The following is a 57671-nucleotide window of genomic DNA, read 5'->3' as shown; positions in this document are numbered from 1 at the left end:
AGCACACGGGAGACTCTGCCGCGACATTAACGGGAATTTTGCAGCGTATCTTTGAGCCGCCGGATAATGCAGTTTGTTTATCCGGCGTTTTTATTTTTTGTACATTTGCCATTAAATTATATCAGACTAAAAAGTTTTTAAGCGCATGCCAAACTCTATCTTGAAAAAATTTATACTACTTATCATTTGTTTTACTTATACGCTTGACTTATTTGCTCAGCTGACTAATGCCACCCCTCCTGCTCCTGTCGTTACGGGCAAAGTGTGCGAAAAAAAACCTGTAAAAACCTGGGAAGCACGCTATGGTGGTGGGAGCTTAGTTATGATTTTATCCCTGAATGATGGTGGATATATCATGGGAGGGAATGGTGCAGAATATGGTGGTGTAGATAAAACCGAGCCAACCCGAGGCTTGGAAGACTTCTGGGTGCTACGGGTAGATGCCAATGGCAACAAGCTGTGGGACAAAACGTATGGAGGCAATAATTCGGAGTTTTTTTGTACGCTGCACCAAACCAATGATGGAGGTTTTATGCTATTCGGCCATTCTGATACAGACGTTTCGGGAGAAAAAACTGCGTCTAACAGAGGTAGTAAAGACTTTTGGGTAATAAAAATAGATGCGAACGGCAATAAACAATGGGATAGAGGATACGGTTCTGAAAACTCAGAATTGCTCGCGTCTGTACTCCCAACCCCCGATGGTGGGTATCTTATGGGCGGCTCCTCTGCTTCTTATGCAGGGAATGAAAAATCACAAACATCTTATGGATACTTCGATTACTGGCTCCTGAAAATAGATGCCAACGGAAACAAACAGTGGGATAAACAATTAGGTGGTATAGGAGATGACCAGATGCTAACCATGACCGCTACCGGTGATGGTAGCTATGTATTAGGTGGCTCATCTAATTCTGCGAAGTCATACGATAAATCGGAAGGGGGGCGCGGAAGTGAAGATTACTGGATAGTAAAAGTAGATGGGAATGGGAATAAAATCTGGGATAAAACCTTGGGTGGTAATATGTTTGATTATATCTCTCGTATCGTTCCAAGTGGTGATGGCGGCTATGTATTAGGTGGATGGTCTAACTCACCTATATCTGGCGACAAAACGCAGGCAAACTACGGTTATGCCAATTTCTGGGTGGTAAAGATTGATGCCAATGGCAATAAACTATGGGATAAGCGCTACGGCGGCAATAATTACGACTATCTGAATGATATGATAGCGACAGAAGATGGTGGGTTTATTATGGCAGGTTCGAGTAAGTCAGATATTTCGGGTGATAAAACGGAAGCTCCTTATAACTACACCACTTATGAAACCACATTCGACGGCTGGTTACTGAAAATAGATGCCAACGGCAACAAAAGCTGGGACAAGCGCTTTGGCGGCACCAGCCGTGATGATTTCAAAAAAATAATCAGAACAGGCAATGGAGAATATCTGATAGCAGGCGCGAGTAATTCTCCTATCTCAGGTGATATAACGACACCACTGCGAGGAGATTACTGGTTATTCAAAATCAATACCTGCCAACCTACCAGTAATTTTTGTGCGGGCCAGAGCATCAGTCTGGAGGCATCAGGTTGTGCGGGAGCAGTTATCTGGTCGACTGGTGTGGTAGCCAATAGCATCTCAGTCAGTACACCCGGTACTTATTACGCCACCTGCTTTGCCGACAACGAAATGAGCGCCCAGAGCAATCCTATCGTGATTGCAGAAAGTACTGTCAGCTTGAGTGGAACCGCTACCGGTGGCACAAACAATGCTTCCGGCACTATTACCTCAACCCAAACCATTCCAACAGGCATAAACGCCACCTATCAGGCAGGGAAAAGCATCTCCCTGCAAGGCTCTTTTCAGGCACAGACAGGGAGTGTATTTAAGGCCGAAATAAAGGGATGTGAGTAGCAGAGGGCGTTTTATAGCGTATCTTTGAGCCGCCGGATAATGCAGTTTTGTTTTATCTGGCGTTTTTTTATTTTTGTTGTTGAGTTATTTCAGGCTAAAAAGTTTTTAAACCTTATATCTAGCACTATTGTGAAAAAAATTGTACTCGTTTTGCTTGGCTTTTGTAATGCCATTTCTTGTCTTGCTCAGATTGCTACCAGTAATAAATCAAGAGCTATTCAGTCTCCTCCGGCTGCACCGGTTATTAAGGGTGCGGTTTGTCAGCTTCCTACTAAAATCTGGGATAAAACCTTTGGTGGAGATGTGGACGAACAATTATATGATGTAATCAATACTAAAGATGGCGGATATATAATGGGAGGCTTTACTTACTCTTCTCAATCAGGTGATAAAACACAGCCAACTCAGGGATTTTACGATTACTGGATAGTAAAAATAGATAACAGTGGCAATAAGGTTTGGGATAAGCGCTTTGGTGGAGATTTTTTTGATTTTATGAGAGTAATTGTGCCTGACAAGAATGGAGGGTATCTGCTTGGGGGAACTTCGTCATCTGGTATATCTGGCGACAAAACTGAATCTTTAATGGGCTATAGTGATTACTGGATAGTAAAAATAGACGCCAATGGCAATAAAATCTGGGATAAACGTTTCGGAGGAAATGGTCGGGATGATCTCAATACGATAGCTGCTACATCTGATGGCGGATATTTATTGGGCGGCACTACTGAATCAGACCTGTCAGGCGACATAACTGAAAGTTCAAGAGGCATCGCAGACTATTGGGTAGTGAAAATTGATAGCCTGGGCAATAAATTGTGGGATAAACGCTTTGGAGGAGCGGGAATTGATGTAAATAAGTCGGTCATTTCAACCCCTGATAAAGGTTTTCTATTAGGCGGCTATTCTGATTCGGATATCTCCGGTGACAGAACGGAATCGACAAGAGGAAATTATGATTACTGGGTAGTAAAAATAGATAGCCTGGGCAATAAAATCTGGGATAAACGCTTTGGCGGTAGTGGGTCTGATATGCTGGCCATGGTAATTATGACACATGACAACAGATACATACTAGCCGGTACTTCCGAGTCGCCGAATGATGGTGATAAAACTGAGAATTCACGAGGCTGGAGTGATTACTGGGTAGTAAAAATAGATGATATGGGCAATAAACTATGGGACAAACGCTTTGGCAGCTTTGCCAGCGATAACTTAACCTCAATACTGGCTACGCCTGACGGGAGTTTTTTATTATGTGGAGATTCAAATTCAGGTATTGCAGGAGACAAAACAGAGCAATCCAATTTAACAGATTTCTGGGTGGTAAAAATAAACAGCAACGGCAACAAAATTTTTGATAAGCAACTTGGAGGGAATAATAGTGATTTTGGTACGATTGCTACGCTCACCACTGACGGAAATTTTTTATTGGCAGGTTCTTCTTCTTCTGGTATTTCGGGAGACAAAAGCCAGGCATCACAGGGATGGACTGACTATTGGGCAATAAAAATCTCTATCTGCCAGTCAGTTACGAGTTTTTGTGAAAGTCAGACCTATACCCTTGCTGCTACCAACTGTGCCGGAACCGTCACATGGTCGACAGGAGCGGTAGTCAATAGCATTGAAGTAAGTAATCCTGGGACTTATACTGCCACCTGTACCGTCAATAACGAAACCAGTTCGGCCAGCAATAGCATTGTAATAGTATCAAACACAGCTACTCTAAACGGCACTGCCGCCAGCGGCACAAGCAAAGCTATCGATAGTATCACCTCAACCCAAACCATTCCAACAGGCATAAACGCCACCTATCAGGCGGGTAAAAGCATCTCCCTGCAAGGCTCTTTTCAGGCACAGACAGGGAGTGTGTTTAAGGCCGAAATAAAGGGGTGTGAGTAGCAGAGGGCGTTTTATAGCGTATTTTTGAGCCGCCGGATAATGCAGTGTTATCCGGCGTTTTTTGTTTGGGGCTGAACAAATAAATGTTTTGGCTAAAGCCAATTAGATGTTATTTTTCTGCACCACCCGCGCGGCGTCCGCAGCTAAAGCTGGCGGCAATTGATTCATAAATTTTGCTATATTCCATTCAATAGACCCCATTTTCAAATGGAGGTAACAGGAAAACATTCTTCCGAATCGGCTTTAGCCAAAATACTCTTTTATTACCTAATCAGAATCTCCCATGTGCGATTGCTAAAGCCAAGCCAGAGGGCTCTGACGTGCTTTGAACGATGAATTCAATCAATCTTTTAGATTCTTCTGAAAACGCAAAGACCCTTGCGGCAGAGTCCCCTGGCTATATGTGGGCTTAAGCACACGGGAGACTCTGCCGGGGCATTAATATCCCATACAATCCTCCAACTACGTATATAGCTACGCACACGGGAGCCTCCGCCATTACATCAATATATTTTCAAAATTGGCAAAAAGAGCTTATTTTTGGCGGATATAACCTTTTTTACTGCGTTTCGCATGCCGTTTAGATTAGTACTGATTTATATACTCTGTTGTTTAATTGAAATTGTAGGTTACAGGCTTTACAGAGATAAGCTGAGTTTCCTGACTGCCTTGCCCGTATTATGCCTGCTGATTTTTTATTATCTGCGCCGGAAAGGGGAATACAGACTCAAAGACTATACTTATAGCATCGGGCTTTTTCTGGCGGCAGTGGCAGATATTATGCTTGAAGTGAGGAATACCACTGTGAAGGTATTGGCTATAGTAGTATATATGCTGAGTTTTTCTTTTTATATCGCGACTGTTCGTAAAGAAGCTGTTTTCGGAAATTCTGCCAGAGCATTGCTGAGCGTAATAGCGCAAACGCTTTTGATAGTTTCACCTGTTCTGCTAGTTTTTTACAAAATCCCGTCTGATTACTTTTTTGCTTCGATGATTTATATGGTATTTCTGGCCTTATTATATATCACGGCTCTTGTGCGAAAAACCAATAAAAGTAGCTATCAATGGTTTCTTTCAGGTGCTCTTGCCTTTGCTGTTGTTACCATCAGTGAAATCTATTTTTCTTTTATTATCAGGTTTCCCAATGGCTCCATCCTGATAAAAGCAGTCTATAGTTTTGCTCAGTTTGCTACTTTTATGGGTATAATCCGAACTTATAAGGATTTTTATCCTGCGCGTGAGAAATGAGGCGTAGAATAGTAGAAAAAACGCTATCTTGAAAAAAGAAAAACCCTGCATCAAAGCGATTATGCGCTGACACAGGATTCTTCATCCAGATGAAAATCTCTCCCTTTATTCTAGCAAGATGCGGATCTTCCTGACGTCTCCCTTTGCATTACCTAAATGTAAATAATATGTACCCCTTGGCAGATCATCAACCTTGATTGACAAAGTCTTACTAGACTTGAAGGAATTGTCGGAGTAACTTTTAGTCGTATCTACTGTCTTAACTTCTTTGCCGCTTGTTTCGGAATAAAGTTTAATAGTTTCTGGCAGATTTGTTGCCTCGCTAGATTCGTCAAATTCTATATTGATCACATCACGAGCCGGGTTTGGGAAAACCGTATAACTCGTACTTCGCGCGCCACAATCATCAACGCAAATTGTAATGCCTTTTTGAACAGACCCGAAACAGTTGCTTGCAGTTACATCTATCCCGTAACAATTGTTGATGTAAGTATTAAACGTGGCACTTCCTCCCGAATAATATAGATATGTATTTGCAGGGTCACTGGTCGTCCAATTCCCAAAACTTGTTCCTGGCTCATCAGTATAAGCACTCAATTGAATTCCTGTGCCACGGCACATGAAATCAGGTTGTCCTCCAATATTATTATAAACTGCAAGAGCTGACGGTTTGGGAGCACTCTTTTTTACATTACGTTCCACACTATATCCGGTAGTATATGCACATACCGATGATGATGCTGAAACTTTGACTGTTCCATCTGATGTACCAGTGATGTAAGCAGAACTTGTGTTACCAGGAGAACTTGCGGATATGCCGCCTGTCGTAACCCAATTGAAGCTTGTTGCATTTGCAGAAGTTGCCGTGATAGTTTGTGGGTTGCACAACAAGATGTCACCAGTATTTAGTGTTGGCGTAGTAGGAAGGGGGCGTGTTATTGTAATTGAAATTTTTGTGCGAAGGTTACTGTCGTTTCGTTTCGCTTCAACGGCAATTGTACCACCTGAACTAATATGCGGAGTAACCGTTACCGATGGGGAACTCGAACTGGCTGGTCCAGACCATCCTGACGGATAATAGAAATAATATGTAACGGGCGAACCAGAAGGATCTGTCGTTACTGCTGGCACTGAAACGGTTTTGGAGGATGTTCCGCATGCGTATAGTAGCGAATTTCCATTACTCAACGTAGAACTATTAAAAGTTATAGAGCTTGGGGTGCTTATATATTTAACTTCTATAGGCTGTGCTGAATTACCTCCTCCGGCAGCCATAATGCTGTTTATTTCCTTTGTTTTAGCAACTCCATCAAACCAGCTAAAAGTAATTTTTAGCCTAATTGTTTTAGTAGGAGTACCCATGTTATAGTTGGCGGTGTTGTTCCATGTCACACCGATCTGTTGATTCGTGGTCTGACCATTAAGTGTTCCTCCAACCACAGTCCATGCATACGTTTGTGTGGCATTGTAGGGAACAGTACTCGATGTTTGATCGAATACAACAACTGGGACATAGTAATAAACTCTGGAATAAGATCCGGCAGTGGGTTCAAGATTGTAAAAACATCCACCGTCGTATTGAGTGGAGCATTCGGTTCCTTTTACGTAAACCTTTGGATCCGTTGGTTGAGCATACAAATGGGAATTTGTAAAGAGAAGAAATAAGGTGAGATAAGATAAAATGATTTTCACGAGCTTGTTGTTTTATGGTTTATAAATTGTAACTAAAATTCAATACAAAATATGCAAAAGAGGCAATTTCCGGTTCTTTGAGAATTTCCTTTGAAATCTGCTTTCCATTAAAAGAACTGGTTTGAACTTTCTTACCATAAAGCAGCCTTATCTGACTTTCGAGTGAAATAGCAAAACGATGATTTAGATAATATTTTCCACCTATTAAAGGAGATAACATCACTGCATTTTGAATGGATTTAGTACTGAGTTTGCCTGTGATAGCAATGCCATTCTCATCAGTTTTTTTTGCATTGTCGTCACGAAATTTGCTTATTTCTGCCCTCCAGCCAATGTCTGCCCCATAGAAAAACACAAATCTTCCACTGATTTTCTGCCATTCATAGCCAAGGGTGGCGGCTGGGCGAAAAAAGCTTGTTACGGGATTTGCATAGGTGATAGTATTATCAGCAAAAAAGGATTGGTTTTTTCCAAGAAAGTATGGGGTGACCATGAAGCGTATTGCTCCAGGATTAGTACCGCTAGTGATATTCCGCTTGATTAGATAAGGGTAACTCCAATTGTCAGCAGATTGTAGTTTAAACAAAGGAATCAGATTGATATTTATTTCCCACTTGTGCCGTTGGATTGGCTGGTCAATTGCTTTATTAAATAAAGTGAGATGCCTGGCCGGCAGAGTATCAGTCACTTGTGCCGTAGCATTTACAGCAAATAAGCAGGAAGCAAATAGTCTGACTAAAAATTTGAAATTGTTTTTCATGGACATTCGATAAGTGATTAAGTTCAATTTTCAATAGAAATATTCATATAATGTGTTGCCCAAATTCAGACTGTTCCTTGAAATAAAGAAAAATCTGTATCAGAGAATAAATTATTTCTACAATAATTTGATTAAGGGGCTGTATAAACTTTTATTCTTTTTATTGATTTTGTGTAAAAAGATTTTGTAACCGTACACTTTTTCTTTTTACTATTTTGAAAACTTTTACAATAACTCTTTTAGCAACTTTTTGATTTGGCGAATCTTCTCTAAAAGTTTATTTTAAAACATATGACATACTTTTTAGATGAGAAAAAACAAAAAAAAATCAAAACATTGTCAAGTAAATCGCTATAAAAAAGTGTACGGCTCAAATGTAAAATATAAACTAATTCATCTACATATATACGTGGATGTATATTTATTTATCGGAAATAAACTTATTTAACGGTATTATATTGAAATTGTTTCTTGTGAGAATAATGCAAATTGAACAAAGCACAAGAATAGAAGTAATGATTTTCTCATAAAAGAGTAGAGTTTTAGACACAGTTATTGTTTGATAAAATTAAAGAAAAATCGTCTTAGAAAAAAATTTATGTCTCCTCAGAGTCTCCCGTATGCGTGAGCAATAGCAATGTAGGGGACTCTGAGGGCTAGGGTCTTAGCTATTGAGGAAAAACTCTTGCCTCAGAGTCCCCTTGCTGGACTTCCGCCTTACGCACACGGGAGACTCTGAGGAGACAGAAAATAAGGTTCCAACAGTATGATTCTAAGCAATACCTGCCCAAACCCTTTGAAAGCTAATGCTAAAGCCCGAAATTTACTGGATTAAAATCCACACAATAAACAATTATTGCTATGAACGAAGAAGAAGTGCCTGTGAATGTAGGTGGTAGAGGGAATACGACCTATACGCCTGAATCTGACGAGCAAGCCTACAACTACTGCTTGCTGGGGGCTACTGATGCAGAATTAGCCGAACTTTTTAAGGTATCTGCCAACACCATCTATAAATGGAAAAAGAAGTACCCGAGTTTCCGGGAATCTGTTAAGAGTGGGAAAGTACTGGCTGATATGCAGGTAGCCAGAAGCCTGTATAAAAGAGCGCTGGGCTATACTTTTCAGCAGATAATTTCGGAGGCTAAAAGTGTGCCTGTTTCGGTAAAGGTTGGTGACGTGGACTCAACCTTTATGGATGATAGTGCCAACGGCTTCCAGACTATCAGAGTAATTACGCGAGAAGTGATACCCGATGTGAAGGCGCAGATATTCTGGCTTAAGAACCGTCAGCCTGAAAAGTGGAGAGACAAACAGGAGCTTGACCACAAATCAGGCGGGGAAAAACTTTCGACGATAACCATTTTCGAATTACCGAATGACGGCCGGAACGATTGAGCAGATAAGACCACAGAAGGGGTATCAGATGAAAGCGCTGGCATCGATGGCGGATATTGTGATTGGCGGGGCAGCCGCGGGGGTAGGCAAAACTTTTTGCCTGCTCCTTGACCCACTGAAACATATCACGACGGTTCCGGGCTTTGGTGGGGTGGTTTTCAGACGGACTACTACGCAGGTGAAGAACGAGGGCGGGCTGTGGGATACTTCTATGAGTCTTTATTCGAAAGTCCCGCAGGCGAGGCCGCGGGAGTCGAGTCTGGAATGGTTGTTTGAGGTAGATGCGCATCGGGTAAATAAAATCAAGTTTGCGCATCTGGAACATGAGAAAAATGTGCTCGACTGGCAGGGTGCACAGATTGCTTTTATCGGGTTCGACGAATTGACTCATTTTACTGAGCATATGTTTTTCTACCTGTTGTCGCGCAATCGGTCGGTGTGTGGAATTCGTCCTTATGTGCGGGCTACGTGCAATCCTGACCCTGAGAGCTGGGTGTTCAAACTGATTGAGTGGTGGATTGGCGAAGATGGTTTTCCGATTGCAGAGCGAAATGGAAAGGTAAGGTATTTCACTAAAAAAGGGAATACGTATATATGGGGTAGTAGTATTGATGAGGTGTATGAGCAGGCTAAGTTTTTTCTGGAAGATATTATCAGAGAATCGGCATTGCAGAAAGCGCATTTTATCAAGTCGATCAGTTTCGTATCGGGGTCAATTTATGATAATAAGAAATTGCTGGAGCATGACCCCTCCTACCTCGGTAATCTGCTGGCGCAGGATGAGCAAACGCAGTTGCAGCTCTTTAAGGGCAACTGGAAATTTGTGCCTTCAGACCTTGATATTTACCGCTATCAAGATTTTCTGGGGGTGTTCAATAATCTATACCAGACCCGCAACGCTGATAAATATATTACGGCTGATATTGCGCTGGAGGGCTCGAACAAATTTGTGGTGGGCTATTGGGAGGGAAAATCGCTGGAAGACCTGGTGATTATCGATAAATCGAAGGGCAATGAAGTGATTGATACGATTGTGCAGCTGGCGCAGCAATACAAGGTGCCTAATACTAATATTGTGTTTGACTCAGACGGCGTGGGCGGGTTTGTTGATGGGTTTATTATCGGTGCCATGCCTTTTCATGGCGGTGGTGCGGTGATGCCTGTGAAAGACGCTATCAGTGGCAGGATTATCAGAGAAGATTATTTTAATCTGAAAACGCAGTTGTATTATCGCTCAGGGTATGCGGTATCGAAAGGAGATTACCGGATTTCGGAACAGGTGGCGATACAGATGTATGATGACCGGATGACGGTGCGGCAACGTTTTATGTACGAGCGCAAGGCCATCAAAAAAGATAAGGTAGACAGCGACGGCAGAAAGCGGATTATTCCGAAAGAGCAAATGAAGCTGATGCTCAACAACCAATCGCCCGATTTGATGGATATGTTTATGATGCGTGAATTGTTTGAGCTGAAGCCGAGGTATGATCTGGGGGTGTATTAGTCTTGTGGCGTGAACGTCCCGTTCGCAGCTAAAAAGCTCAGATGTGTGCGCCTGGAGAGCATTTTGGATTATAGTATTTGTGAGGCTACAACCATCTGTTGAATTAATATTAGTATTCTTCTTTTATTCTCCGTACCTTCATTAAGTGAGACTGTATATTAAATACATGGTGAGCATTCGCTGTAAAATGCTGGTAAAAGCCGAACTGGATAAACTTGGGCTTAATTACGGAGTAATAGAGTTGGGCGAGGTGGATGTAAAAGACAAAATTTCGGAACAACAGCGGAAACTGTTAAAGGTTAATCTACTGAAAGCCGGGCTTGAATTGATGGACGATAAAAAGGCTATTCTGATAGAAAAGATAAAAAATGTGATTATTGAGATGGTTCATTATGAAGATGAGCTACCGAAGGTAAAAAACTCTGATTACATCAGCGAGAAATTGCAATATGATTATACTTATCTGGCTAATCTGTTTTCGGAGACTACGGGTACTACCATTGAGCATTTTATTATTATTCACAAAATTGAACGGGTAAAAGAGCTCATGATTTATGACGAGCTAAACCTGACAGAAATATCCTATAAACTCAATTATAGTAGCGTAGCTCATCTTTCTAATCAGTTTAAAAAAATAACCGGGCTAACCCCTTCTTTTTTTAAATCGCTCAAGCATAAAAAGCGTACTCCACTCGAAGACATATGAATTATGTAAGTCTTTTATAGAGTTATGTAATACTTGGCAGGTAAAAGAGCCTCATTTTTGCCCTGTGGTATTCATTTCTACAGATACCGGTCAGAGAGAACTGGCATATCAATTAGGAGCCAAGGGGTTTATTCATAAACCTTCTGATCCTTTTACCCTAAGCACAAAACTATCGAAGATGATTAATTCCACTGCACTGTTAACCCTTACATGATTGATTATATATTTGAGCCTCAACTATTAAATTCCCTCAATAATTTATGGATAAGACAGAAATTGACCAGCTATTATCAGATGAGAATGCACACCTCAACAAATTACACAAAATTGTAAAAGAGGCTATTGCAGCCGAAAAACTCATTATTTATAACTTGCTGAATCCGCCTCTGGAAATACTTACCCAGGGGCAGAAGATTTCAGATAAGGTGGCCCGGTTCGGTGGTAGCTGGAAGTTCATTATGTCATTTGGGGTGATTCTGCTCATCTGGATTGTGCTGAATGGGATAATCCTCAAATCTGACAGGTTTGACCCTTATCCGTTTATTCTCATGAATCTCATTTTATCCTGTATTGCCGCACTTCAGGCACCTGTAATTATGATGAGCCAGAACCGTCAGGAAGAAAAGGACAGAATGAGAGCAGAAAACGATTACCTGATTAACCTTAAAGCAGAAATGCAAATCAGGAGTTTGAATCAAAAAATAGACTTATTACTCGAAAAACAAATCAAGACATTGTTTGATACACAAGAAAAACAGTTTGTCTTATTAGAAGAAATAAAAAGCAGGTTAGATAAACACACCAATAAAGCAGATGTGTGAATTATGTAATACTTTTATAGAGTTGTGTAATACTTCGCAGGCAAAAGAACCTCACCTTTGTAGCTTATCAATAAAGTGATAAGCTGAACCAACAAACAAAGCGGAGAGTAACTCCTTAGCTGTTATTCTGGCTATAGCTTTTTCTTCGGGTACAGTATCCTGGTGCGCAGCTTATACTTTCCAAACAAACTATTTAAAAAACCAAAGATCGGATAAATTATGGAAGCAGTTATTTTAAACTCAATAAAAATTATAGCAAGTATAATAGCAGGCGTTGCTGTCGGGAAGATAGCAAGTAAGTTTATTATACAGATAAATGCCGGAACATCAGCAAAGCCCGACTTAAACAAAAATCTATAAATAAGTTATCCAGAAAATAATTCCTGATTAATCTATTTTATCAAAGCAAAAAGTAGAATAGGCAGGTTCTGATGAAAGTATGTATCGCTTTATTGAGTTAAACGATGCTGTCTATAAAAAACTTGCCCCCATTTCATACGCCGCTTTTTTATAAGTAAGATACTGGTAAGCGCTATTTTACAATAGCTTGCTGATACAATAAATATAAAGGATTTACTATGGAAACTTCAGAAATTGAAAAGGTATTTGTGAATCATGCAACTATTGTACGAAATTATATAACACTCCAGGGCGCAAAAACAGGAACTTTGTAATTGATTAATGTAACCCAATAAGTAAATTTCAAGTATCCATTAAAAGCAAGTAGGAGCTTTACTGGTATAAGCATCTGTCCGTGTCTATATCTTTCAGCCCAATAGTATCATTGCATAGGTTATCCATATTTAGTTGATCCAAAATGCCACCTTATTTTTAGGTGGCTTTTTTGTCGATAAAATCAGGTAGCAAGATTCTCTCATGTATGAATTATGTAACTATTAAAAATAATTGTATAACAGAAACTATTCAAAAATGCCTCAACTTTATGGTGCAAAAATTTATTTGCCATAATCATAAAAAAATGGATAGAGAACAGTTAAAAGAGGAATGGAGAATCCAGAAAGCGAAACTTTTAAAGAAGTTTTCGGTACTCACAGAAGATGATTTGTTTTTTAGAGAAGGCCAAAAAGATGATATGCTCGAAAGACTTCAATTGATACTTGGAAAGAATAAAGAAGAACTCATTATGGTTTTTGATTCAATCAACCAAAAGCCTGAACACACCCGTTATAAGAGAAAATGATTCGCCCTGTTTGAGGCATTAGTAATTAACAACGACTTTTAATTAATAACAATATGAGTAAAGATAAACAGAGTAAAGACCAGAAAAAAACGGCAGCAGTAGACAAGACAAAAGTATTATCTGCCTACAAGCTCGATAGTCAAACCAAGGCTTTTGAAATGCCGACGCCCATTCCAAGACTTAAGCGATAGCAGGTTGGAAATAACATATAGAACTACTTTAACACAGAAGGTGGCTTTGAGAAAAGCTACCTTTTTTTGTGAGGGCTCAGTCCTGAATTTAGGCAGATATTCTATAAAATATCATTTATGAAAATCATGCTCAACAACCAATCGCCCGATCTGATGGATATGTTTATGATGCGCGAATTGTTTGAGCTGAAGCCGAGGTATGATCTGGGGGTTTATTAGGTGATGGGTAGTTGTTTATATTCAACTGTGAATATAAAACGGGTTCAAAATTTTGAACCCCTACGAGTAACAATCCATACAATCAGGATTTTCTCCTTTCAGCCAATCGCCCTGCACCAAAAATAAGCAAGGCTAGCAGGGGGCAGCAGGCCATGATGGCCGTTAGCGGGAGGTTTGTGCCATCACCCAACCAGCCTACCAGCGCACTGGCTAAGGCACCGAAGCTCATCTGAATGGCACCCATGAGTGCAGAGGCGCTTCCGGCATCTTTGCTGAATGGGGTTAAAGATAAGGCCGAGGTATTGGGATGGATGAATCCCTGGCAACTGATGAAGCCCAGCACAATGAGCAGCATCGTATAAAATGTATGCAAGTGCAACAGGCTTAAACCCACTAAAAGCAAGCCCAATATGGCCTGAATGGGCAGCACTGTCTGGATGATGTTGACGCTGTTCTTATTGCGAAGGGCGAGGGTGTTTAGCTGACTGCTACCGATGAGTCCGGCGGCTGTGAGGCCAAAGATGTAGCCGTATTGCTGTTCGGTTGCGCCGTATATTTTCATAAAAACGGCCGCAGAGCCAGCCAGATAGGCATAGACACCTGAGGAGACTGCTGCTCCGCAAAGGGCATAGGTGATGAACTGAGGATTGGTAAATATCCTGAAAAAACTGGCGCTCACTACTTTGGGGTGCAAAGAAAGGGAAGCATCGCCGGGGCGACTTTCGGGCAGAAAGAAATAAACAGTAATGAGGAGAGAAAGTCCGATAATGACCTGCAACCAGAAGACCGAATGCCAGCCAAAAGCAATAATGAGATAGCTGCCGATGGTTGGGGCAATGATGGGCGAAACACCTAAAACCAGCACCAATAGTGAAAAGATTTTGGCGATTTCGTTGAGTGGAAAAAGGTCGCGCACGATAGCGCGGGGTGCAACAATGCCCACACAGCCACCCAATGCCTGAAAGAAACGCACAATGATGAGCATTTCGATAGAAGTGGATACGGCACAGCCGATGGAGGCTATTGTATAGAGAAACAAGCCAATGAGTAACGGGATGCGTCGGCCAAAGCGGTCGAGGAGCGGGCCGCAAATCATCTGCCCGATACAAATGCCCAGAAAAAAGCTGGAAATGGAATAGGAAACGGTATCGATAGGAACCTTGAAATCGGCAGCGATACTCGGAAAACCTGAAATATAGGTATCAATCGAAAAAGCCCCGATGGCCGAAAGGAGACCCAGAATGATAATCAGAAAAAAACGTCGGTCGGTCATAGGTTAGTTTTAAGCGGGCGCAATTTACCCAGAATATTGTAGAATTGCTCATCTGGGGTTTTAAGTGTTTGGATTAATCCGTTTTTAAAAATCCTTTTTAACAAAGCTGAGGCTGAGCCACATTAAAAAATTAAACCAGAAAGCCCCGCTGATAAAATAGTTAGTCTGGCAAAAGTACTAATTTTACCTATGGATTTATTGAAAAAGAAAATGATACTACCCCTAGAAAAACAGCAAACCCTGGACGCTATCGTTAACGACTTAAAAGTTTTACCCCATGTAAAGGCCATTGTATTAGGTGGCTCGTATGCTACAGGCAGGGCAACCGACGAGTCGGATCTGGATGTGGGGATTTATTATGCCGGCAATGCTCCGTTTTCGGTAGACGCGGTAAAAGAAATAGCTTTGAGATATGCGATAGACGGCAATCCGACCGTAACTGGTTTTTATGAATGGGGGCCCTGGGTAAATGGTGGGGCATGGATTAATACTGCCTGTGGCAAGGTTGATTTCCTTTATAAAAATATTGACCAGATACAGGAGACCATTGAAAAAGCACAGCAGGGCATCTGGGAGAACCATTATGAACAGCAACCGCCTTATGGCTTTGCATCGGTCTATTTTCTGGCTGAGACAGAGGTATGCATTCCATTATACGACCCTCAGGGTATCATCAGCCAACTGAAAGAACAGATAAGGATATATCCGCCAAAACTGAAACAGGCGGTTATTCAGCAATCTTTATGGTCGACAGAGTTTACGATTATGCATGTGATGGGATATGTCGAAAAGCATGATATATATAATCTGGCAGGAAGCCTGGCCAGAGCCATGAAAAACCTGACAATGGCGCTCTTTGCTATCAACGAAACTTATCCGATTAGTGATAAGCGTGCCATTGATATACTGGAAGAAGCGGCGAAGATACCGGAAGATCTGCGCGGGAGAATTGAGGATATTCTTTGCATTGATAAGACCCATCTGGCTAATCATCTGGTGCTACTGCAATTGCTTTTTGCTGAGGTAGTAGAATTGGCAGAGGGAGCTTATGCGCCTGTTTATGTTTTGAAGAAGTAGAAGTTCAGCACTCTTGCCTAGGAATAGTATCTTATTTGGTGGAATATAAAAATTGCGAGATTCTCGCAAAATCTCGCAATTTTTATACTAGCACTTTTACGCATAATCCGCCTTTGAATTGGGATGCACACAGGCAGACCAATAATCCATGATGAGTTTGATGTCTCGTTTGGTGGCTTCGAAATCGTGGTTTTTCTGGAAGAACCCTTGTACCGTCAGCCGGGTATAGGCTTCTCTTACATAATCCATATTAGCGGTGGTGGTGTAGAAGATAAACGGGATGCTCTTTTCGCGGAGGCGATCGCTGGCGTCTATTTCCCGTTTCAGCTCTATACCGCTCTGGCGGGGTAAGTTAATATCGCAGAGGATAATGAAAAGCTGGTCATCGGTAGACAAAATAAACTTCTTGGCATCGTTGCAGTTATCAAACCAGACCAGGGGGTTCTTGATTTCCAGTTCTTCAAATACTTCTTCCAGAAAATTCTTATCATCAATATCGTCTTCTATCAGCAGAATGGGTCTCGTTATCATATTCATGTTTTAAAGGTATACAATAGCACTATCCTAAAAAAGGTTTACAAAGCAAAAGTATTTTCCTGACAAATTGAGCGACCAGTATATACAATTTTTCGTTTTGCTATCAACTTTCAGTTACACAACCTCATTGCCGCTGTTTTTGTTTTAAAATATCTTTAAACTTGCGCAATGCCCATTTAACAAACAACCTGTCGTCAGACAGGGTGTTTATTGAAACTTCTCTCTTAAAAAACTGTGTTCGTTGAAGAAGAACAGATTCCTGTTTGGAGGGAAGAAGTATCGGTAATCAACGGTTAATATCTTTTCAATCAGTTTCTTTAAGCCATCAAATTCGGCAGGTTTAATCAGAAACAGGTTAGCCCCCGCCTTGAAAGCCTTATTGACTTCCTCTTGTGAGTCGGTGGTGGTCATGATGATACAAGGTACGTTCTGTAGATGCGCTTTGCTTCTGATTCGGGTCAGGCACTCGATGCCGTTCATGCGTGGCATATTCAAATCCAGAAAAATAATATCGGGAACTTCGTCGCCGGGCTTTTCTATGGTTTTTATCAATTCTTTTCCGTCATTAACCGTTATCAAATTAATGTTGGTCAGAATCGTGGTAAGTGCATCGGTAAAAAAGAATAAATCATCTTCGTCGTCCTCAGCCAGTAAAATATTGACGGGTGATGTTTTATTAAACAACATTTAATAAACGTTTAAGGGCTTAAGGTTTTAATTATTTAAAGATACACCTTAATCAGATATATTGATTTATACAGGCATATTATTTAATTTTTAAAAAGGCATTTGTTTAATCATCCTGAATTAATGAGGGCATACGATTAGCAAAAGCGTCTTGGTCTGCGGTAGTTAAAGGGCCATGCTTATATTTTTCATTTGGCAAGTTACAAAATCACCATTGGCTGATATTAATGTATACAAACTGTGCCTCGGCTATGTGTTTGAACCATCGCCCGGAATGTAAAATGCTTTATCTATGAAATACGTATTAACCGACAATTACAACCCTATCAAAGTTCTGCTGGCAGAAGACGATGAAGACGACCAGTTCTTCTTCTCTGATGCGCTTTCAGAATTGCCTTTCCCGACAGAACTTACTATTGTGAGCAATGGAAAAGCTGCCGTTGAAAAACTACATGAGGCAGTGAGCAAACCTGATATTATTTTCCTGGATCTGAATATGCCCAAGATGAATGGCAAAGAATGCCTGAAGCAGATTCGAACCAATAAATCATATAAATCTATTCCGTGTATTATTCTGAGCACTTCGTCTGCGCATGCCGAAATTGAAGAGACTTATTATGCAGGTGCTAACCTGTATGTGTTGAAACCTAACGAGGGATCGAATTTGTTGAAGTTGGTTAATAAAGTATTGAAACAGGATTGGAAAGAGAATTTCACGCCTAAAAAAGAGTTGTATTTCTTGTCGGAAAGAAATCTTCAAAGAGCCTGATTACTTACCCTAAGTGGCATTAGGGTGTCGGCAAATCGCCCAATAGTCCAGAATGATTTTTATATGATTCTTGATTTCCTCAAAGTCATATTGCTTCTTAAAAAATCCCTGAACCGTTAATTGCGTATAGGCTTCATTGACCAGTTTCTGACTGTCGGAAGTAGAATAAAAAAGAAAGGGGATACTCTTTTTCCGCAATTCGGGGTTTTCGTCTATCTGCCTTTTAAATTCAATCCCATTCTGAAACGGCAGGTTAATATCACACAAAATAACAAAGGGTTGTTCAGTAGTGGTTGTCAGGTATTGCCAGGCTGAAGGGCCATTTTTAAACCAGAGCACTTCGTAAGGGAGTTTTAATTCTACCAATACTTCATGAAGAATATCTTTATCGTCGGCATCATCTTCTATTAACAAAACAGGGCGGGTTTTCATAGCAATGTAGCTTTATTTCTACTATAACTATCATCAGGCCAAATAGTTTATAAATCTCATAAACTCACGCCTGTCAACTGTTCGCATATCTTAAGTAATTTATCCTGCATGGCCGCATTATCGGCTTCCGGCATATAACGGGCTTGTCTTTTATGGTGGAAATAGCGGCCGCTAACACAGGCTTCTGCTTCATTGCTCACTGCCAGCCATGTCTGTGTCTGAAAACCTTTTTCCAGACTATCAGGTGCCCCTGCTCCACCCATTCTGGTTGGCACCCAGCCCGGATTAACCGCATTGGCATATACCTCTGTCCATTTACGGGCCACTGCCATCGACAGCATTACCTCATGCAGCTTGGTATCTGAATAGCTGATATAACCCACCTTTGCCTGAAGGTTTGCCGGCAGATTATCCAAGCCCGGATTACCTTGTAAGTGCATACCGGAACTCATATAGATGAGTCTTTCAGGTTTGTGCATCATACAGGTCAGAATATATGGAGCCAGACTATTGACTGTGAAAATCAACGGCAAGCCCTCTGCACCGACACTATTATTAGGTACGCGATAAACCCCTGCATTATGAATGACGGCATCGAAAGTGCCCAGCGTATTTGCCTGGGCGGCTAGTTCTTTGGTTTCTTTCATACTTGACAGGTCGGCTATTAATACTTCTTCTGCCTCTGGCACTTGTGCCAGCGTGTGTTTCGCCCGTTCTGCATTGCGTGCATGTAAAACTACCCGATGCCCTTCTTTGATTAACTGTTTTGCTGCTAACTGCCCCAGCCCATCGGCTGAGCCTGTAATGAATATTCTGGCCATGTAATTGCTATTTTTCTTTAGTACCACCGGGGTTCTACTTATTTCATCTTCAAGAACAGTTCTTTCATGGTTTCTGTATCCAGCGCATTCATTTCTACCAATTTCAATGATTTTACCATCGATAAGGTACTTGTTTTATAATGCTGGAAGTGGGGAGATTTGATATGAGCTTCATAAGCCTCACGACTGGCATAGATTTCCAGTAGCCGGATTTGTGTCGGGTTTTCTTTCTGAGACATCGGAAAAATACATAAAACACCCGGTTCTATTTTTACAGAGGCGGCCGCTTCTTCTTTCAGAATTGCCTTATATTCAACGAGTTTATCAGGGTATATCTCGATTTCTGCTATCCGCACCATCATGTCTTTTTGCTGAGCAACAGCGGTGTAGTATGAATGAGCCATAGCGAGTGTCAGAATAGAAAGAAGGATTTTTTTATAGGTCATAATAGGGAGATTAAATATTTGAGAGATTAGACCTATCCAGTCTCAATCTCATATTTAGTATTATGAACGTTGGATCGGCAATTAAAATATTTGCCAATCCAACATTCATAATGAATCACTCAATTCCTTATAGCGTTGCCATATCAATCACAAAGCGATAACGAACGTCACCTTTTAGCATACGGTCATAGGCTGTGTGAATGTCTTTGATATTGATCAGTTCAATGTCTGAAACGATGCCCTTTTCAGCGCAGAAATCAAGCATTTCCTGCGTTTCGGCAATACCACCGATACTTGACCCTGCCAGACTTTTACGGCCAGCCAACAAACTAAAGGCACTGACAGATGCAGGTGTCGGAGGTGCACCTACACAAATATGTGTGCCGTTTACTTTTAATAAAGAAAGGTATAGCTGATAATCATGCTCGGCCGATACAGTATCCAGAATAAAGTCAAAACTACCCTTTACCTTAGCCAGTTGCTCAGGGTCTTTGGTTACTACAAAATGATGTGCACCCAATTCTCTGGCATCGGCTTCTTTGCTTGGCGAAGTACTTAGAACGGTTACGTCTGCCCCAAGAGCCACACCAAATTTTACACCCATGTGTCCTAGTCCACCTAATCCTAATACGGCCAGTTTATGCCCCGCTCCTACTTTCCAGTGGCGCAAAGGCGAATAAGTAGTGATTCCGGCACAAAGCAATGGCGCAGTTGCTGCTAAGTCCAAATTTTCTGCAATATGGAGAACGAAGTCTTCATGCACTACGATGGTATTAGAATAGCCACCATAAGTAGGTGTTTTTTTGTCTTGTTCGGTGCCATTGTAAGTCCAGCTATTGCCGTTTAAGCAATATTGTTCCAGACCCGCCTGACAAGAATCGCAAGTACGACACGAGTCTACCATACAGCCTGTTCCGGCTAAATCGCCTACCTTAAATTTTTTGACATGGTTTCCTACTGCCACTACCCTACCGACAATCTCATGTCCCGGAACCATCGGGAAAATACCCGGCCCCCAATCGTCTTTGATCTGGTGGAGATCTGAATGGCAGACACCACAGTAGAGAATATCAAACTGCACATCGTGTGGCCCGACCTCACGACGTTGAAACTCCCAGGGAGCTAAATCTGAAGCATTTGTTTGTGCTGCATAGCCTTTTGTAGCTATCATACTGAGTCGTGTTTTTTATGTTGAAATTAATCATGAGTAAACGAACTACTCTGATACAACCACAAAAGTATTAGTGCAAAATCAAAGACGTTATAGCAAAATCAAAGAAGATTTTATGAAAATCACATTTTTCAGAAAATAGTATTGATTATGGCCCATTTAGAACTAATCCTACTTAATTGGGCGTTATTTTATTAAAGACAGCTATTAATAAACAGAAAGTGTATGGCTTAGCCCGTTTACTCTCTGATACGATAAAAAGATTTTCTCTCCTGACTATGAAAACACGCCGTGAAGCTACACCTATAACCATGGTGTATGATTTGCCTACGATAATACCACCGGGTACTACTCCGGTAAACCGATTGTATTACGAAGACTGGAATATTAAAATTGTAGACCGTGAGCAAAGTGGCTGTGATAATTACCTCTCACCCAATCGCCGTGACTTTTATAAAATCATGCTCATGACTAGCGGAACAGGAGTAAAAACGATGGGAAAACATCAGTATCTCATCGACGACCAGACTATTCTGTTTCTGCATCCGAACGAAATTGTCTGCTGGCGCAATGCCAATCCAACTTTGGGAGGTGGTATTTTCTGTCTGTTCAAAAGGCGTTTTTTAGAGCAGCACCCCTCATTAAAGTTTGTCATTGACCGCTATAAATTCTTTACTGAGAAGAAAATCCTCCGACTTTCAGAACAATCAACAGCCGCTATTCATGGCTTACTTTCACAAATGAGAACAGAAGCCGCTTCTGGTGGAGAACTGGCCGAAGAAGCGATGCAGGCGTATCTTCAACTCCTGATGATTGAGAGTCTGAAAGGGAATGATTATGCTCCTACCGGAGAAGTGACGAATGATTATAGCCACGTGCATGATTTCTTTGAATTGCTGGAAAAAGAAACCAATCTGGCAAACCCGGATAATCCTATCCGGATACGCACAGCACAGGAATATGCCGAAAGATTGAATCTGAATCCGAACTACCTGAATGGATTGGTAAAGAAGCATACGGGGCAACCCATCAGTACCCTTATCAAAAACCGTTTGCTGGAAGAAAGTAAAGCCCTGCTGATACAAACCAACTGGACATTGCTGGAAATCAGCCAGATTATCGGCTTTGCTGACCAGCCTAATTTCAGCCAGTTTTTCAAGAAATACGTAGGCTTAACGCCTAATGAATTCAGGCGTTCGCCACTTTCAGTTGCTTTTGATGATTAGGATACCGTGCCACGGCCGTTTATGGACGAGGTTAGCCGTGACACGGTGGGCATAGGCACAGTAGGTATACACCTTGCCTATCAATCCATCCAGTGGCTGATGAACATATCTCCCCACATATCTGTAGAAGTTAAGGTACTTGTGCCTATGTGAACAGTATCGGCAAAGTTTCCGACATAGAAAAAGTGTTTGTCTGTGCCGAAAGCAAAGTCTTTTAAAATACCTCCATTGAATTGTCTGTACACAAATGTGCCATTACCCAAGTATTTGTTAATGGTGTGTTGGAAACCTTGCGGCTGTGTTTGTGTGCCCGCAATATTGTACCAGGTATATATTTCGTCCGACGAATTAATTCTGAAATCTAAGGCATCTTCAATCACCTTTGCCCATGTAATATTGCCATTATCAGCATTATATTTTATCAGAAAATTACTCGGACTTTTTGATGGATTCAGTACAAGATTCGGGTAAAAAGTCAATGAATTACTAGTAGCCGCTCCTAATACGACAGGTTGATTGGCTGCAGAGATTTCAATCTTCATCCCACTATCAATTCCGATACCTCCGCCATTACGAAGCCAGAGAAACGAACCATCCGTTCCATATTTTACTATATAGAAATCTTCGGCATCCACTGCATTGACAGGTGTAGTATCAAAATTGGCATTCCCTGAAAAACTGCCTGTTACATATACATCTCCGGCGTTATCAACGGCAATGGCATTGGCTTTATCCGTACCTGTGCCACCTGCACTCTTTACCCACGCGAGGGCTCCATCGTTATTATATTTCCCGATAAGAATATCTTCATCACCTAATGAATTTAAATTAGTCGCATCAAAAGAGACAGCCCCTGTAAAATGTCCGGCAAAATAGCATTCGCCCGTTTTTGATACTTTACTAAGCCAGGCATTCTTCGTAGATTTAAGCCATAAAGTCGTGCCATCATTGGCTAGTTTCATTACAAAGCCCTCATATCCGAGAGGGGCTGTCAGTGAAAAAGAGTCAATATTTAAATTAGTCGAAAATCTGCCTGTTACATATACATTCTTGTTGTTATCCAGGTAGATGTTTTCGGCATATCGATAAGAACCCATCTGTCCTGATCCATTTTTCCGCCAGAGTAAATTACCATTGGCATCTAATTTCAGGACGGCCATATTACTATATCTGAAACTGGTATTGCATAAAGCATAAACCTGAGAGTTCTCATCAACTACAATGTCGCCATAAATATTTGACTGGTAAGAGAGATCGGTATATTGCCAGATCAAATTACCATTGGGCGAGAACTTGACTATATATCCATACAATACTTCACCATTCCCGACACTACCGGTCATATACACATTATTCTGCGAATCGACAGTTAATGAAATGGCGCTTTCTAGCCCATTGTTGTAGATGGTTTTCTTCCAGGCAAAGCCTACTGCACCATTATCAGTCTGAGAGGTACACAGCCATTTGTTGCCATCATAATATTTCAGACATTTAAAGGTACTATCAAAAGCCATCATGCCTGCCTGAGGATTGGGAATAGCCAGTATCTGGTCGTAAGAAAGTTTAGGTACACTCACTGAACCGGTGCTACCCGCTGTGATAGTAGTTGATTGCGCCATTGCGCCCAAACTTATACAGAAGCAAAACAGAAGCAGATATTTAGTCATTGCGTTGAATATGAGTTGTTGGTTAATCATCACTTGTTTGACTTGACCAAAGGTAGAGGCATCTGCTTTAAATCCATTACCGAACCTTATTCTATGGTTAAATTGTGATTTTAAGGTAAAAATCACGTAAAGTTTCATGATTCTCAAAGGCATTATATGTTACTGATCCTCTTGTAATTCAGGCAATGTTTTCTTAAATTGCATGCTCATTCAGACGACTAAAAAAGACAAAGCCTGGTGCTTTCAGCAAACATTCAGTAATTACGTGAACGCCTATATACATTCCGAAATATCCGTCAGAAACCGGGGCGGTAAGATTGAAGACTACCTTCCTATCCACGATTTCATCGACTCAACCAAAGAACTTTGTAGTGATAACCGGCATCGCATTCTGCACACCATGTGGGGCATTAAACGTGTAGTGATCCCCGTATTCGGACAGTATTTCAAGAACTCCGACGGCAAAGTTGTAAATGTAAAAGACCTGTGTGAACAAGACCATGTGCTACCGGATTATCGGTTCAGGTTTATTCCTACCCTCAGCGACTTTGTTTCGGCTATCGATAATGACCCCAATGATCTGGAGATAATCAAGCAGTTTTATGAGGATTATAAGGATGATAAAGAACTGGCCGAACTATTGCTCTCGCCACTGAATAATACAGGCCAAATCAAATCTTTACTCATTACCCACAATAGCTGGTTTATTAATGAGATGGTGCCGAAGATATTTCCCAGAAAAATGCTGCTGCAATCTTTTTCAATCGCTCCTTCTACCTTTTTCAACCGCATGAATTTTGAGATGTGGATGGATAACGGTGCGGATTATCCGGCAAGCGCAAAGAAAACAAGTAAACTTTTTGATAACTAACACACCCAACAATCATTAACATGGCTCCAAAGTATAGTTTACACAAAATGGGTTTTATGTACACAGATGAATGGTATGTTCCAATAGGGCTTGCCTCGTCGGTTGGTCTCTACGAAACGTATGAAGAAGCGCAGAAAGCTTTGGTAAAAGCTGATGTTACTTCTCTCAAAAATATGGGGAGTTACGATTTCCTCAGAGACCTGACAGATTTTTATGAGGATAGATATGCTGAAACACAACAAAAAGTAATCAACTATTTCGAATCAATGGGTTGGTTTGATAATTACAAAAAAGCCGTTTATGGTGATGATGCTTCAATGTTTTACTGGGAGGCATCGTTGCCATGGGGAGCATCTCATGACGAGATAGCTAAAATTCTGGAGATTATCGGCGCAAGTTTTCATAAAATACTGGAATATAAAAACCTTAAAGAGGATGTGTATATAAAGATGAACTATGAGTTCTGGGGTAAAAAAGTCTTTGAAAAATTAAAAGCAGAAAAGATACTTGAGTCAAGAACACCATATATCAACGGAACTGCGTATAAAGGGTTTTATCTGATTAATAACCCACCCGAGGGTAGAAAAACGGCAAGATTTCCATCAATTGATGAGGCACATAACTTTGCACTTACTGTTTTTTTAGAATGTCTGCATGAATTTCCGGAAAATAATTTTCTTGGCAAAACCGCCATGGGAGAATGGTCTGACGCACATACGATATTGATGATTTTTTTAGAAAACTGCAAAACTATTGCATTCAATGTTGGAACCATCACACCTGAAAACAAGAAAACGATATTAGCCAAATTGAAGAAAGTCAAATCTTTGCAAGCACTTAAAGAAGGAGATGAATATTATGAAATAGAATTCCCTACTATCGACAAAGCTAAGCCAGAAGAAATCCTCGGACTAATTAATTTATTGAAAGTAAAGCCTTTTGAAATTTATAAGGTGATTTCGGAAATTGATGGACAAAAAGTGGCAAACTATTTTTCGGATGGAGGTACTTTTTAGATAGTCCGATGATACAATCAGCTATTACCTTTCTTATAGATTCCCGAAACATCCCTCCTGTTTTATGAGTTATAGCAGTATCACACAAAACTTTTATAACAATGAAACAGACAGGAAAAGAAGAGTTCATCAAAGAACAAGTCGAAAAACATAATGAGGGTATCAATACAAATACCCGGAAAGCCGTAGAAGATGCCGTCAATGATACACCTAATCCGCCGGACTCAAATACCACACAGAATGCGGTAATCGGTGCAGTGGTAGGCACCATTGTAGCGGGGCCATTGGGTCTGGTTATCGGGGGTGCAATCGGCTCAACCATCGAAAGTGATGAGAAAAAGGAATATGACGAAGTCTATGAAGAGACTAAAGAGGCCTTAAAAAAGAACAAATAATCCACTGTGGCACGGCTATCCTCGTCCGAGAACGGCCGTGCCACGGTTAAGCACTCAGAGGTTTTTCTCTTATCAAATCTATCCTTTAATTCCTGGTATCACAACCCCAGCTTATCCATCATCGGCTTTTCATATTCCCCATCCTCCGCTGGATAACGAAGAACCTTTTCAAATTTGCCCGATTGTTTGGCTAATGCCCATATCAGACTTTCTCCTGCCGGAATATTAGTAGGAACCTGCGCATATATTTGGTCCTGAAAAGCCTTGTCGGCGTCAACAACTTCCCAGCCATTGGCTTTGAAATGCTTAATCAAATCATCAAGAAAAAGGGCTGCGGCCAGATTATGGTGCAAGAGTATCACATGATTGATACGTCGGCCAGCTATTTGATAAGCCAGTGAATCATAAAAAGTAGCTCTATCAAACAAGTGACTTTTATAAAACTCTCTGAAACCCGATACATCAGCCTTTGGGTTTTCTTTTAATCGTTTTACCAGTCGGCCTGCGATATACCAATCAGAGGCATCAATGCTTACATAGCCGTTTTTATAGCCTTTCTCTTGCATAAATGCCCTGAATCCATCCACTTTCTCTTTCGTATTTCCCTCTTTTAAGTACGGGAATCTGAAATATTTATAATAGTTTGAGTAATGCTTAATGATAGAATCATTCTTCATCAATTCAGCCTCAAACGCTGCTAGTGTTGTTTTTGGGCTATTAAAATTAGGATGCGTAAAGGTATGATTCGCAATCTTATGCCCTGCATCATTCCACGATGATAACACATATTTGCCCATCGGTGTAGACTTATTGGCGCCTGACGAAAACAGAATCGCTTTGAGCTGATGTTTTTTCAGATGTCCCAGCAACATTTCATTCCATACTTTCAGTGGATAACCACCCGCAGCGTCAGTCTGTCCATCATCAAAAGTAAAAGCAATGGTAGGTTTTTCATTTTGTGGGCTAACAATCCTTGTATTATGCTGATTGTTAAAATTGCTCTTGTAACTAAAAGTCAGTAGAGAAATGGCTACTGAAACCAGAAAAACGGCAAGCCTAGTCATAAATTTTGTTGGGTTGATTTTTTATCAGGCAAAAGTATAGGGATATAAATTCAGATAGCTCATAAACGCCTTATTATTTTATTGTGCTGCTGTATTGCATATCCCTTTCAGCTATTAGTATCGGGTAAAATCCCAAAATCTACATAACTTCCCATTCTGGCATTTTATTTCTGATACGCAATCCCATACACCCAGAAAGAAGTAGTGACAGGGGCACTCGTCTTACCATAATAATCAGTAGCTATCTGCTGAAGTTTAATTAACTGATTGTTGGCGGTATCTATCGCTTAAGCCAGAATATCTGCGCCTTCACATCAGGTATCACTTCTCGCGTAATTACTCTGATAGTCTGCAAGCCGTTGGTACTATCATCCATAAAGGTTGAGTCCACGTCACCAACCTTTACCGAAACGGGCACACTTTTAGCCTCCGAAATTATCTGCTGAAAAGTATAGCCCACCGCTCTTTTATACAGGCTTCTGGCTACCTGCATATCAGCCATTAATTTCGCTTTTCTCACAGGTTTCATCCATTTTTTGAGGGTAGTATCAGATACCCCGAAAAACTGCGTAAGGGTCTCATTGGTTGCGCCTAAGAGGCAATAATGATAGGCTTGCTGGTTGTAGTCAGCTATATGCTCAGTAATACCTCTGCCAATAGCCTTAGGTTTGCAGCTCTTTTTTTGACTGGGCGTCTCCTTCTCTTCGTTCATAGCAATAGTGTTTATGTGGATTAATGTTCAATACCTAGCATTTCCTAAATTTCCGACTTAAGCTTGGGTTTTCAAAGTATTCGGAAAGGTTTATGCTAAAATCATACTGTTGTGGCTAGAGCGGTGCTTTGGGGGGAAGGTTGGCTTAAAAGCAGAGTATATGAAATAATATCGCTACGGCATACCATCTAAAAAAAACACCCCATCCTAACCCTTCCGTGCGGCGTCCGCCCCAACAATGGAGAAGGGCTAAAAGTCCCTCTCTCCATTGTTGGGGAGCGGCCGCCGCTGCGGAGGGATTTAGGGTGTGGGGTTGCGATTAGCCAAACGGTGCGCCGTAGGGATGTTATCTCATATACTTTGCTTTAAAAAAAAACCTCCTTCAAAAAACCGAAACCGCCGGTTATACAGTTTTTAATTCAGTAATTTATTTTATTTATATTATTTATATATACTCACAGTGCTCTCATAGGTGCTCTGCAAGTGCTTTGATATATGCCCTCCTATGTGCTCTCATATATGCTCTGCAAGTGCTCTGCTATGTGCCCTCTCAAATTTTGATAGGGCAATTGTTGTTTATGAAGAATTGAGCTAGCCCAAATAACTCATTTTCAATTGATTCTCTAAACCCTGTTTTTCTTCGAAAGTCTGGCTATGCTAACCGTGCCACCCCCTTTCTAGTGCGAGTATAGGGGTGACACGGTGGGCTTTCTTATCTACGCAGTGGGCTATTTCACAAAAGTTTTATCCAGCCATTTTACACATTCTTCCCAGCTTTCGGTCGGGATTCTGGCATGATACATATCTTTCAATACGATAAATTCTTTTTGATTGCCCGGAATACGGTCATACATTTCTCTGGCTTTTTCAACCGTAAACAACTCGTCTTTATCGCCAATACCGACCATAATCGGAATATGCATATCCTGCTTGATTTTCAGGTCTTTTACAGGTATCATGGTAGTAAACCGAAGCGTATACCGATAATTATACAAAGGGTCTTTAGAAACCACCATGCCCTCACGATAATACTCAACCGCCTGATGTGAGGGGCGAAGGATGGAACTGGCAATAATTTTGGCTTTCTGAAAAGTGGAGAGCGCAACTACTTCGGCCTCTTTTCGTCTTTCATAAGCCGCAGAAAGTAGAATCAGCCCTGTGAGCTCATCCGGCACTGCATTGGCAAGCGTGATAGCCGATACCACACCCAGGCTATGCCCCAACACAACCACTCTCGGAAACCCTAAGCCTTTGATATACTTCACGGCTTCCACCAGATCAGCCGTAAACCGCTCTTTGCCGGGACTATCCGCCCGGTTTCCATCTGATAAACCATGCCCGCGATAATCCAGCCCAAAGGTGGTAAAACCGCCTGCGGCTATGGTTTTTCCGGCATTATCATACGCGCCGCTATAAGCCGTAATGCCATGAAAAATCAATACAGCAATATCTGTTTTAGCTGCCACAAGGCTATCCGGGTCCCATCTTCTGATAAACAGCGTTTCGCCGTCGGTAGTAGTCAATAGTTCGTGCGGTTCGGCGTAGTTTTCTCTTTGTTTGGCCGCTTCTTCGGGAGTAATGCCTACATGATGGGTTCTTGATTCGTCGGGAAGAAAAGCCAGTATCAATCCAATTGTCAGGAGGCCAATTATCAGAAATAGCAGAATATACATAGTCCTTTTCAATATTTTTTTCATTAACAGATGTGCTTAGGTTATGTACAAAAATAAATGAAATAATTGCTGTTTTACAAGTAACACAGCAATTTTTAGCAATAAAGCGCATACAATAGCTGAATGAAACAAACTTTCTGCAATCAAAATCTCCCTCAAAGCATCTTTGCCAATGTGCCCAGTTCTTTTAATTTGAATTTCAATTGATTAGACCACGGCAAACCAATGCAAAGCCGCATACAATTTTCAAACTGGTTCTGAAGCGTAAACATCCTGCCGGGAGCAATGCTGATGTGGTGTTTGATGGCCATGTCGTAGAGTTCGGTGGTATTGATGTGCTTATCAAACTCTACCCATAAAGCCACGCCTCCTTGCGGGCGACTTGTCTTGGTTCCTTCAGGGAAATACTCGGCTATGGCATTGACATAGTTTTGGTAATTGTCTTGCAAAGTACGCCGAAGCTGCCGCAGATGGTTTTCATACCTGCCTGATTTCAGAAAATTGGCTACTGCTTCCTGATTGATGGAGGCAGAAGAAATAGAATGTACGAGCTTTAGCTTCAATATCTGCTCTTTATACTTGCCCGGAGCCACCCACCCTACCCGATAGCCAGGTGCGAGGGTCTTGGAGGCCGAGCTACACCACAACACATTGCCGGTGGTGTCGAAAGCCTTGCAGCATTTGGGGCGGTGAGGGCCAAAATAAAGGTCGCCATAGATATCGTCTTCAATGAGCGGAATCTGGTGCCTGTCCAGCAGTTCTACTACAGCTTTTTTGTTTTCTTCGGGCATACAACTACCCAACGGCGTATTGAAATTGGGCACCAGCAGGCAAATATCTATTTTATCGACCAGTTTTTTCAATGCTTCTATCTCTATTCCGGTGGTAGGATGCGTGGGTAGTTCAAGAACTTTTAAGCCCAGGCTACGCGCCAATTGCAAAGTCCCCGAAAAACACGGGCTTTCCAGCGCCAGCGTATCTCCCGGTTTGCCAAGCGCCATCAGGCAGAAGGCTAAGGCGTTCATGCCGCCGCTGGTAGTAATTAAATCATCTTCATGCAGATTGCCTCCCCAGCCTAAAGAACGAACGGCAATCATCCGGCGTAGTTTGGTGTTGCCCTGCAATAATTCATATTCGGCGCCACCGCTTTTGAGTATACGTGAAGCCAGTATCAGTTCTTTTTTCAGTTTGGCTGCCGGCAACAAAGCCCCTGAAGGAACTCCAATCGAGAATAGGGCGAGGTCTTCCCGACCCATATTGGCATATACCCGACTGATGAGCTCTTCCGGCTCGTTTTCATGCGCTGTCACCGAAGGGCGGCTTACGGCAGGAAGCGGAAATTTGAAATAGGGCAAGGCACTCACAAAATACCCCGATTGCGGCTTCGATTCAATCAATGATTGAGACTCCAGTTCCAGAAATACCCGCTTGGCGGTATTCATGCTGATGCCGTGCGACTGGCACAAAGTTCGTACAGAAGGCAGGCGGTCTCCGGCCTTTAAAATCCGGCTTCTGATTTGAGAGGCAATGCCATTGGCGATTTCGTTATACAGAAAATCTTTATTCATGTGGCAAATATAACTGTATCCATCAAAATACACAAAACTGGTACTGTATTCATTAAAGGCATTGCTATAATTTTGCAAAAAAAAAGAAAATTATGACTCACGTAAGTACAACCAAACTCACAGCAAACACCACCAGCGGCTGGATTAACGGATTGATAGGCGTAATCATTTTCAGCGGCTCAATGCCTGCCACCAGAATAGCCGTGCAATATATGTCTCCGGTATTTTTAACAGCGGCACGGGCAACTATTGCCGGAGTATTGGCACTGGCTCTGCTGCTCTATTTTAAAGAAAAACGCCCTGACCGCCAACAAATGGTATCTTTAGGCATTGTAGCTTTTGGCGTTGTTCTGGGCTTCCCGATGCTTTCGGCTATGGCTTTGCAATATGTTACTTCGGCACATTCTCTTGTTTTTATGGGAATGCTGCCGCTTTCAACGGCTACTTTTGGGGTTCTGCGTGGTGGTGATAGACCTCATCCGGTATTCTGGGTTTTCTCGGTTATCGGTAGTTTACTGGTAATCGGCTATGCCGTAGCACAAGGCGTTTCTACTTCACCCATAGGCAATGCTTTGATGCTATTGGCCATCGTTGTGTGTGGACTAGGGTATGCCGAAGGGGCTAGACTCTCAAAAACGATGGGTGGCTGGCAGGTAATCTCATGGGCATTGGTACTCTCATTGCCAGTGATGATACCACTCGTGCTTTGGCTGCATCCGTCGCCAGCGGCACAGGTGAGTCAGGCGGCCTGGTTTGGCTTAGGTTATGTTTCTGTATTCAGTATGCTCATTGGCTTCATATTCTGGTATCGCGGGCTTGCTCAGGGGGGCATCTCCAGTGTAGGGCAACTACAATTGCTCCAACCATTTTTCGGATTAATGCTGGCCTCAACACTTTTGCATGAAGTGGTAAGTATGAGTATGGTAGGCGTAATTGTAGGTGTGATTTTGTGTGTGGTAATTACAAAGAGATTTGGGAGGTGATAGTTGTAAACCATTGTAGGGGTTCAAAATTTTGAACCCCTACCGAATACCGAATACCGAATACCGAATACCGAATACCGAATACCGAATACCGAATACCGAATACCAAACACAATTCAAATCTCATTCCGAAAACCCCGGAAATATTTTCTGCGCGCTCACGTCATCTTCTGCGCTGTAAGTGTTAACAATCGGGCTTGGGCCATTGGCAAATTTTTTAACGATTGCGCAAAATAAATGAGCCTATACGCAGCCTATTTGCGTAGATTTTCTCAGTTTAAAAAATATCTTACTATTGCTGATACGGGAAACAAACTCTGATAGGGGATATTTATTCAATCGATTATTTCTATAAGAATAAATAATATCGTAGACTTGGGAAAACTTCCATTTGCCACTAAAAAGTTTGGCTGAAGCCAATATAGATGTTTTTTTCTTGTTACCCCAGCTAAAGCTGGGGGCTATTGATTCAATTGCCGCCAGCTTTAGCTGGTGGTTACTAAATTGCTAGAATCCAATTTGGCTTTAGCCAAACTTTACAAAGCCTTTAGAAAGTTATTTTCAATTGATCAGCTTTGGCTATATTTGCATACTGCTGCTTCGCCAGCTATTTCAATAAACAATCCTAACAAAAAAACAACTGCAACTATGGGGCTATTTGACTTTTTCAAAAGTAAAAAAAACAATAATTCTGATAAGACCGAACCTATCCAGAAATCACAGGCTGACAACCAACCTGTCCAACAATCACAGGCCGACGAAGAAAGATTTGAGAAAGAAATTCATTCTTTTTTTCCGAGATACTTATCTGCCTCAAGTGCTGAAATCAATTTATTCGAATTTCAACCGCTTTCGAAAACTTTCTCAGAGCAATTTAAGGTATGGCAGACGGTTCAGTCATTGGCCGACAGACGTGGAATCATTTATACCATATTCGACCAGCTCATAGGCCCCCGTTTAAAGCTGTGGCAAATAATGGAGCGCTTTGTAGATGACCGGAAAGCAGAACACGCCAAGAAGCTTGGCGATACTGAACATACAGAAGAAGATTTAAAAAGTGCCGATTACTGGGCATCTCTGGCAAAAACCAATTTTGTTCTGGCAAACTATTCAGAAGCAGAAGCCAATGCACTGAAAGCCTTGCAGATAGACGCTAATCATAAGAGAGCAAAAATTAACTTAGCCGATATTTATCATTTCAGAAATAAAGCCAAAGAAGCGCACGACATCTATAATGAAATTGTGAGGGAATATAAGCCGAAGGATGGGCCGAGTTTACATATGTATGAAATCTGGGGCTACAATGGCATCCTGAATTCACCGATTTATGCGGCTTCCTGGTTAAAAGAGGACAAAACCGCAACCGAGGAAAACTGGGATTGGGCAGGAGAAGAATTTTATTATAGCCCACATTTCCGGTCGCAACACGCCTATCATTTAATTGAAAAACAGGATTATTTAAAAGGCTTTGTAAAACTTTTAAACATCACCATGGAAATGCCCTGGTTCAGAGAAGCCGTATTGAATACTTATGACTTAATAGACCAGCTAAATTTTGGCGAAGTGATGAAGAACGAGAAAGTCAGGCTAAAATCAATCATCGACCGCAACAACTGGACAAGAGATCATTTACATCCGCTATAAAACAAAGGAATGAATAACTGTTTTGTGAAATAAGATTTTATCGGTGACTAAAAATTTATGAAATACAGAATCTACCTATTATTATCGTTTTTCTTTTTGAAACTAACGGGTGCGCTAGCCGCCTCAGATACCCTGCGTACTGATAAATCCTATTTACTGACTTCTATTTACTCGGGTGTGAGTTTTGGGAAAAATCAGGATACGTATGGGTATGGGGGTAGATTTGCAGGGGGTGTTGACATTTACTATTACAAGAACAGAACCTTTGGCGGTTTAGAAATCTATAAAACAAGTTTCAAAGACCATGACAAGCCTGACTTTAAAGTGGGCCACTGGATTAAGACCAAAGCGGTGCAGAAAGTCAATGTTTTTTCGGCTAATATCGGTCGGCAATTAGGTGTCAGACAAAACATGAGTATTTCGGGCGGATTAGGTCTTTTGCAATATAAATATCCGATACTCAAATATCACGATACTTTTTTCAGTACATTTTATACGATTGACCGCTACCGTATCAAAAGCGCCTTATGCTTAAACTCTTCATTCAAAATCTATTCTGATTTTCAAAAACCCCGTCTATTCGGTCTGATTAGCGCTTATGCCAGCAAACCTATCAGTTTTGTATCAATCGCCGTGGGTATGGAATTAAAACTAGAGAATGAACACTACCGTTGAAGCGCTTTTTATTGGCCCGACACGATGCAGCCAATAATGCCGCAGACGCAACCTACCACAAAACCCGACAGGATTGGTACAATGCGCATGAGCTTCTGAAACAAGGCGTGACTGACTTTACTCATGTGGCTACCACTCAGGCTGGGCATTATATTCATCGGGAGGAGCCGACGCTCTTTTTAAATCAATTAAAGGGTTTATTGGGGAAGTTGCCGTAGTCTGGTGCGGCAGTTTCTATTTATTGGCAGAAGTCGTTAGACAAGCAATTTAATCTCTATGAAAGATTGCTGAGTTTATCCGTGACACGCCCTTATTCGGACGAATATAGGCCTGCCACGGAGATCTTTGTATTATAATTTCGTAATCTTCAAGTCCTTAAAATAACCAATTGTGCCAATATCAACCCATAAACCAATCGAACCATGCGTGGTTTTGCCCAGCAATTTATCTACCACAAAGGTCGAATATGGCGCATTGTTGATATACATATACGCTTTCTGGCCTTTTACTTCAATACGCATCGTAATCCACTCATTGATATCTACGGGTGCAGTGGTTTCGTATCTGCCGCTTGCTTCTTTGCGTAATCGGTCAAACTTATACTCAGGATAGGCATAATACTGAACTGTTTTGTTTCTAAACAATTGATTATCAGAGCGCCCGACTTTGGGTCTCAGATAAATGGATTCGAACGCCGTATCATTCTCATTAATTCTGAACGCAAGCCCGATGAACCCCTGTGCCGACTGAAAAGGCGATGGGTTCTGAATCTGGCTCAACATCTTCACTTCAATAATTCCGTCCTCAAAGTCAAGGTTGAGTAATCGGGCATAAGTCGGCTCGTCAACCGTTGCACCCAATCGGTTTACATCAAAAGGCAGGGCATTCAAATCCCGCTCTATTTTCATCACTTTTTCACCGTTCAGTTCTGTCATAGAACCCGTCACGTTTTTCAATTCAAACTTTTGCCCTTGCAGTGTTAATCCTTGCGCCAATGAGGCAAAGGCGCAAAGATTCAGCCATAATATGATACTATAACACTTTTTCATGTATCTCATTTTTTGAAAGTCTTATATCTTCGCTTCGGCTTCCTCAACTGTTACCGTCTTACCCAAAGCCCCGAACTCATGTAAATCACCAAATACCTCAATGCGGATAGATTGGTCTAAACCACCCACACGCACGGCAGCAAAGCCATTGGCCTGTATCAGGTTTTCTACGGCTTGGTTGATAGTGGTATCGTCAGAAGCATAAAACAATACCTGTTTGGGTTCTTGATTGGCGGCATTGGCCAATGAAGCAGCACCTAATGTTCCTAAAGCTTTAGCCAGTTTTGCACCCTGTGGCAACAGAGAAGCATTGATTTGTCCGGCCGATTCATCAGCACCGATGATTTTATCAAAACCACCTTTCTCGTTAGGTGCAATCGGATTAGATGGGTCGATGATGATTTTGCCCTGAAGCAATGCCTCATATTGATAGAAAACATCTTTGATAGCCGCAAACCAAACGGCTAATACAATGACATCCGCCTCTTTAATAGCGTCGCTGATACTCAATGGTTTCACCAGATTGTCTGATTGTGCCGCAAAACTCTGGGCTTTATCAATATTTCTATCGGCTACAATTACGGGCTGATTATTGTTTACCAGATTTCTGGCTACTATCTGTCCGATATTTCCAAGGCCGATAACGGCTATTTTTTGATTACTTATTGTTTGCATCGTCTTCATTATTTTGTGTTAATTTGATGATGCAAAATTAGCGGGAGCAAGGCATTCGCACCCTTAACCTATCTTAAGAAATAGGCTTAAGGTAGATTAAGGGTAAATGAGGTTTATTGAATTGGGCACGTAGCTTTACCCTATTGAGTATCCAGCCCTGAAATAGATTTCTATGAATCTATTTCAGGGATAAACAAAGAAAACCTACTTTCTGAAATAATAATCGGCCAAAGCATTTGCGATAGCACGTGGGTTGGCTTCGTCTGTATTGGTGAGAATGATAATGGAAAGCCCATCATTGACAAACCTTGCAAATACAGACCTGAATCCGATATTAGAACCGCCGTGTATGATTAATTTACGCCCTTTGTATTCATCTATTACCCATCCAAAACCATAATATTCTTTTAAATCCGCTCTGTCAGAAGTTTTAATAAACGGTTGCCACAGCTTTTCCCAATTGTCTTTTGTAAGAATACTGTTCTGGTCTGTGAGCGCCTTATCCCATTTTATCATATCTGAAGAAGTAGAGAGGAATCCACCACTGGGGCGTATACCCAGCATGGCTGTGGCATTCAAAAGAGAGTCACGCTTGTGCATATAACCGCTGGCACGGTTTGGGATAACCCGATAAAAATCGGTCAGATAGCTATGCGTCATACCAGCCGGGATAAACAAATTCTTCTGGATATAATCCTGCCAGGGCATACCACTCACTTGGGTAATGATTTGCGCCAACATGAAATACGCCAGATTACAATACTGGTATTTTTCTCCGGTCTTAAAAACCAGTGGCAAATTGTAGGCCGACTTAATGACGTCTATATCTGGTTGAATCTTAAAATTGTCGTAGCCGGGCGCTTCTCTTTGCAAGCCCGACGTATGCGACATCAGGTGTTTGATTTGAATGGGTCGCCAGGTTTCAGGGGCATCAGGAAAAAATTTGTGTACCGGGTCTTCAATACTTATTTTGCCATTCTGCACCAAATGCATAATAGCTGTAGTAAAAAACTGCTTACTGACCGAACCCAACCGAATGACAGATTCGGAGTTTACAGGCACGTTCAGCTCTACATTGGCTAGTCCATAACCTTTGTTTACAATGGGTTGCCCATTTTTGATGACAGCCAGCGAAAGTCCGACAATTTTTTGTTTTTCCATCATCTTTTTGACGATGATATCGGTACTATCAATCTGTGCAAATGAAAGCGCAGGCAGGAGGAAAAGAAGTAGTAGTTTTTTCATTTCAAGATAAGTATTTATGGATAAAATCTGGTTTTCTACATTTCTGTTGTATAGATTTTCTATCTGCTAAGCTAAATATTTTTTTTGATTTTTTATTCCTTCAGCCTCCCTTTGCTTGACTTATGTACGTAGAAAATAACAAAAGGTAGGGGTTCAAAATTTTGTTGCACCAAATATTGTTTGGGAAGAGACCGCGTGACGTTCACCCCATCCCAACCCTTCCCCAACAATGGGGAAGGGCTTAAAAGTCCCTCTCCCCACTGTTGGGGAGAGGGATTTAGGGTGTGGGGTCGAGCACTACCAAATATTATCGCTACGGCGCACCGTTTGGTCGATTTCACTTTTGACACACCCCTACCCCGAATTTCATTCTCACTGATTATCTATTCAATTATTAAAGCGCTTATTTATTTTTCTTTGCTGTATAAATTGATAAACAGAACCTGCAACAAACAGAATTGTAATAATAAGCAGCGTTTTTGCGATTAATGGGTCTTTGATATCCTTGGCCAGCGGATGACCAACCGGAACGCGGGTCAATGTTTCATTAACCGTTGGAAGCCATGACAGGAAAAAACTAAAAGACAGGAGGATGTTCTCATAGAAACGAGCGCTGTTGTTTCCTTTTTTTCTGGTGTGAAGCCCATACGCTATCAATACCAGAATCACTATCAATATGGCAAAAGCATGACCCGGATTAAAGCCTCCCAGTTTGGATATTCCCAGGGCGGTTAAGGACGTAATAACCGTTCCATAAAAGTAGAGTTTACCGGTAAGATGCCCCAGATTTATCTTTCCGAATCGCACATAAGATATGATGGCCGCTATGATGGCAACAACCCCAATAATTGTATGAAAAATGCCTAAATTAGATAATCCCATTTTTTGAATTTTTATTTGATTAAACAACATGGCAAAATTGCCATGAAAAATGGGGATGGACTTTGTAAATAAGTTCAATTATTTGGCAATTTGGCTCAAAGAAAACTATTCAATGCTGAGAGATATAGATAGTATCAGGGTGTTTGTATTATAATTTATTCTTTCGCTGCAAACGATAATCGGTAGGTGAAGTATTGAATTTTTTGCTGAAACTTCTGGTAAAATTCGCCAGGTCATTGAATCCACAATCGAATGCAATTTCAGAAATACGTTTGTCAGAAACCAAAAGTAATTCGGCGGCTTTTTCAAGCTTTTTGGCTTTGATATAATTGGCAGGTTTATCGTTATAAACTTTGGCAAATTCGCGTTTGAATGAGGAAACGCTTAGATTGTTCTGCTCTGCCAGCTCTTCAATTGTGAGCTGTGAAAACAAATTGGCCTCAATTATTTGCTTGAAACTATAAGTGGTGGGCGAAAAAAGCTGTGATAAGATGACTTGTATAGTCTCGGCTTTTTGTGTCTGAGACAGTAAGAGTACAATTTCCTTAAACTTCAGAATGAGAATATCTTCATTGGAAAGAGATGGGTTTTCGAAATAAAACAGTAATCCTTCGATATATTTCTGAATCAAAAAATCATTATTAATTTTCTCACCCGATTGATAGGGGACTATATTTTTGGGTGCCTGAAGCAGTTGCGGTAATTCTCTATCATAAATTTTCTTTAATATATCGGGGTAGAAAGTAACAATTACCAACTCGCAATCAGTTTTTGAATCAGCATTATATATCTGGTTGCCGGAGTTGATACAATTGAGCAATAAGGAATAATTGGTAGGAATATCTATTGGGTCATTTTCTATCTGATATTGCACTTCGCCTGCCCTCATATATAAAAAACAGGCCTGATTCGTAACCGGAAAATCAAATCTGAAAGGTGGTTTTAATACAATTTTTTGAATGAGTGGTTTTCCGAACAAATCAAACTTTTTATAGTCTTTTACCATGCCTATATAGTTTAGGTATCTACGTTTGTGCTAAACACGTTTATGCGCAAATGAGTTTATTTTGGCATAACTCTTTGGGGGCCTGACAAAATAGTATTTAAGCCAAATCAACCTTTCCTACTCAAATCCTTCCGTATTTTACTCAGAAACTCGGGCGTAATACCCAGATAAGAAGCGATTTGTGTATTAGGCAGGCGATTGGCCAGATTAGGATATTGCTCAAGAAAACTCAGGTAACGTTGCTCGGCGGTAGAGCTGAAATTCTGCAAGACCCGATTCTGCAACTCTACATATTTGTTTTCGACAATGACCTTAAAAATACGGTCGAGCTTGGGAATATTGATATACAAGAAATATAAATCCTGCAATTCAATCTGAAGAATTTCGGATGGCTCAATGGCCTCAATAAATAATTTACTTGGCTTTTTGGAATGGAAACTGCCAATATCGGCAATCCAGTCGTTTTCGGCAGCAAACTGTATATTGTGTTCATAGCCTTTATCGTCGACCCCATACATCTTGAAACAGCCCGTCACTACAAAAGTATAGTGTTTACAAACAAACCCCTCTTGCAGAATCATCTGTTTTCTTTTGATTTTCCGCAGGTGCGCCCGTCCTTCCAGCAATTTCAGTTCTGTTTCATTAAAGGGGATATATTGCTGAAAATGGTCGATAAGTGTCTGCATAGGTTCTGTTGATTTGTCGCTAATTTAGTGAATGTGATTGAATGTATAGCGTATCTCTTTTTGAACGGTATACTAATCGGTTTAATCCCAAAATAAACTTATGTAGACCTACTTTAAAACTATCCGCTATTTCTCAAACAACCGATAATTCTTCTTCCAGTATTTTTCTAAAAAAGGTATATAATCCGTAAAATCGATAATGGGCAGTCTTTTGATAATTGTCCTTTTTTCGCCATCTATTTTATAGATATAGATGCCATCATCTTTATCACCACATCCATTTATGTCTATTTCTCCAACCGTTATCTGTGTCCAGTTTTCTATTCTGGTTAAATGCCCTTCCCAATTGCTACCCATACAACTGCCTCGATTGTTGGAATAATAGAATTCAGTACCTTTAAGCTTTTTGAAGTTGAGGTCTTCACCTTCAATCTTTCTGAAAATCTTGGTTTGTGGGTCAAAAAAATAGTTCTCGCATTGATTGGGAGTATTACTATATACGTGAATCCTGACATCCTGATATTGATCATGATTTATATCCAGAAACTCAGCACGGTTACAATAATCGGCACCGGAAATAAGGGTATCGCCTGCCATATTCATGATACCCTCAAAGTACATATCGTTTGAAAGTCTGATAAGTTCCAGTTTATTAATCATCAAGGTATCTCTTCTCGTAATACCTCTATGCATTTGCGAGTAAGTATGCCCATTATTTACTAAGGAATCTTTTTTCTCCTTAGGTTTTTGTGACGTACTCTGTGGTTTTTCCGGCTGACAATTCAGGCCAATAAAAACGGCAATAATCAGTAAAAAATATCCTACAGACTTATAAATCATCTTCTAATTTTGTTTGCTAAAATTTATGTAGATTTTTGATGATTTAAAATTATCAGCACACAAAATTTTACTACCGAAAAAGTCTGGTTATTGTTCCTCATCGTCTCTCGCAGGAACGGACAGGGCTCTGGGAATGAGTCTTAGCGATAGAGAAGAATTTAAGCCTCAGAGTCCGTTTGCTTTGGTCATCGTATACGGGAGAATTTGAATATACAGAAGAAATTACCTACCGGATAATAAATAATTCCATAAATTGAATAGAGTATTTACTAACTTGAGCGCACAATATACTTATACAATATCTTATCTACTAAAAATAATGAGAGTTATAAAATTTCAAAAATTATCTCAAAATCAAACTACTACTCTACTTTTATATTTTGTCTTTTTTATCCTACTAGCTATTCTATTTGCTAATGTGGCTCATATATTCTTTTTAAATCTAAAATCGAAAGGAAGTTCTGGAGACATTGAGTTTAGTGAGTGGGAAAAATCACTTCAAATTGGTATTTCTATATCTGGTTTTTTGTCTTTATTAGTTAGTATCAAAATATGGCAGGATACTAGCAAACAAGAAATAAGTCAAGCAACAATTTCACTTTTTGAGAAATTCAGGGATGAAGATTTTTCAAAAATTAGGATGGAAGCATGGAAAATTCGCAATAAATGGTATTTGGAGAATAATTATAAACAGGAAATAATAGAATCATCAAAAAAATTACATGAAGAATATGATACAAATCAGTTTATGCAGACTATGAAACCTGTTAGAAGATTAATAGAATTTTATACAATACTAAGTCAATATAAAGGGAATGAAGATATTGTTAAAAGATGCAGATATTTTCATTATGGCTATTGGCGACCATTCTTATACGAAATTGCGAAATTGCATGATGAATATAATACACCAGTTACTGAATTTAGCAATAAATATACTATGCAATATCAAGAATATATTAAAGGTATTTCTTATGTTGAGACTTTAAAAAATATGGACAGATTTGTAGGGTTTGAAGGGATAAAGGAAGATTTCCGTTTTCATGATTTTAATTAGTCTCCCGTTGGAACTGAAAGGACTCTTAGAAAAGGTAACAAAGAGTCCCCACAAATACCTAATTTTCTAGGATTATTTTAAAGAAAAGAGGCAAAAAATAGCTTGTTTTTTCAGACTGAAAAAGCTATATTTGTATATAGTTAACTACCGAATTAGAAAGTGTCAAAAGGTGTGAAAAGTGGTATATACTGCTTATTCTGGGAATACACCTGCATTAAATTCCTTGGATGCTTGCATGGCAATTTGACACTTTATTTTCTTTTACTTCTATTATTACTTACTGGAGGGTGAGCTTGTTTATACTCTTTTTTGCATCTTTCAATAAACTCCTTGTTTACGTTTTCTGCTAAGTAATCAAGAGCCAATTGTGAGTATTTATTTATCGAATTTGAATTATTACCTGCTTGTATAGCTGTATGGTACTTTGAATTACCTTTAATATTTAACTTCCAAATTAAACATTGTAATTCGTACTTTGAAATATTGAGAACAGGAAATAGGTCGCCAAGGAAATACATATAAACCTTATCAGAATCAACAAAAGCCTCGGTTTCTATAAAACCTTTTATCTCTCCAATTACTTTTAAGGCAGGCGCCCCTCCCTTTTCTTTAAATTCGCCTTCTTTTATAAATTTTAAGTTTTCTAACAAACCTTTATCTAAAATAAAGTCTCCATCATGAGTTGGTAATATGCCATTATTAAGATCAATTAATTGAGTATTTCTAATACCAATTGCAGCTACTTTTGTTACATGTTTAATCCAAAGTAATTTTTCTTTCTCTTTTTCAGAGTTTAAAAGATTAGTCAAATCAACATATTCAATTTCTTTTGTTTCGGCTCTGTATCTATAATAAATTGCACCCTCCCTTAGAACTTCATTTTTGTTTTTCTTACATATAATAGGTTTTATTCTAGCTTCTTCAACACTTAGTCTACCAAACTCTTTACCATAATGTTCCAATATTTCCATATGCCATAATACTTCCCCAGAAAAATACTCTCTAATGTATCGGTCAATTGTACTTGGGTCAACATCTCGGAATTTATTATTGGTCATTCCAATAGGTTCATGTGGGCTATCTTTAATTCCAAAAATAATTTCTCCTCCTCTATTATTTGCCATGCCAATCAATGATTTTAAATATTTTAACAAGTTGTCCCCAAGTTGAATATTTTGCTTAAACTCTAAGTCAAAGGTTTCTCTTTTTCTAATATAGCCTTTTGAATCTAATACGAAATCAAACATTGCATATCGAATTAAAATAGTAAGGAGATAATTTTAAAAAACGATGTGTAGGTGTAATAGCGAAGAAAAGACAAATATTAAAGAATAATTCAAACCCTCAAAATATATTTATTTTATGGTAATTAAATCTTATCTGTGTTCTGTCGCAAGTGGAATATTAGTTATCAAAATCAATGTTTTGATAATGATTGTGGTATTAGGTTTACTGAAATGGCAGGAAGCGGAAGACATATTTATAGTCTTATGCCCTCAACAGTATGATTCTACGCAAAATCGCATAGAATCCTTTGAAAATATTTGCGAAAGCTGGAAATTTACCTAATTAGAATGGACATAATAACAAAGCTATGACTAAACAGAAAAAGAAGGTGTGCATAGTTATAAAAGAACGATTAAGTATACTTCCAGTAGGGAGTTTCGGAATTGGTGAAAGTACCTGGCACTAAAGTGGTGCCAGAAAAGTTGCATATATGGTGGGAACCTTTTTGAATGCAACAAGGGCACAGATATTCTGACTCAATAAAAGTCAGACTGAAAAGTGCGCCTAAAAGCATTTTTTAGCTAAAGGCGCACTCTTTAAAAATGACTCTTCTGATTATTGATAATACAGTTGATGCGGGCAGACCGTTTTGTTTGCGATTAAGTTCTTTGACATCTAAAACCTATTCCACAAAATACTAATCATTAGCATACGACCACGACCATACACCGTTTGTGTTGATTACCGGATTGTATTTTTTCTCATATCTCCGGAAGACCTCCTCACTCTGTTTTTCACCATTGATAAAAAAGCCCTTATCACTGATGGTAAAAGAAACTTTTTTACTATCTCCAATCAATCCCTCTTTACGCATATCGGCCAGAATCCTTTTGGTTGTTTTGTCGGCTTTGTCTACCAGCTCCTGCTGACCTTCGGGTGTATACCCATTATCAGCCGAATAGCTGGATGAGTAGGAATGAGTAGACCCGTTTTTGTCGGACGAAACTGAAGTGGATACACTCACAGTGGTTTTCTTTTTACGTGTAGTATCCGGGAGATTTATAGGTGTTTTATTTCCCTCAATATCCGGTTTTAGCGACTCTTTTGCTGGTTCAAAATTAACCGGATATAAACGTTTGCGTGACTGGTCATACGTACCAGCTTCACCGGCTTTGAGTACTTTAGAATACCCGAAATCATCAGAGATTTCAACCTCACCTTCGGTCACTTCAATAAAAATAAGCTGATAGCCCGGCGATGTTTTCACGATAAATGTGGTACCAAGGTCTTTGATATGGACATTATTTACATCAACAACAAATGGCTTGGTGGCATCATGTATCACCGAAAACTGTGCAGAGCCATTCAGGTGTATTTTTCTGCTGTCTACCCCATAGTTTTTATCCACAGTAATAGAAGAATTAGGTGAGATAGTAATTTCAGACCTGTCTGCAAGGCTCACCGTTTTGGCAACCGTGCTGGCCTCATAAATAGTATCACCAGCCTGCTGATTAGAAAAAGTATAAAACAGTAAGCCAACGGCCAGTAGCAACATAACCGAAGCCGCCACATTTATTCCACGCCAGTTCATGAGCAAGCCACTTGGCGCAACAGGCTTATCGATAGCCTTACGTACATTCTCCCAAACCTGTTGTTTGTTTTCGACGATATTTAATGCAAGATTCATAGTAAAAAAATTAGCTGATGTGTTTAAATAATTCCTGTTTTCGGGCGATACATCCGCCCAATCTTCCAATTGCATGGCTTCCTCTGGTGTGGCCTCACCCGAGAAAAACTTAGCAATGAGTATATCCATTTCAGTATCTTGTTGCATATCAGAGATTCAATAAAATCAATAATAGTGGGTAATAATTTTTCAGATGTCCTCTCAGTATTTTCAAAGCTTTTCCCATCTGGTTTTCTACTGTTTTTTCAGAAATAGACAGTTCGGCAGCTATTTCTCTGTATTTGAGGCCATCAACGCGACTCATTTTAAAAATCCTGCGACATTGCTCAGGCAAGGTTTCGATGGTGTTTTCGAGTTTCGTATAGATGTCTTCATTTTCATCTCTATGCCAATACTGCACTGAATCGGCATGATGTATTGCTTCGGTTTCGTGGCGTCGTTTTACTTTTTCATGTTTCAGAAAATCCAGACTTGCGTTATAGACCGTCTTGTATAAATACGCCCTTGCCGAGGTATGAAAATCGGTCATATCCATTTTTTGCCACAGCGAGATAAACGCCTGCTGCACAATGTCTTCGGCATCGTCTCTGTCTTTTACCATCGTCATGCTATACAACAAAACGGGCGAATAATACGTGGCGAAGAGCATTTCAAGCTCCCGGATATGATGCTGTTTTACAATCATTCAATCTTTTATATGTAGCTGATATAAAGTAAATTTAAAACTTTTTGATGTAAAGACGATGAGCGTAGAAAATACCCCTATGTGGGTGGGAGATTTTTTTAGCTGGCACGTTTGGGGTTAAAAATATTCAGTGCTTCTGGCTAAAATAAACTTCTATTATTGTAGAACTTGTTTAATATTTATTCAAAAAATGAATAACAACTTACACAGAATAATTTTTATGCTCGTGCAGACTTATTAGTGTTCATGAGATAACCGTTCTCTAAAAAGTTTGGCTAAAGCCAAATTTGATGCTAGCAATTTAGCAACCACCAGCTAAAGCTGGCGGCAATTGATTCAATAGCCCCGCGCGGCGTCCTCCCATTTTTAAATGAGGTAATAAGAAAAAAACATCCATATTGGCTTTAGCGGACGCCGCGCGGCCAAATCTAGAATTTATGGGAACGATTATCTATTGAATCTTAATTGGTCTGCACTTGAAAGATGTCTTTGCTCTCACCAACACCTTTCCTGCCATGAAATCACTTTCTGGTTTTCATCAAAATAAATGGTAAACTCACAGGAATCCCAGCCGTTGGAGCCCAAATCATAGTCGAATCTTTTATTCCATGTGTAATTAGGGCCATCAGGGTGCCTTCCGTCTGGTTCACCTAATAGCCTGTTACCTCATCTTTGGTCATTCCTTTCTTTAGGTGTTCCTTTTCTAAATCACTTATCATTGCACTCCTTGTTTCTCCTTCAAAATCATCTTTCCAGAGATTAGGGTTAAAATCCTTGTTATTCCCGGCTATAAATGCGCTAAAAATAACAAATAGTGCCAGGTAAATTAACCCTGACACTATTCCAATACTAATCAGTATTCAAATGATAAGTTTTTATACTTCATGATATTACATAGCGACTTCCGTCACTTTCACAGACAACGTTTCTCCTCTGCTTAACCGTGCCACCCACGCGGTGGCCGGCCCTTTCTCTAACGAGTACTAGCCGTGACACGGTGGCCCATTTTTTATTATTCTTCTTCCTCCTCTTCGCCGCCTTCTTCTTCGCCGCCTTCTTCTTCACCACCGCCTTCATCCTCATATTCCTCTTCGGCTTCTTCCTCTTCGTATTCTTCTTCACCCTCCTCTTCATATTCCTCTTCTTCTTCGCCCTCCTCTTCATATTCCTCTTCTTCTTCGCCTTCCTCTTCCTCCTCCTCGTCGTATTCCTCCTCTTCTTCTTCGCCTTCTTCTTCCTCCTCCTCATATTCCTCTTCATCTTCTTCGCTTTCTTCTTCCTCCTCCTCATATTCCTCTTCATCTTCTTCACCCTCTTCTTCTTCCTCATCATACTCTTCTTCATCTTCTTCGCCCTCTTCTTCTTCCTCATACTCCTCTTCGTCTTCTTCCTCCTCGTCGTATTCTTCTTCCTCATACTCCTCTAGCTCGCCATATTCCTCGGGCTCCTCTTCGTCATATTCAAGGATTTCAATGGAATCAAATACATCAAAATCTTCATAATCATCTTCTGTATATACTACAAACTGGTTACGGTCATAACCTTTGCCATTATCAACTACCGAACGTTTATCATTTTGCCAGGTATCTTCATAATCCGGAATAGGCGCTGTGCGGGCAATCATCCAGCTATCCCCCATATTCAGTTTATTGTTAATCACATAATCATAAGGCATATAGCAATAGCCTTTGTCTCCCCATTGCTCACCCCACGAATTACGCACAATAAACATCTGGTCAACTTCCGAATAACCTACACATAGCATAGCATGTAAGCCATGCGACTGGCGAGAAGCTTCATCCGGTGACGGCATCGGTACGATACCCTTATTCTGTGTACAGCTATCAAATCCTTTGAAAAGCGCAATACCAAAAATAATAGGATAACCTTCTGATAAACACTGTTTCCAGGCTTTTAAGTCGGTAGGTATATATTTTGATTCCTGAACTTTGAAATTGGCAGCCTCTTCATACGTATTTGTTTGCGGCTTATCATTTACTTTTTTAGTGTCATAAGGCCAGGTTTCTTCAGTACAGGCACCTAGTTTATGCAAACTATCAATGGCATACTGGATATGGCTTCCGCTATCTTTGATTGTACTACCGGCTCTGAGGCGGGCATTATAGTAAACAAACAGGCGGCTTACCTCAAAGGCTCTGTTTTTTAAGTGTTTTTTTGCCAGATACTCATAGGCTCCGGCCGTGGCATTGGCCGTACAACTGCTCAATTGCTTTTGGTTTTCAACCTTGGTCATAAACGGACGAAGGTCAACTTTTTGTGGGAGATCAGCTTTTTTTACTTGAGACGAGGGCTTGTAGTTTTCGGCATTTGGGCTTGCTGCCATATAAGAATACCCCTTCATGACACTGGTAGTGCCATCTTTCTGTTTGAATTCCATACTCAATAAACAATGGTTAGGTTAAAAAATTGTAAAAATTTCGGGAAGATATGCAGAAAAATCTATACCTGAAAAGATTTGCCGTGCGTGCGATGAATTTTAATTTCTCTTTCATTCCAATCCCATATGTACAGTATGAAAATTCAGAAATCTTCCTCAGAAACTTGTTTGCGCCAGCGCAGCTCTTTATCTTTGTATATCTCTCCAACAGACTCATTAGTGATATACCCATAATCTTTTCAGACAGACTATGGGATTTTTAGGCTTTGGTGCATCCAACAAAAAAACAATTAATACTGCTGCTGATTCGTCGGCCAATTTGTACAACCAGCTATTATTCAGTATTCCGTATCGGGGTATGCCGATTACGACTGAATACAACCTTTATGAATATACGAAAACCTACGCCAGCCATTCGCTGGTCTATGCTTTAATCGACTGGAAAGCCGGACGGGCATCTGAAATACGCCCCTGCCTCTATCAGATAAAAGATAAAACGCTTGCCAAAGAATACCGAAAATTTAACGGTATTTATATCAACGATTATGAACGCAAGCAACTAGCCAAGCTTAAAGAACGCTCTTATCAGGAAATAGATTTGTCGGCCATTACAAATACCGACCTCACCTATGGCAAAATCAAGAAACTGTTCCGCCAGCCGGCACCGCTCTTTACCTGGAAGCAGTTTGTGTATCACTACATGGCCTCGCGCGATGTGGCAGGTTTCTGTGTCATCTGGGCCAATCGGGTGAGCAATAGCCTGAGCAAAGTCAATATCGAGAGCCTGAATCCCCTACCCTCTCAGCTGGTGCAGATTATCGGCGGCACACAGTTTGACCCGATTCGTGGTTATAAAATTATCAATGCCACGTATAGCAAAGAATTTAAGGCTGAAGATTCGCTGCTGTTGCGCAACCATTCTTTCAATTATGATAATCAGGGAGGATTCCTCTATGGCACGCCTCGCATACAAGCCGCCCTCAATGAAATTGATACCTATAAAGCCTCAAAACTCCGTGAACTATATGGGTTTCAGACGGGCGACAGTACCAATATCCTTTTCCCTCGCGATAAAGAGTTATCAGAAGCCTATAACCAGCAATCGCCACAGGAGAAGCAGCATTTCAAAGATGTAATCCTACGGATTTTCGGGCAGAAAAACCGCCAGAATGTAGCCGTTTCGGGGTTTCCGCTCGATGCCATTCGTCTGGACGCCCCGCTTTCAGAATCACGAACACAGGAAGCACAGAAATCTATCAGAGAAGTATTGGGGGCAGTCTGGCATATCAATCCGGTATTGCTGGGGTCACAGGAGGCATCGAGTTATAATAATATCAAGGAAGTAAGCAAAATCTCGTTGCGTGATGGAGTCTTCCCCGAAATGCGCGAACTCTGCGAAGCCTTAAATGATTTTCTGGTAACGCCATTCTTAAAAGACCACGAGTTGGAGTTTGATTACGACGTTTTCGAAGAATTCAGCCAGGACATCAAATTCCAGTCAGAAGCCCTCAAAAACATGGATTTTCTGAGTGATAATGAAAAACGCGCCTGGTTGGATTACGGCCCCTTGGCTGATGCAAAAGCAGACCTGCCACAGCGGTTCTGGGAAAATAAGCCTTTGTAAATTGAATCAATAGTGTTCATAGTTATCAAACCCCAAGCGCTACCATTTTTTTGATTGGTAGCGCTTGTAGAATACTATGATGAACTTCAGGAAATTCATCAGAAATGACCTATCATTGCTCAACATCAGCCCGGTTTTACAACTCACCCTTACCTCAAAATTTGAAGTTTTTTTTTACAAAATCCTCGTTTTTCTTTCCTTTTTATTGACAAGAGACACCGTAAAATAGAAATAACAATAAGTCTTAGAATGATAGGTATTTAAGGTCTAATTTTCGCCCAAAGAAACAAAACATCTCCCTTACTTACTATTTATTATGACTACCTTACCTCATAAAAAAGGGCCATCTCATGGAGGTGTCCGCGGTGATGACCTCAACATACGCTCATCACAATTTGAAGGACTTTTCGGAAGAATCTTCCGTAGCTTACCTGCTGCCACCTGGAGCGAAGATGCTCTAAGAGAACTTGCCAGAGAAACCTACGAAAAAGAGCCGGGCCATGTTAAACATCGGATGATTGCTAAACCTGAAGCAACCGATACAGACCCCCGGCTTCCTACAGCACCCACAGAAAAGTGGCGTACATCGAGATTGCATGATGATGAAGAAAATCTTGGCATTGATGCCGGGTATACTTATTTAGGACAGTTTATTGATCATGATCTTACATTTGATCCGGCCAGTAGCCTTCAAAAACGGAATGATGTGAATGCATTGGTAGATTTCCGTACACCAAGATTTGACCTTGATAGCGTATACGGACGTGGACCTGATGACCAACCGTATATGTACGATAGTACAGGTAGATATTTTCAATTGGGCTCGCAATTGTTTGAAGGAGAAAAGGGAAAAAAAATGGGTCATGATTTACCTCGTCACCAATGGGAAGAAACTGACGGTAAAGAAACAAAAGTCTTTAATCGCGCATTAATTGGCGATAAACGAAACGATGAGAATGTAATCATCAGCCAGTTACATGGTATTTTCTTAAAGTTTCATAACAGATTTGCAAAAGAAAACAAACATCTTGATTTTCCTGAAGTTCAAAGGCAAGTGCGTTGGCATTATCAATATGTGGTACTGCATGATTTCTTATACCAAATTGCAAAAAAAAGTGTGATAGAAAGTGTTTTACCTCACTTGATAGCCGACTCTAAACCCCGTTCTATCTATGACTATCCACCCAAATTAAAATTCTACAAACCCCGGAATGAGGCTTTCTTACCAATTGAGTTTGCTGCGGCAGTTTATCGTTTCGGGCACTCTATGGTACGTCCGATTTATCGTTTAAATACAAAGTTGAAAGGCGGTAATATTCCGCCGGATCCAACTAAACCTACGGAGGAAGAACGTGGAGTTGATGGAAGACAGTTTATTTTTGCAGGTATCAAAGGTAGAGGACTGAATGGTTTCAATAAATTTCCGAAGGAATGGGGAATAGACTGGAATCTGTTTTTTGACCTCAGCAACGATAAGCAAGGTCGTCATGGGAAAGACCGGACTCAACCCTCTTATAAAATTGATACATCATTGGTAAACCCACTGGCATTCTTGGGAGAGTTTTCAAAAAATGATGAATTGGATCCGCTTGATAATATTAAAAAATTGCAGCCGGGTTCCACCAACCCAAAACAACCAGCTAATCTGGCCTTAAGGAATTTATTAAGAGGCATGGCTATGTCTCTTCCGTCTGGTCAGGATATTGCTCTTGAAATGGGTTTAGAACCTATTAAAGATGATGACTTAAGAGTTGGCAAAGCTACCAATCTTAAAGAGTACAATGAATTACCTACACTCGCTTCTATCAGCGATGATTTTAAAGGCAAAGCACCCCTCTGGTATTATGTACTGGCCGAAGCACAGCATGAATGGAAACAAAATGGAGGTAAACCCGAAACACACGTTCAATTGGGTGAGATTGGCAGCCGTATAGTGGTTGAAACTTTTGCGGGTATATTAATGGATGATAGCCATTCAATATTACGCCAGGCACCAGCCTGGAAGCCGGAAATGGAAATTGGTGAAAGAGAAAAATTTGATATGGCTGAGTTTATCAAATATGCTTTGGGCAAAGAACTGGCCAGTTCTTATTAATCTCTAAAAAATATACCGAATCGATAATTAAATCCTGAATATTGCCAGAATCAGCTTTAAGCGACTGCATAAAAGTATCTAACCGTGGTTTTAAACAATCATAGATAAATTCGTATTAACCAATTTTTTCAAATGAAAAATTCAAAAAATTCAGTATTCATTCTGATGGTTATATTTTCGTTCGCATTCTGTGCTACATTCGGGCAGCAAATGCAGGAAACTAATCAGTTATATACAGAGAAGGAATTTAAAGATAATAAAGCAGGAGCCACTCCTAGTGATGGGTTAAGTAAATTAGGGGTACTCCCTAGCTTTACCGATGCTTTGGGCAAAAATATTCTATTTCCCAAAATCGAAGTAAGTGGATTTACTAACTTTGATGCAGGTGAAGATTTTTATGGAAATCTTAAACTTTTTACTTCGGCTATGGCTAGTAAACAGGCTTCAAATCTAAATCTTTTTTTTCCTGAAGCAAGTAATTATGGCATCTCTATGAATTTCAATTATTTACCATTAAAAGCTCGTAATTATACAGATGCAGAAGGAAATACAAAAGAAGCGAAGTGGCTATGCGTTTACGCAAACCTGAACTATCTGGGTAAAAATCTTTATGGTGTCAAGAAAAAAGACGCTGGAGAAAATGATACAACCCGCTTTATCTCAGATTTTGCGCATTTGAATTTAGGTATACAATTGATTCCTATAAGAAACGTGCTTTCTTTCTATACAGACGTAAATATTATACAAGGATTGACAAATAGAGCTCCACTAAAAGAATTTAATCCTGACTTGGTAGGGAAATTCACTCATTTTTGGAATTTCGGCACAAAATTCTTTTTAGCTAAAGGTGAAGAAAATCCGTTAAAAATAATGGTTGATTTCAGTTTTATATTTGTAAACAAGTATGTGAAGAAACTCTATAATACAGAGGATGCCATACTACCCAAAATCAGTATTGGAGGAATGATAAACTTCTAGAGTATAAATACAGACAACCACTCCGCCAATCCCGGATTGTCTCCTTCGTTTATAAGAAAGCAGGCGAAATGCCTGCTTTCTTATTTATAAGGCAGATACACCTCAAAAACCGCCCCCTCATTCAACACGCCTTTAGCTGTAATAAACCCGTTATGGTTTTCTACTATCTTTTTTACAATGGCTAAGCCGATGCCTGTGCCTGTATATTCGCTTTTGCCATGCAGGCGCTGAAATATCTCGAAAATGCGCTCATTATATTCTTCGTCAAAACCAATCCCATTGTCTATAACACTTATCTGACAATATTGCTGGTTCAGATTCACAGGCAGGTTTTCTATAGTAGTACCTTCTTTACGCTGGCATTTGATTTCGATATGAGGTGCAACATCCGGCTTCGAGAATTTAAGCGAATTGCTTATCATATTGGCAATCAACTGCTTGAACTGAAACGGAATCACTTCTATCTCGCAGCTGGCATTTACTTCAATTATGGCATTCTTCTCGGCAATTGCTTCTTTAAAATCTTCCTTTACTTCGTTCACTACATCGCCGATATTGGTTTTGGCAAATACCCGCTCAACGGTATTGGTACGAGAATACGCCAGAATATCTTCAATCAGGGTCTGCATCCGCATCACGGCACTATTGATCCGGTTCAGCACATCTTTTCCGCCTTCAGATAAATTCTCTCGCTCTTTATCCATCAACCTGCCTGAAAACGTTTTTATCTTCCGCAGTGGCTCCTGCAAATCATGGCTCGATACATAGGCGAACGATTGCAGCTCAGCGTTCATCCGCTCAAGCTCCCTGTTTTTATCCTCCAGTTGCTGGGCATTGGCTTTAATTCGGTCTTCCGCTTCTTTTCGCTCTGTCAGGTTGTGCGTTACTTTCGAAAACCCTACCAGTTCATCAGCCTCATTATGAATAGCCGTTATCACCACATTGGCCCAGAATAGCTCCCCATTTTTGCGCACCCGCCAGCCCTCATGAGCAGCCCTGCCTGTAAGCCTGGCTTCTTCCAGCAATTGCTCCGGCAGGCCATTTGCCTTATCCTGTTCAGGGTAAAAGTTTGAAAAACTCTTGCCAACAATTTCCTGTGCTGTATAGCCTTTTATTTTTTCTGCCCCTTTATTCCAGTTTTCTACAATGCCTTGTTCGTTAAGCGAGAATATCGCATAATCCTGCACTTCTTCTACCATCAGATGGTATCGCTCCTCGCTTTTTTTCAGCGCTTCATTCAGGCGTTCCAACTCCTTGATTTGCTCCTGAACACTCTTTTCAAGTTTGCTAGTAAAGGTCTTCTGGTCATGAATATCTGCACTTGTACCTACCCACATCTGAATATTGCCCTGCGCATCTTTCTGTGGTGTAGCACGGCTCAGGTGCCAGTAATAAGTACCATCTTTATACCGGAACCGATGCTCGAAGGAATAATCCTGCCCGGTGCGTATCGCCTCCATCCATTTCTGCTGATTCTCTTCACGGTCGTCAGGATGCACCATATCCAGCCATTTATCCAATTCTACCTTTTCTGGTAATATGCCCGAATAATTGAAAACAGACCGGTTATAATAGTTCAGATTACCCTGTGGGTCACTCGTCCAGACAAACTGAGGCATCGAATCAGCCAATAATCTGAATTTCTGTTCACTTTTCCGCAATACTTCCTGATATGTCTGTTCTTCGGTAATATCCTGTATCGTGCCTATTACTTTAATCGGCACCCGTTTATCATCATAAAACACTGTCCCCTTTACTTCTACCCAATGCACCGACTGGTCGTCCCACAGGATACGGCACCTGAAATGCAGTATGCCTGTAGTTAAAGCTTTTTTAAATGATTCAACTCTTATATGCTCATCTTCGGGATGAATCTGCTTGTTCAGGTATTGCTCATCAATGGCGGCATCTTCCCCATGTCCGAAAATCTGCAGGTAACGTCCTTCATATTTCAATTCTTGGGTATGCATATTCAAGTCCCATATTCCCAGCTCACTGGCTTCTATCACTGTCGATAGGCGCTCTTCGTTTTCCTGTAATTTCTTTAGGGCTCCTACCTGAGCCGTAATATCCTGTAGTGTTCCACTGAATCGATAAGCCTCATGGTTGTCATCAAACAAAGCCCTGCCTTTGGCCAACACAGTAGTATCTTCTTTTGTAGCCGGATTACGGATGGTATATTCAATCTGATAATACCCGCCCGACTCATATTGCATTGCCTTCTGAATAGCCTCCACTACACTCTGGCGGTCTTTTTCTATAATATTATTAACTGCCGAAGATAAATCTATTTCATCTTCCAGCTTTAACCCAAACCATTTTTTGGTTCGGTCATTTCCAGTAAATTTATTGGTTCGGGGGTTCAGATCCCACGTGCCCAATTCGGCCGCATCAATCGTAAATTGCAGTTGTTCTTCTCTTACTTCAAGTTCTCTTAAGCTATCTATCTGCCGGGTTGTTTCAACACAGGTAACAAACACACCAGTGGGTGTATTAAACTCATCATTTACAGGACTATAGCTGAAAGTCCAGTAAACATCTTCAACGGCGCCGTTTCTATAAATCGGCACCAACTGGTTTTCGCTCCAGGTAGCCTCTCCGGTAGTAAGCACCTGATCTATAAGTGGTTTAATAATATCCCATATTTCAGGCCAGGCTTCTCTGGCTTTCATGCCTAGTATAGATGGGTGCTTACCCTCATTACCCAGGCTGGGCCGGTAGGCATCATTATAAAAACAAGTCAGATCTTTTCCCCACCATAAAAACATGGGAAATTTGGAGTTAAGCAGAAAATTCAGGATAGTTTTTAAAGATACAGGCCAGTTTTGGGGGTTACCCAGGTCTGTTTTGCTCCAGTCTTTCTGTCGCATCAGTTTACCCATCTCACCTCCACCCGACAGAAATGCAGTAGCAGAATTATTTGTTAAAGTATCAGAATTCATGGTTTAGCTTCTATTATCAACAGTATATATAAACGAGCCGGATTGCGTTTCATTATCTTCCGATAAATCAGCAATCTGCTGTTTTTACAGACAATAAGTTTTTTAGTGATTAGATAATTATGCTTTTAGCAAAAGCGAACGATAAACAAATATAGCAAAATTAAGCATGAATGCTCATATTGAAGACAAAACTAAGAAATTTCTAATGAAAGGGAGGTCAAGCAAATAGATTTACATAACCTATTTGACATCAGACTAAACCGTAAATAATTACCTTAAAAAATGATGCATCAATGAAAAAAAATCCCAAAAAACAAATATGGAAATTTACTTGCATTTAAAATTCTTTTTGTAGACATTAGTTAGTGAATATAGCTTGTGACATTTGCACAGATTGAGGTATATGAGTGTTTTCTCCTATCTAAAAGGACTTATATAAGTAATTACCTAGGTAAAACACGGTACTTAAGAGTATTGATGCAAGTTCATCTAATCTTTTGTCATCATTCTTGAGTTTTTCCCCTTCTAATCTCAATTATTTTCAGTCTGACAACTCATCATTTTTCGAATAATAGCAAGAGTAGTGATTGCAGTAATATTGAAAATTTAACAGTATAAAATCTAATAACTTTATATATGGCAGAGACGACAAAGAAGTATAGTTATAAATTAGCTTATTTTCTAAACTCAAACGAAATGTTAAAATATTTCTATAAGATTTCGGAATTAGCACCGGAATGGGAAGACTTTAAAAGAATTTCAGATGAGGAGCTTAAAAAAATCGGTCTTAAGGAAGAACAAATAGAGAAGATTACGGAAACTCATAAGAATTTTAATTTAGAAAATATTATCAACAACAACACTTTTCTTTCAAAGCTCTTAATTTACATAGGACTATTAAATTTAGTATCATTCTCTTTCTTCAATTTCAGCAAATATGGTTATTTAACAGGTAACGATATTTCTATTCAAAAAAAATGGTTTGAAATACTATCAGCTGACTGTTCAAAAGACTGGTATTTTCTGTTTTTCTATTTCCTTGTTTTCTTGTCTGGTATTGTCTCTATAATTATTACATTTATTCATTTTTCCAATATTGAAGCAATAAAAAAAGATAAGTTTGGAAAAAGTGAAGTCTTTCAACTAAAGCTATTTAATTATTTTCTAGTAGTCCTCGTATTTGAATTTTTGATTTTATTGCTTTACTTTCCATTTATCATTTACGCTTCGTACGACATCTGTGAATTTGATTTTTTTTCAATAAATAATGTTCAATGTTTTATTCACGTTAATGGGGTTGGTTTTATTATTCTCTTTATTGGCTGGTTATTGTTCTTTACTTTATTTTTATATCAGTACTACGAGGAAACGAAATCCAAATCTATTTTGGACTATTATTTTGAAATTGCAAAATATGCAGAAAAGAATTCTGGTAAATTAAGTTTATCTGCCATCGTTTTAGCCATATTTTCTTTTTTAGCAACTATGTTCGGATTGCTTTCTGATGGATATTCTACTTTTCAGAATGTTGGTCTTATCGGTGAAAGCACTGAATTGGAAATAGTTAATATAAAATTTGAAAAGGACTCCATTCTTCTGAATCTGATAAATAAAACCAATTATCCAATTTTAATAAATTCGGCTAATCTGGCACTTAACGATAGAAGAACTATTAGTGGACAATTTATAATACACAAAGAAACAAGAGACACTATATTATTGGATAATTATTCAGGTTTTGGTACAAATACTCAACGTAAAAAATCAGGGACTGTTTCTTATAAAAATAAAGAATTAAAATACTTTTTAGACACCTTGATTAGGCCCAATAGCAATTTAAAAATTTTTATTGATACTCAAATGAATGAGCTCTTACAAAATACTGCTATTTCATTTACCAGTTATAATTTATTTATTGATTATAACTCATCAAAGAAATTAAATTTAGAAGGCATTATTCAATTCATTGCAAATGATAAAATTCCCCAATCATTCTATCATTGTCGGCTTTACTTCTTTTCAAAGCATTTAGATAAAAAAATTCTGGATGATAATTCATCTGTTTTCCTAAAATCCAATGCTACTTTTTGTAATTGTCAATAGTCTATCTGGTGCTGAAATAGTTTTATAAGACATTATTTCAGCACGATAATTGCTGCTCATCTCTCCCCCTGCACCACCCCCTTCCCGCCACTATTCCTCCCCTCACTCTCCAAAGCCTCCAGCCGGGCATCGAGTTTCTGAATAATCGCTTTCAATTGCTCATTTTCAGACTGTAAACGTGCTTCTGCCTGTGTTCTCTGCTGATTTTCTGCTACCAGCCTATTC

51 protein-coding genes are annotated in these 57671 nt (G+C 40.1%); 24 read left to right on the top strand and 27 right to left on the bottom strand.

Annotated features, from left to right (window positions below; genetic code table 11):
- Window positions 1–145 precede the first annotated feature (145 nt).
- The 3 genes from ACYVFA_RS19390 (at window position 146) to ACYVFA_RS19380 (ending at window position 5068) form a co-directional block, all read left to right on the top strand.
- Entirely contained in the window at window positions 146–1918 is a 1773-nt protein-coding gene (locus ACYVFA_RS19390) for a 3-coathanger stack domain-containing protein (protein WP_460473510.1), read from the top strand.
- 129 nt (window positions 1919–2047) lie between these two features.
- Window positions 2048–3820 carry a 3-coathanger stack domain-containing protein gene (locus ACYVFA_RS19385; RefSeq protein WP_460473509.1) on the top strand — a complete coding sequence of 591 codons (1773 nt, stop codon included), beginning with the start codon at window positions 2048–2050 and terminating at the stop codon, window positions 3818–3820.
- A gap of 573 nt (window positions 3821–4393) precedes the next feature.
- A complete protein-coding gene (locus tag ACYVFA_RS19380) occupies window positions 4394–5068 on the top strand; it encodes a lysoplasmalogenase (RefSeq protein ID WP_460473508.1) in 675 nt (224 codons plus the stop codon).
- A 105-nt stretch (window positions 5069–5173) separates the two neighbouring features.
- Here ACYVFA_RS19380 and ACYVFA_RS19375 read toward each other — a convergent pair whose 3' ends face one another.
- On the bottom strand, window positions 5174–6760 hold the full coding sequence (locus ACYVFA_RS19375; RefSeq protein ID WP_460473507.1) for a T9SS type A sorting domain-containing protein: 1587 nt from the start codon (window positions 6758–6760) through the stop codon (window positions 5174–5176).
- A 19-nt stretch (window positions 6761–6779) separates the two neighbouring features.
- Entirely contained in the window at window positions 6780–7346 is a 567-nt protein-coding gene (locus ACYVFA_RS19370; RefSeq protein WP_460473506.1) for a hypothetical protein, read from the bottom strand.
- Between the two features lie 1035 nt (window positions 7347–8381).
- Between ACYVFA_RS19370 and ACYVFA_RS19365 the strand changes: the two genes are divergently transcribed.
- The 6 genes from ACYVFA_RS19365 to ACYVFA_RS19340 all read left to right on the top strand — a co-directional run bounded on the left by ACYVFA_RS19365 (window position 8382) and on the right by ACYVFA_RS19340 (window position 13341).
- Entirely contained in the window at window positions 8382–8918 is a 537-nt protein-coding gene (locus tag ACYVFA_RS19365) for a hypothetical protein (RefSeq protein WP_460473505.1), read from the top strand.
- Entirely contained in the window at window positions 8899–10422 is a 1524-nt protein-coding gene (locus ACYVFA_RS19360) for a terminase large subunit domain-containing protein (protein ID WP_460473504.1), read from the top strand. The genes ACYVFA_RS19365 and ACYVFA_RS19360 overlap by 20 nt, the downstream gene beginning before the upstream one ends.
- A gap of 166 nt (window positions 10423–10588) precedes the next feature.
- Window positions 10589–11128: a helix-turn-helix domain-containing protein gene (locus ACYVFA_RS19355; protein WP_460473503.1), complete on the top strand. Its 540-nt coding sequence runs from the start codon at window positions 10589–10591 to the stop codon at window positions 11126–11128.
- A 260-nt stretch (window positions 11129–11388) separates the two neighbouring features.
- On the top strand, window positions 11389–11949 hold the full coding sequence (locus tag ACYVFA_RS19350) for a DUF1003 domain-containing protein (RefSeq protein WP_460473502.1): 561 nt from the start codon (window positions 11389–11391) through the stop codon (window positions 11947–11949).
- Between the two features lie 979 nt (window positions 11950–12928).
- A complete protein-coding gene (locus ACYVFA_RS19345) occupies window positions 12929–13150 on the top strand; it encodes a hypothetical protein (protein WP_460473501.1) in 222 nt (73 codons plus the stop codon).
- A gap of 53 nt (window positions 13151–13203) precedes the next feature.
- Window positions 13204–13341, top strand: a complete 138-nt coding sequence (locus ACYVFA_RS19340; protein ID WP_460473500.1) for a hypothetical protein — start codon at window positions 13204–13206, stop codon at window positions 13339–13341.
- A 301-nt stretch (window positions 13342–13642) separates the two neighbouring features.
- Here ACYVFA_RS19340 and ACYVFA_RS19335 read toward each other — a convergent pair whose 3' ends face one another.
- Window positions 13643–14833 carry a multidrug effflux MFS transporter gene (locus tag ACYVFA_RS19335; protein ID WP_460473499.1) on the bottom strand — a complete coding sequence of 397 codons (1191 nt, stop codon included), beginning with the start codon at window positions 14831–14833 and terminating at the stop codon, window positions 13643–13645.
- Window positions 14834–15043: 210 nt separating this feature from the next.
- On the opposite strand from ACYVFA_RS19335, the gene ACYVFA_RS19330 reads away from it, so the two are divergent.
- Window positions 15044–15910, top strand: a complete 867-nt coding sequence (locus ACYVFA_RS19330; RefSeq protein WP_460473498.1) for a nucleotidyltransferase domain-containing protein — start codon at window positions 15044–15046, stop codon at window positions 15908–15910.
- 96 nt (window positions 15911–16006) lie between these two features.
- On the opposite strand, the gene ACYVFA_RS19325 is transcribed toward ACYVFA_RS19330, so the two are convergent.
- Together ACYVFA_RS19325 and ACYVFA_RS19320 are read right to left on the bottom strand one after the other, a co-directional pair.
- A complete protein-coding gene (locus ACYVFA_RS19325) occupies window positions 16007–16441 on the bottom strand; it encodes a response regulator (protein ID WP_460473497.1) in 435 nt (144 codons plus the stop codon).
- 213 nt (window positions 16442–16654) lie between these two features.
- The gene (locus tag ACYVFA_RS19320) at window positions 16655–17134 is read right to left on the bottom strand and encodes a response regulator (protein ID WP_460473496.1); all 480 of its coding nucleotides are present in this window, start codon (window positions 17132–17134) and stop codon (window positions 16655–16657) included.
- 292 nt (window positions 17135–17426) lie between these two features.
- On the opposite strand from ACYVFA_RS19320, the gene ACYVFA_RS19315 reads away from it, so the two are divergent.
- A complete protein-coding gene (locus ACYVFA_RS19315; RefSeq protein ID WP_460473495.1) occupies window positions 17427–17903 on the top strand; it encodes a response regulator in 477 nt (158 codons plus the stop codon).
- A gap of 9 nt (window positions 17904–17912) precedes the next feature.
- Here the strand turns inward: ACYVFA_RS19315 and ACYVFA_RS19310 are convergent, their stop codons facing one another.
- The 4 genes from ACYVFA_RS19310 to ACYVFA_RS19295 all read right to left on the bottom strand — a co-directional run bounded on the left by ACYVFA_RS19310 (window position 17913) and on the right by ACYVFA_RS19295 (window position 20773).
- A complete protein-coding gene (locus tag ACYVFA_RS19310) occupies window positions 17913–18335 on the bottom strand; it encodes a response regulator (protein ID WP_460473494.1) in 423 nt (140 codons plus the stop codon).
- Between the two features lie 56 nt (window positions 18336–18391).
- Entirely contained in the window at window positions 18392–19156 is a 765-nt protein-coding gene (locus ACYVFA_RS19305; protein ID WP_460473493.1) for a Rossmann-fold NAD(P)-binding domain-containing protein, read from the bottom strand.
- Between the two features lie 38 nt (window positions 19157–19194).
- Window positions 19195–19602, bottom strand: a complete 408-nt coding sequence (locus ACYVFA_RS19300; protein WP_460473492.1) for a putative quinol monooxygenase — start codon at window positions 19600–19602, stop codon at window positions 19195–19197.
- A gap of 127 nt (window positions 19603–19729) precedes the next feature.
- Window positions 19730–20773, bottom strand: a complete 1044-nt coding sequence (locus ACYVFA_RS19295; protein ID WP_460473491.1) for an NAD(P)-dependent alcohol dehydrogenase — start codon at window positions 20771–20773, stop codon at window positions 19730–19732.
- Window positions 20774–21051: 278 nt separating this feature from the next.
- On the opposite strand from ACYVFA_RS19295, the gene ACYVFA_RS19290 reads away from it, so the two are divergent.
- On the top strand, window positions 21052–21999 hold the full coding sequence (locus ACYVFA_RS19290) for an AraC family transcriptional regulator (RefSeq protein ID WP_460473490.1): 948 nt from the start codon (window positions 21052–21054) through the stop codon (window positions 21997–21999).
- 80 nt (window positions 22000–22079) lie between these two features.
- Here ACYVFA_RS19290 and ACYVFA_RS19285 read toward each other — a convergent pair whose 3' ends face one another.
- A complete protein-coding gene (locus tag ACYVFA_RS19285) occupies window positions 22080–23804 on the bottom strand; it encodes an SBBP repeat-containing protein (protein ID WP_460473489.1) in 1725 nt (574 codons plus the stop codon).
- A 64-nt stretch (window positions 23805–23868) separates the two neighbouring features.
- Here ACYVFA_RS19285 and ACYVFA_RS19280 point away from each other — a divergent pair, with 64 nt between their 5' ends.
- The 3 genes from ACYVFA_RS19280 (at window position 23869) to ACYVFA_RS19270 (ending at window position 25948) form a co-directional block, all read left to right on the top strand.
- Window positions 23869–24537 (top strand): DUF6915 family protein, encoded by a 669-nt coding sequence (locus ACYVFA_RS19280; RefSeq protein WP_460473488.1) that lies wholly within the window; start codon window positions 23869–23871, stop codon window positions 24535–24537.
- Between the two features lie 20 nt (window positions 24538–24557).
- Window positions 24558–25553, top strand: a complete 996-nt coding sequence (locus ACYVFA_RS19275) for a hypothetical protein (protein WP_460473487.1) — start codon at window positions 24558–24560, stop codon at window positions 25551–25553.
- Window positions 25554–25654: 101 nt separating this feature from the next.
- The gene (locus ACYVFA_RS19270; protein WP_460473486.1) at window positions 25655–25948 is read left to right on the top strand and encodes a hypothetical protein; all 294 of its coding nucleotides are present in this window, start codon (window positions 25655–25657) and stop codon (window positions 25946–25948) included.
- Window positions 25949–26046: 98 nt separating this feature from the next.
- Here ACYVFA_RS19270 and ACYVFA_RS19265 read toward each other — a convergent pair whose 3' ends face one another.
- From ACYVFA_RS19265 to ACYVFA_RS19250, 4 genes are all read right to left on the bottom strand, one after another.
- Window positions 26047–27012, bottom strand: a complete 966-nt coding sequence (locus ACYVFA_RS19265; protein ID WP_460473485.1) for a polysaccharide deacetylase family protein — start codon at window positions 27010–27012, stop codon at window positions 26047–26049.
- Window positions 27013–27292: 280 nt separating this feature from the next.
- Complete coding sequence (locus ACYVFA_RS19260; RefSeq protein WP_460473484.1) at window positions 27293–27724, bottom strand: hypothetical protein; 432 nt, start codon at window positions 27722–27724, stop codon at window positions 27293–27295.
- A gap of 728 nt (window positions 27725–28452) precedes the next feature.
- The gene (locus ACYVFA_RS19255) at window positions 28453–29421 is read right to left on the bottom strand and encodes an alpha/beta hydrolase (RefSeq protein WP_460473483.1); all 969 of its coding nucleotides are present in this window, start codon (window positions 29419–29421) and stop codon (window positions 28453–28455) included.
- A gap of 131 nt (window positions 29422–29552) precedes the next feature.
- Window positions 29553–30965, bottom strand: coding sequence for an aminotransferase-like domain-containing protein (locus ACYVFA_RS19250; protein WP_460473482.1), 1413 nt, complete (start codon window positions 30963–30965; stop codon window positions 29553–29555).
- 92 nt (window positions 30966–31057) lie between these two features.
- Between ACYVFA_RS19250 and ACYVFA_RS19245 the strand changes: the two genes are divergently transcribed.
- The 4 genes from ACYVFA_RS19245 to ACYVFA_RS19230 all read left to right on the top strand — a co-directional run bounded on the left by ACYVFA_RS19245 (window position 31058) and on the right by ACYVFA_RS19230 (window position 34485).
- Window positions 31058–31948 (top strand): DMT family transporter, encoded by an 891-nt coding sequence (locus tag ACYVFA_RS19245; protein ID WP_460473481.1) that lies wholly within the window; start codon window positions 31058–31060, stop codon window positions 31946–31948.
- A gap of 648 nt (window positions 31949–32596) precedes the next feature.
- Window positions 32597–33592: a tetratricopeptide repeat protein gene (locus ACYVFA_RS19240; RefSeq protein ID WP_460473480.1), complete on the top strand. Its 996-nt coding sequence runs from the start codon at window positions 32597–32599 to the stop codon at window positions 33590–33592.
- Between the two features lie 57 nt (window positions 33593–33649).
- Window positions 33650–34267, top strand: coding sequence for a hypothetical protein (locus tag ACYVFA_RS19235; protein ID WP_460473479.1), 618 nt, complete (start codon window positions 33650–33652; stop codon window positions 34265–34267).
- On the top strand, window positions 34264–34485 hold the full coding sequence (locus ACYVFA_RS19230; RefSeq protein ID WP_460473478.1) for a hypothetical protein: 222 nt from the start codon (window positions 34264–34266) through the stop codon (window positions 34483–34485). The genes ACYVFA_RS19235 and ACYVFA_RS19230 overlap by 4 nt, the downstream gene beginning before the upstream one ends.
- Before the next feature lie 132 nt (window positions 34486–34617).
- On the opposite strand, the gene ACYVFA_RS19225 is transcribed toward ACYVFA_RS19230, so the two are convergent.
- The 7 genes from ACYVFA_RS19225 to ACYVFA_RS19195 all read right to left on the bottom strand — a co-directional run bounded on the left by ACYVFA_RS19225 (window position 34618) and on the right by ACYVFA_RS19195 (window position 40650).
- Entirely contained in the window at window positions 34618–35316 is a 699-nt protein-coding gene (locus ACYVFA_RS19225) for a hypothetical protein (protein WP_460473477.1), read from the bottom strand.
- Between the two features lie 21 nt (window positions 35317–35337).
- Window positions 35338–35991, bottom strand: a complete 654-nt coding sequence (locus ACYVFA_RS19220; RefSeq protein ID WP_460473476.1) for an NADPH-dependent F420 reductase — start codon at window positions 35989–35991, stop codon at window positions 35338–35340.
- 204 nt (window positions 35992–36195) lie between these two features.
- Entirely contained in the window at window positions 36196–37236 is a 1041-nt protein-coding gene (locus ACYVFA_RS19215; RefSeq protein WP_460473475.1) for a serine hydrolase domain-containing protein, read from the bottom strand.
- Window positions 37237–37623: 387 nt separating this feature from the next.
- Window positions 37624–38118 (bottom strand): hypothetical protein, encoded by a 495-nt coding sequence (locus ACYVFA_RS19210; protein ID WP_460473474.1) that lies wholly within the window; start codon window positions 38116–38118, stop codon window positions 37624–37626.
- Between the two features lie 148 nt (window positions 38119–38266).
- A complete protein-coding gene (locus ACYVFA_RS19205) occupies window positions 38267–39124 on the bottom strand; it encodes a helix-turn-helix domain-containing protein (protein WP_460473473.1) in 858 nt (285 codons plus the stop codon).
- Window positions 39125–39231: 107 nt separating this feature from the next.
- On the bottom strand, window positions 39232–39810 hold the full coding sequence (locus ACYVFA_RS19200; protein WP_460473472.1) for a Crp/Fnr family transcriptional regulator: 579 nt from the start codon (window positions 39808–39810) through the stop codon (window positions 39232–39234).
- 126 nt (window positions 39811–39936) lie between these two features.
- Window positions 39937–40650 (bottom strand): hypothetical protein, encoded by a 714-nt coding sequence (locus tag ACYVFA_RS19195; protein WP_460473471.1) that lies wholly within the window; start codon window positions 40648–40650, stop codon window positions 39937–39939.
- A 319-nt stretch (window positions 40651–40969) separates the two neighbouring features.
- Between ACYVFA_RS19195 and ACYVFA_RS19190 the strand changes: the two genes are divergently transcribed.
- Window positions 40970–41707: a hypothetical protein gene (locus tag ACYVFA_RS19190; RefSeq protein WP_460473470.1), complete on the top strand. Its 738-nt coding sequence runs from the start codon at window positions 40970–40972 to the stop codon at window positions 41705–41707.
- 251 nt (window positions 41708–41958) lie between these two features.
- Here the strand turns inward: ACYVFA_RS19190 and ACYVFA_RS19185 are convergent, their stop codons facing one another.
- The 5 genes from ACYVFA_RS19185 to ACYVFA_RS19165 form a co-directional block, all read right to left on the bottom strand.
- Window positions 41959–42954, bottom strand: a complete 996-nt coding sequence (locus tag ACYVFA_RS19185; protein WP_460473469.1) for an AlbA family DNA-binding domain-containing protein — start codon at window positions 42952–42954, stop codon at window positions 41959–41961.
- A gap of 677 nt (window positions 42955–43631) precedes the next feature.
- Window positions 43632–44768: a FecR family protein gene (locus ACYVFA_RS19180; protein ID WP_460473468.1), complete on the bottom strand. Its 1137-nt coding sequence runs from the start codon at window positions 44766–44768 to the stop codon at window positions 43632–43634.
- 1 nt (window position 44769) lies between these two features.
- Window positions 44770–45306 carry an RNA polymerase sigma-70 factor gene (locus ACYVFA_RS19175; RefSeq protein WP_460473467.1) on the bottom strand — a complete coding sequence of 179 codons (537 nt, stop codon included), beginning with the start codon at window positions 45304–45306 and terminating at the stop codon, window positions 44770–44772.
- Window positions 45307–45956: 650 nt separating this feature from the next.
- Window positions 45957–46145 carry a hypothetical protein gene (locus ACYVFA_RS19170; protein WP_460473466.1) on the bottom strand — a complete coding sequence of 63 codons (189 nt, stop codon included), beginning with the start codon at window positions 46143–46145 and terminating at the stop codon, window positions 45957–45959.
- A gap of 173 nt (window positions 46146–46318) precedes the next feature.
- Window positions 46319–47704 (bottom strand): C1 family peptidase, encoded by a 1386-nt coding sequence (locus tag ACYVFA_RS19165; RefSeq protein WP_460473465.1) that lies wholly within the window; start codon window positions 47702–47704, stop codon window positions 46319–46321.
- Window positions 47705–47954: 250 nt separating this feature from the next.
- Between ACYVFA_RS19165 and ACYVFA_RS19160 the strand changes: the two genes are divergently transcribed.
- The 3 genes from ACYVFA_RS19160 (at window position 47955) to ACYVFA_RS19150 (ending at window position 52401) form a co-directional block, all read left to right on the top strand.
- Entirely contained in the window at window positions 47955–49328 is a 1374-nt protein-coding gene (locus ACYVFA_RS19160; protein WP_460473464.1) for a phage portal protein, read from the top strand.
- Between the two features lie 316 nt (window positions 49329–49644).
- Window positions 49645–51423 carry a peroxidase family protein gene (locus tag ACYVFA_RS19155; RefSeq protein ID WP_460473463.1) on the top strand — a complete coding sequence of 593 codons (1779 nt, stop codon included), beginning with the start codon at window positions 49645–49647 and terminating at the stop codon, window positions 51421–51423.
- A 132-nt stretch (window positions 51424–51555) separates the two neighbouring features.
- Complete coding sequence (locus ACYVFA_RS19150; RefSeq protein WP_460473462.1) at window positions 51556–52401, top strand: hypothetical protein; 846 nt, start codon at window positions 51556–51558, stop codon at window positions 52399–52401.
- Window positions 52402–52481: 80 nt separating this feature from the next.
- On the opposite strand, the gene ACYVFA_RS19145 is transcribed toward ACYVFA_RS19150, so the two are convergent.
- Window positions 52482–55343, bottom strand: coding sequence for a PAS domain S-box protein (locus ACYVFA_RS19145; RefSeq protein ID WP_460473461.1), 2862 nt, complete (start codon window positions 55341–55343; stop codon window positions 52482–52484).
- A 636-nt stretch (window positions 55344–55979) separates the two neighbouring features.
- Here ACYVFA_RS19145 and ACYVFA_RS19140 point away from each other — a divergent pair.
- Window positions 55980–57446, top strand: coding sequence for a hypothetical protein (locus ACYVFA_RS19140; protein WP_460473460.1), 1467 nt, complete (start codon window positions 55980–55982; stop codon window positions 57444–57446).
- The last annotated feature ends 225 nt before the right edge of the window (window positions 57447–57671 follow it).

The organism is Emticicia fontis (assembly GCF_054779675.1).
The sequence above is the reverse complement of the archived record's forward strand: the minus strand, read 5'-3'. Positions and strand labels throughout refer to the sequence as shown.

Bases quoted from the DNA above. Each gene is read 5' to 3' on its own strand.
- ACYVFA_RS19200 (WP_460473472.1), bottom strand. From the start codon at position 39,810: ATGCAGACACTTATCGACCATTTTCAGCAATATATCCCCTTTAATGAA.
- ACYVFA_RS19260 (WP_460473484.1), bottom strand. From the start codon at position 27,724: ATGAACGAAGAGAAGGAGACGCCCAGTCAAAAAAAGAGCTGCAAACCT.
- ACYVFA_RS19330 (WP_460473498.1), top strand. From the start codon at position 15,044: ATGATACTACCCCTAGAAAAACAGCAAACCCTGGACGCTATCGTTAAC.
- ACYVFA_RS19305 (WP_460473493.1), bottom strand. From the start codon at position 19,156: ATGGCCAGAATATTCATTACAGGCTCAGCCGATGGGCTGGGGCAGTTA.
- ACYVFA_RS19325 (WP_460473497.1), bottom strand. From the start codon at position 16,441: ATGATAACGAGACCCATTCTGCTGATAGAAGACGATATTGATGATAAG.
- ACYVFA_RS19185 (WP_460473469.1), bottom strand. From the start codon at position 42,954: ATGTTTGATTTCGTATTAGATTCAAAAGGCTATATTAGAAAAAGAGAA.
- ACYVFA_RS19240 (WP_460473480.1), top strand. From the start codon at position 32,597: ATGGGGCTATTTGACTTTTTCAAAAGTAAAAAAAACAATAATTCTGAT.
- ACYVFA_RS19365 (WP_460473505.1), top strand. From the start codon at position 8,382: ATGAACGAAGAAGAAGTGCCTGTGAATGTAGGTGGTAGAGGGAATACG.
- ACYVFA_RS19175 (WP_460473467.1), bottom strand. From the start codon at position 45,306: ATGATTGTAAAACAGCATCATATCCGGGAGCTTGAAATGCTCTTCGCC.
- ACYVFA_RS19155 (WP_460473463.1), top strand. From the start codon at position 49,645: ATGACTACCTTACCTCATAAAAAAGGGCCATCTCATGGAGGTGTCCGC.
- ACYVFA_RS19360 (WP_460473504.1), top strand. From the start codon at position 8,899: ATGACGGCCGGAACGATTGAGCAGATAAGACCACAGAAGGGGTATCAG.
- ACYVFA_RS19320 (WP_460473496.1), bottom strand. From the start codon at position 17,134: ATGTTGTTTAATAAAACATCACCCGTCAATATTTTACTGGCTGAGGAC.
- ACYVFA_RS19150 (WP_460473462.1), top strand. From the start codon at position 51,556: ATGAAAAATTCAAAAAATTCAGTATTCATTCTGATGGTTATATTTTCG.
- ACYVFA_RS19350 (WP_460473502.1), top strand. From the start codon at position 11,389: ATGGATAAGACAGAAATTGACCAGCTATTATCAGATGAGAATGCACAC.
- ACYVFA_RS19210 (WP_460473474.1), bottom strand. From the start codon at position 38,118: ATGGGATTATCTAATTTAGGCATTTTTCATACAATTATTGGGGTTGTT.
- ACYVFA_RS19235 (WP_460473479.1), top strand. From the start codon at position 33,650: ATGAAATACAGAATCTACCTATTATTATCGTTTTTCTTTTTGAAACTA.
- ACYVFA_RS19250 (WP_460473482.1), bottom strand. From the start codon at position 30,965: ATGAATAAAGATTTTCTGTATAACGAAATCGCCAATGGCATTGCCTCT.
- ACYVFA_RS19195 (WP_460473471.1), bottom strand. From the start codon at position 40,650: ATGATTTATAAGTCTGTAGGATATTTTTTACTGATTATTGCCGTTTTT.
- ACYVFA_RS19335 (WP_460473499.1), bottom strand. From the start codon at position 14,833: ATGACCGACCGACGTTTTTTTCTGATTATCATTCTGGGTCTCCTTTCG.
- ACYVFA_RS19275 (WP_460473487.1), top strand. From the start codon at position 24,558: ATGGCTCCAAAGTATAGTTTACACAAAATGGGTTTTATGTACACAGAT.
- ACYVFA_RS19220 (WP_460473476.1), bottom strand. From the start codon at position 35,991: ATGCAAACAATAAGTAATCAAAAAATAGCCGTTATCGGCCTTGGAAAT.
- ACYVFA_RS19315 (WP_460473495.1), top strand. From the start codon at position 17,427: ATGAAATACGTATTAACCGACAATTACAACCCTATCAAAGTTCTGCTG.
- ACYVFA_RS19225 (WP_460473477.1), bottom strand. From the start codon at position 35,316: ATGAAAAAGTGTTATAGTATCATATTATGGCTGAATCTTTGCGCCTTT.
- ACYVFA_RS19310 (WP_460473494.1), bottom strand. From the start codon at position 18,335: ATGAAAACCCGCCCTGTTTTGTTAATAGAAGATGATGCCGACGATAAA.
- ACYVFA_RS19295 (WP_460473491.1), bottom strand. From the start codon at position 20,773: ATGATAGCTACAAAAGGCTATGCAGCACAAACAAATGCTTCAGATTTA.
- ACYVFA_RS19270 (WP_460473486.1), top strand. From the start codon at position 25,655: ATGAAACAGACAGGAAAAGAAGAGTTCATCAAAGAACAAGTCGAAAAA.
- ACYVFA_RS19190 (WP_460473470.1), top strand. From the start codon at position 40,970: ATGAGAGTTATAAAATTTCAAAAATTATCTCAAAATCAAACTACTACT.
- ACYVFA_RS19290 (WP_460473490.1), top strand. From the start codon at position 21,052: ATGAAAACACGCCGTGAAGCTACACCTATAACCATGGTGTATGATTTG.
- ACYVFA_RS19140 (WP_460473460.1), top strand. From the start codon at position 55,980: ATGGCAGAGACGACAAAGAAGTATAGTTATAAATTAGCTTATTTTCTA.
- ACYVFA_RS19165 (WP_460473465.1), bottom strand. From the start codon at position 47,704: ATGGAATTCAAACAGAAAGATGGCACTACCAGTGTCATGAAGGGGTAT.
- ACYVFA_RS19265 (WP_460473485.1), bottom strand. From the start codon at position 27,012: ATGACTAGGCTTGCCGTTTTTCTGGTTTCAGTAGCCATTTCTCTACTG.
- ACYVFA_RS19355 (WP_460473503.1), top strand. From the start codon at position 10,589: ATGGTGAGCATTCGCTGTAAAATGCTGGTAAAAGCCGAACTGGATAAA.
- ACYVFA_RS19245 (WP_460473481.1), top strand. From the start codon at position 31,058: ATGACTCACGTAAGTACAACCAAACTCACAGCAAACACCACCAGCGGC.
- ACYVFA_RS19345 (WP_460473501.1), top strand. From the start codon at position 12,929: ATGGATAGAGAACAGTTAAAAGAGGAATGGAGAATCCAGAAAGCGAAA.
- ACYVFA_RS19285 (WP_460473489.1), bottom strand. From the start codon at position 23,804: ATGAAACTTTACGTGATTTTTACCTTAAAATCACAATTTAACCATAGA.
- ACYVFA_RS19300 (WP_460473492.1), bottom strand. From the start codon at position 19,602: ATGACCTATAAAAAAATCCTTCTTTCTATTCTGACACTCGCTATGGCT.
- ACYVFA_RS19145 (WP_460473461.1), bottom strand. From the start codon at position 55,343: ATGAATTCTGATACTTTAACAAATAATTCTGCTACTGCATTTCTGTCG.
- ACYVFA_RS19180 (WP_460473468.1), bottom strand. From the start codon at position 44,768: ATGCAACAAGATACTGAAATGGATATACTCATTGCTAAGTTTTTCTCG.
- ACYVFA_RS19340 (WP_460473500.1), top strand. From the start codon at position 13,204: ATGAGTAAAGATAAACAGAGTAAAGACCAGAAAAAAACGGCAGCAGTA.
- ACYVFA_RS19380 (WP_460473508.1), top strand. From the start codon at position 4,394: ATGCCGTTTAGATTAGTACTGATTTATATACTCTGTTGTTTAATTGAA.
- ACYVFA_RS19205 (WP_460473473.1), bottom strand. From the start codon at position 39,124: ATGGTAAAAGACTATAAAAAGTTTGATTTGTTCGGAAAACCACTCATT.
- ACYVFA_RS19160 (WP_460473464.1), top strand. From the start codon at position 47,955: ATGGGATTTTTAGGCTTTGGTGCATCCAACAAAAAAACAATTAATACT.
- ACYVFA_RS19280 (WP_460473488.1), top strand. From the start codon at position 23,869: ATGCTCATTCAGACGACTAAAAAAGACAAAGCCTGGTGCTTTCAGCAA.
- ACYVFA_RS19255 (WP_460473483.1), bottom strand. From the start codon at position 29,421: ATGAAAAAAATATTGAAAAGGACTATGTATATTCTGCTATTTCTGATA.
- ACYVFA_RS19390 (WP_460473510.1), top strand. From the start codon at position 146: ATGCCAAACTCTATCTTGAAAAAATTTATACTACTTATCATTTGTTTT.
- ACYVFA_RS19215 (WP_460473475.1), bottom strand. From the start codon at position 37,236: ATGAAAAAACTACTACTTCTTTTCCTCCTGCCTGCGCTTTCATTTGCA.